The sequence below is a fragment of the Rhizocola hellebori genome, assembly GCF_016862955.1.
In the GTDB taxonomy this organism is placed as follows: Bacteria; Actinomycetota; Actinomycetes; order Mycobacteriales; family Micromonosporaceae; genus Rhizocola; species Rhizocola hellebori.
Genome location: NZ_BONY01000081.1, coordinates 1 through 41,399, shown reverse-complemented (window position 1 = coordinate 41,399; position 41,399 = coordinate 1). Strand labels below are relative to the sequence as shown.

The 41,399-nt window shown below is 66.0% G+C and carries 39 protein-coding genes and 3 pseudogenes; 36 read left to right on the top strand and 6 right to left on the bottom strand.

Annotation, left to right across the window (positions count from 1 at the left end):
• Positions 1 to 294 (bottom strand): annotated as a pseudogene (locus Rhe02_RS40055) (AAA family ATPase); the annotation flags it as partial.
• A gap of 92 nt (positions 295 to 386) precedes the next feature.
• Complete coding sequence (locus tag Rhe02_RS40050; RefSeq protein ID WP_203913726.1) at positions 387 to 1,883, bottom strand: recombinase family protein; 1,497 nt, start codon at positions 1,881 to 1,883, stop codon at positions 387 to 389.
• A 33-nt stretch (positions 1,884 to 1,916) separates the two neighbouring features.
• Here Rhe02_RS40050 and Rhe02_RS40045 point away from each other — a divergent pair.
• The 4 genes and pseudogenes from Rhe02_RS40045 to Rhe02_RS40030 form a co-directional block, all read left to right on the top strand.
• Positions 1,917 to 3,341: pseudogene (locus tag Rhe02_RS40045) on the top strand (HelD family protein); the annotation flags it as partial.
• Positions 3,342 to 3,372: 31 nt separating this feature from the next.
• Positions 3,373 to 3,942, top strand: coding sequence for an ArsR/SmtB family transcription factor (locus tag Rhe02_RS40040; RefSeq protein ID WP_239124355.1), 570 nt, complete (start codon positions 3,373 to 3,375; stop codon positions 3,940 to 3,942).
• Between the two features lie 39 nt (positions 3,943 to 3,981).
• On the top strand, positions 3,982 to 5,241 hold the full coding sequence (locus tag Rhe02_RS40035) for an MFS transporter (protein WP_203913725.1): 1,260 nt from the start codon (positions 3,982 to 3,984) through the stop codon (positions 5,239 to 5,241).
• Positions 5,192 to 6,043: a menaquinone biosynthetic enzyme MqnA/MqnD family protein gene (locus tag Rhe02_RS40030; protein ID WP_203913724.1), complete on the top strand. Its 852-nt coding sequence runs from the start codon at positions 5,192 to 5,194 to the stop codon at positions 6,041 to 6,043. Before Rhe02_RS40035 ends, Rhe02_RS40030 begins: the two co-directional genes overlap by 50 nt.
• Here Rhe02_RS40030 and Rhe02_RS40025 read toward each other — a convergent pair.
• Genes Rhe02_RS40025 through Rhe02_RS40010 form a run of 4 tightly spaced genes read right to left on the bottom strand, consistent with a single transcriptional unit; the run spans position 6,008 to position 9,409 of the window.
• On the bottom strand, positions 6,008 to 6,931 hold the full coding sequence (locus Rhe02_RS40025; protein ID WP_203913723.1) for a hypothetical protein: 924 nt from the start codon (positions 6,929 to 6,931) through the stop codon (positions 6,008 to 6,010). The genes Rhe02_RS40030 and Rhe02_RS40025 overlap by 36 nt on opposite strands.
• Complete coding sequence (locus Rhe02_RS40020; RefSeq protein WP_203913722.1) at positions 6,928 to 7,848, bottom strand: serine hydrolase; 921 nt, start codon at positions 7,846 to 7,848, stop codon at positions 6,928 to 6,930. Before Rhe02_RS40020 ends, Rhe02_RS40025 begins: the two co-directional genes overlap by 4 nt.
• 33 nt (positions 7,849 to 7,881) lie before the next feature.
• Positions 7,882 to 8,499 (bottom strand): hypothetical protein, encoded by a 618-nt coding sequence (locus Rhe02_RS40015; RefSeq protein WP_203913721.1) that lies wholly within the window; start codon positions 8,497 to 8,499, stop codon positions 7,882 to 7,884.
• Positions 8,500 to 8,503: 4 nt separating this feature from the next.
• The gene (locus Rhe02_RS40010; RefSeq protein WP_203913720.1) at positions 8,504 to 9,409 is read right to left on the bottom strand and encodes a serine hydrolase; all 906 of its coding nucleotides are present in this window, start codon (positions 9,407 to 9,409) and stop codon (positions 8,504 to 8,506) included.
• Positions 9,410 to 9,577: 168 nt separating this feature from the next.
• On the opposite strand from Rhe02_RS40010, the gene paaA reads away from it, so the two are divergent.
• The 32 genes and pseudogenes from paaA to Rhe02_RS39850 all read left to right on the top strand — a co-directional run bounded on the left by paaA (position 9,578) and on the right by Rhe02_RS39850 (position 41,249).
• Positions 9,578 to 10,618, top strand: coding sequence for a 1,2-phenylacetyl-CoA epoxidase subunit PaaA (gene paaA, locus Rhe02_RS40005; RefSeq protein ID WP_203913719.1), 1,041 nt, complete (start codon positions 9,578 to 9,580; stop codon positions 10,616 to 10,618).
• Positions 10,615 to 10,896, top strand: a complete 282-nt coding sequence (gene paaB / locus Rhe02_RS40000; RefSeq protein ID WP_203913718.1) for a 1,2-phenylacetyl-CoA epoxidase subunit PaaB — start codon at positions 10,615 to 10,617, stop codon at positions 10,894 to 10,896. The genes paaA and paaB overlap by 4 nt, the downstream gene beginning before the upstream one ends.
• Positions 10,893 to 11,564 (top strand): 1,2-phenylacetyl-CoA epoxidase subunit PaaC, encoded by a 672-nt coding sequence (paaC, locus tag Rhe02_RS39995; protein ID WP_203913717.1) that lies wholly within the window; start codon positions 10,893 to 10,895, stop codon positions 11,562 to 11,564. Before paaB ends, paaC begins: the two co-directional genes overlap by 4 nt.
• The gene (gene paaD, locus Rhe02_RS39990; RefSeq protein WP_373320779.1) at positions 11,558 to 11,998 is read left to right on the top strand and encodes a 1,2-phenylacetyl-CoA epoxidase subunit PaaD; all 441 of its coding nucleotides are present in this window, start codon (positions 11,558 to 11,560) and stop codon (positions 11,996 to 11,998) included. Before paaC ends, paaD begins: the two co-directional genes overlap by 7 nt.
• Complete coding sequence (locus Rhe02_RS39985; RefSeq protein ID WP_203913715.1) at positions 11,995 to 13,038, top strand: 2Fe-2S iron-sulfur cluster-binding protein; 1,044 nt, start codon at positions 11,995 to 11,997, stop codon at positions 13,036 to 13,038. Before paaD ends, Rhe02_RS39985 begins: the two co-directional genes overlap by 4 nt.
• A gap of 27 nt (positions 13,039 to 13,065) precedes the next feature.
• Complete coding sequence (locus Rhe02_RS39980; protein WP_203913714.1) at positions 13,066 to 13,605, top strand: PadR family transcriptional regulator; 540 nt, start codon at positions 13,066 to 13,068, stop codon at positions 13,603 to 13,605.
• Between the two features lie 10 nt (positions 13,606 to 13,615).
• The gene (gene mqnC / locus Rhe02_RS39975) at positions 13,616 to 14,782 is read left to right on the top strand and encodes a cyclic dehypoxanthinyl futalosine synthase (RefSeq protein ID WP_203913713.1); all 1,167 of its coding nucleotides are present in this window, start codon (positions 13,616 to 13,618) and stop codon (positions 14,780 to 14,782) included.
• Positions 14,779 to 15,468, top strand: coding sequence for a demethylmenaquinone methyltransferase (locus tag Rhe02_RS39970; RefSeq protein WP_203913712.1), 690 nt, complete (start codon positions 14,779 to 14,781; stop codon positions 15,466 to 15,468). Before mqnC ends, Rhe02_RS39970 begins: the two co-directional genes overlap by 4 nt.
• Before the next feature lie 55 nt (positions 15,469 to 15,523).
• On the top strand, positions 15,524 to 15,961 hold the full coding sequence (gene cutA, locus Rhe02_RS39965; RefSeq protein WP_239124354.1) for a divalent-cation tolerance protein CutA: 438 nt from the start codon (positions 15,524 to 15,526) through the stop codon (positions 15,959 to 15,961).
• A gap of 149 nt (positions 15,962 to 16,110) precedes the next feature.
• Positions 16,111 to 19,038, top strand: a complete 2,928-nt coding sequence (locus tag Rhe02_RS39960; protein WP_203913711.1) for a S8 family peptidase — start codon at positions 16,111 to 16,113, stop codon at positions 19,036 to 19,038.
• 89 nt (positions 19,039 to 19,127) lie between these two features.
• Positions 19,128 to 20,600: an Rv2578c family radical SAM protein gene (locus Rhe02_RS39955; RefSeq protein ID WP_203913710.1), complete on the top strand. Its 1,473-nt coding sequence runs from the start codon at positions 19,128 to 19,130 to the stop codon at positions 20,598 to 20,600.
• 88 nt (positions 20,601 to 20,688) lie between these two features.
• Positions 20,689 to 21,030, top strand: a complete 342-nt coding sequence (locus Rhe02_RS39950; protein WP_203913709.1) for an ArsR/SmtB family transcription factor — start codon at positions 20,689 to 20,691, stop codon at positions 21,028 to 21,030.
• Positions 21,027 to 21,524: an SRPBCC family protein gene (locus Rhe02_RS39945; protein ID WP_203913708.1), complete on the top strand. Its 498-nt coding sequence runs from the start codon at positions 21,027 to 21,029 to the stop codon at positions 21,522 to 21,524. The genes Rhe02_RS39950 and Rhe02_RS39945 overlap by 4 nt, the downstream gene beginning before the upstream one ends.
• Positions 21,521 to 21,937, top strand: a complete 417-nt coding sequence (locus Rhe02_RS39940) for a glyoxalase superfamily protein (protein ID WP_203913707.1) — start codon at positions 21,521 to 21,523, stop codon at positions 21,935 to 21,937. Before Rhe02_RS39945 ends, Rhe02_RS39940 begins: the two co-directional genes overlap by 4 nt.
• Positions 21,937 to 22,587 (top strand): DNA alkylation repair protein, encoded by a 651-nt coding sequence (locus Rhe02_RS39935; RefSeq protein ID WP_203913706.1) that lies wholly within the window; start codon positions 21,937 to 21,939, stop codon positions 22,585 to 22,587. The genes Rhe02_RS39940 and Rhe02_RS39935 overlap by 1 nt, the downstream gene beginning before the upstream one ends.
• A 112-nt stretch (positions 22,588 to 22,699) precedes the next feature.
• Positions 22,700 to 23,971: a geranylgeranyl reductase family protein gene (locus Rhe02_RS39930; protein ID WP_203913705.1), complete on the top strand. Its 1,272-nt coding sequence runs from the start codon at positions 22,700 to 22,702 to the stop codon at positions 23,969 to 23,971.
• Between the two features lie 56 nt (positions 23,972 to 24,027).
• Complete coding sequence (locus tag Rhe02_RS39925; protein WP_203913704.1) at positions 24,028 to 24,393, top strand: NADH-quinone oxidoreductase subunit A; 366 nt, start codon at positions 24,028 to 24,030, stop codon at positions 24,391 to 24,393.
• Positions 24,394 to 24,406: 13 nt separating this feature from the next.
• Entirely contained in the window at positions 24,407 to 25,063 is a 657-nt protein-coding gene (locus Rhe02_RS39920; RefSeq protein ID WP_203913703.1) for a NuoB/complex I 20 kDa subunit family protein, read from the top strand.
• Positions 25,060 to 25,716: an NADH-quinone oxidoreductase subunit C gene (locus tag Rhe02_RS39915; protein WP_203913702.1), complete on the top strand. Its 657-nt coding sequence runs from the start codon at positions 25,060 to 25,062 to the stop codon at positions 25,714 to 25,716. Before Rhe02_RS39920 ends, Rhe02_RS39915 begins: the two co-directional genes overlap by 4 nt.
• A gap of 85 nt (positions 25,717 to 25,801) precedes the next feature.
• Positions 25,802 to 27,118, top strand: a complete 1,317-nt coding sequence (locus Rhe02_RS39910) for an NADH-quinone oxidoreductase subunit D (protein ID WP_203913701.1) — start codon at positions 25,802 to 25,804, stop codon at positions 27,116 to 27,118.
• Positions 27,115 to 27,789 (top strand): annotated as a pseudogene (gene nuoE / locus Rhe02_RS39905) (NADH-quinone oxidoreductase subunit NuoE); the annotation flags it as partial. The gene Rhe02_RS39910 and the pseudogene nuoE, both read left to right, overlap by 4 nt.
• 14 nt (positions 27,790 to 27,803) lie before the next feature.
• The gene (nuoF, locus tag Rhe02_RS39900) at positions 27,804 to 29,105 is read left to right on the top strand and encodes an NADH-quinone oxidoreductase subunit NuoF (protein ID WP_203913699.1); all 1,302 of its coding nucleotides are present in this window, start codon (positions 27,804 to 27,806) and stop codon (positions 29,103 to 29,105) included.
• Positions 29,105 to 31,519: an NADH-quinone oxidoreductase subunit G gene (locus tag Rhe02_RS39895; RefSeq protein ID WP_203913698.1), complete on the top strand. Its 2,415-nt coding sequence runs from the start codon at positions 29,105 to 29,107 to the stop codon at positions 31,517 to 31,519. The genes nuoF and Rhe02_RS39895 overlap by 1 nt, the downstream gene beginning before the upstream one ends.
• The gene (gene nuoH / locus Rhe02_RS39890; protein WP_203913697.1) at positions 31,516 to 32,823 is read left to right on the top strand and encodes an NADH-quinone oxidoreductase subunit NuoH; all 1,308 of its coding nucleotides are present in this window, start codon (positions 31,516 to 31,518) and stop codon (positions 32,821 to 32,823) included. Before Rhe02_RS39895 ends, nuoH begins: the two co-directional genes overlap by 4 nt.
• Before the next feature lie 3 nt (positions 32,824 to 32,826).
• A complete protein-coding gene (nuoI, locus tag Rhe02_RS39885) occupies positions 32,827 to 33,357 on the top strand; it encodes an NADH-quinone oxidoreductase subunit NuoI (protein ID WP_203913696.1) in 531 nt (176 codons plus the stop codon).
• Positions 33,354 to 34,112 carry an NADH-quinone oxidoreductase subunit J gene (locus tag Rhe02_RS39880; protein WP_203913695.1) on the top strand — a complete coding sequence of 253 codons (759 nt, stop codon included), beginning with the start codon at positions 33,354 to 33,356 and terminating at the stop codon, positions 34,110 to 34,112. The genes nuoI and Rhe02_RS39880 overlap by 4 nt, the downstream gene beginning before the upstream one ends.
• Positions 34,109 to 34,408 (top strand): NADH-quinone oxidoreductase subunit NuoK, encoded by a 300-nt coding sequence (gene nuoK / locus Rhe02_RS39875; protein ID WP_203913694.1) that lies wholly within the window; start codon positions 34,109 to 34,111, stop codon positions 34,406 to 34,408. Before Rhe02_RS39880 ends, nuoK begins: the two co-directional genes overlap by 4 nt.
• Positions 34,409 to 34,415: 7 nt before the next feature.
• The gene (gene nuoL, locus Rhe02_RS39870) at positions 34,416 to 36,293 is read left to right on the top strand and encodes an NADH-quinone oxidoreductase subunit L (RefSeq protein ID WP_203913693.1); all 1,878 of its coding nucleotides are present in this window, start codon (positions 34,416 to 34,418) and stop codon (positions 36,291 to 36,293) included.
• Complete coding sequence (locus Rhe02_RS39865; RefSeq protein WP_203913692.1) at positions 36,290 to 37,801, top strand: NADH-quinone oxidoreductase subunit M; 1,512 nt, start codon at positions 36,290 to 36,292, stop codon at positions 37,799 to 37,801. The genes nuoL and Rhe02_RS39865 overlap by 4 nt, the downstream gene beginning before the upstream one ends.
• Before the next feature lie 3 nt (positions 37,802 to 37,804).
• Positions 37,805 to 39,349 (top strand): NADH-quinone oxidoreductase subunit NuoN, encoded by a 1,545-nt coding sequence (gene nuoN, locus Rhe02_RS39860; RefSeq protein ID WP_203913691.1) that lies wholly within the window; start codon positions 37,805 to 37,807, stop codon positions 39,347 to 39,349.
• Between the two features lie 10 nt (positions 39,350 to 39,359).
• The gene (locus Rhe02_RS39855) at positions 39,360 to 40,367 is read left to right on the top strand and encodes a polyprenyl synthetase family protein (RefSeq protein ID WP_239124352.1); all 1,008 of its coding nucleotides are present in this window, start codon (positions 39,360 to 39,362) and stop codon (positions 40,365 to 40,367) included.
• 96 nt (positions 40,368 to 40,463) lie between these two features.
• The gene (locus tag Rhe02_RS39850) at positions 40,464 to 41,249 is read left to right on the top strand and encodes an IclR family transcriptional regulator (protein ID WP_203913689.1); all 786 of its coding nucleotides are present in this window, start codon (positions 40,464 to 40,466) and stop codon (positions 41,247 to 41,249) included.
• Positions 41,250 to 41,399: the final 150 nt, after the last annotated feature.

Genomic DNA, 41,399 nt, shown 5'->3' with positions numbered 1-41,399 from the left:
AACGCTGTCGGTGACGTGGCGGCGGCCGATGTAGAACCGGCCAGCGATGGCTTCCTCGGCACGTTCCAGGTCGAGACGACCGAAGAAGAGCGGCGTGCGGGGATCGTCGGCCAATTCGGCGACTCGACGGGCCAAGGCGATGCCTAGGGTTTCCGCAGCGAAGGGGTCTCCGGCGACTATGTGACCGGTGGCGTACATCTCCTCGGCGTGTACCCGCATTGCGTGCAGGGCGGCGCGGGAGGTCGACATGTGGGTACGTTCGGCTTCGAGTTCGGCATCGAGATCGACTGACATGGTCTGCGGTTCCTCCGGTCTGGTACCCGGCGCAGCGAGAATGTGCGCGAACTGACCAGCCTAGCCTGCTGACCCTCGGCCGTTCGAGGCAATTATTTCGACTCAGGCATCTGCTTGTTCCAGCGGATCTCCACGGTTGACGGGTCGAAGCCGCGTCCCCGTTTGCCCGACGGGAGAATGCGCACCGTCATCAATTCGGCCAGAACGAGGCGTTTGTGGCTGAGCGGGAGCGAGTCCCACACCGCCTGAACGTCTTCGGCACCGATCAGAGGGGTCAGCGGCGATTCGACCACCGCGCCCTGAAGCTCGCCATCGATCTCCGCCAGGCGGGCCTTGGCCTTCGTCGTCCCAGCGAGCAACTGAGCACGATCGATCAACCCGAGTGCTTTGTCGGCTGCCAACTCGTTTAGGTTGCCGCGGATTGCCTTGGCTTCCGCGCGCAGCCCGGCGACATCGACATCGGGTTTTGCAGGCACGAGCAAGTCGGCCGCGTCGTCACGCATAAGTCTGGCAACGACGGCACCCACCACGTATTTGTCGGTGTGCTCCATCGAGCGAATGAGGTGCGCTTGGTTGCCGCAGCGGTAGGCGGGGATCCTGGACCCGACCCGGATGTGACAGGTGACTCGAACGCTCAGGTCCGCAGGAGTACAGATGCCGCAGTGGTAAAGTCGGCTGCCAAGCCATTTTGGCGCGGCACCTGGGTTGATCACCCTGCCAGGGTCGGTCAGGATTCGCTGCACGGCTCGGAAGGTCTCGAGTGGGACGATCGGCGGCCAAGGTGCGTCGGCAATCTCCTCGCCTCGGTAGACGATGCGGCCAGCGTTGCGAGGGCGCAGTAAGACCTCCCGCAATCCTTCAGCGCGCCAAGGTGCACCAGCCACGGTGACGAGACCGCGCTGCCGAAGATCCAGTGCCATTGAACGAAGCGACGCTCCCTGAACCAATCGCTCACTGCATTCGACGATCACAGCAGCTTCCTCGGGAAGGACAGTGCGGCCGTCGACATCGAACCCGTAAGGGCGTTTGCCTCCGCCGTACTCTCCGGCGAGTGCCTGCCGCTGTCGGGCTGCTGAAACCCGTCGGGCTGTATCGCGCGATGCCTTGTTGGCCACCGCCACCATGACACGTGCCATCGTGACGTCGGCATCCGTGGCAAGACGCAGCGACCCCGTCACTGATTCCACCGGCATCTTGCTCTGCTCGGCTACGTCGATCAGATCTTCGAGGTCGCGCGGGTCGCGCACCACTCGGTCTAGATCGAGAGCCAGCAACCCATCGTGGTCGCCCTTCATCAAGAGCGCTAGGCACTCGCGGAAGCCGGGCCGGAAGGTCCGCCACTCAGTGCGGCCATCGGCAAGCGTGACTTTGCGCCGCTTGAACGCTGACACGCCACGCTTCTTGCCATCAGACGAGGCGATGTCATTCTCAACGATCACTCGCGTGATCTTCCAGCCGATTGCCTTGCCGTGGTCGCGGATGCGCTGTTCCTGATCGACGAGGCCCTTACCCTGGCCATCCTCGCCAAGATCGTTTTCGCGTAGGTCCGACAACCGGACCAACCCTATGCCGTTCTGAGGTTTTCCCATGTGAAATAGTGTCGCATTTTTATGTGGTCTAATCCAGGGTTCGGCAAAACCGCTGTGGGTCTGCACAGAGCGGCGTATTTGCTCTTCATGCACCGGGAGCGGCTGCGCCGCAACGGGGTGACCATCGTCGGGCCGAACCAGGCCTTCCTCGGCTACATCGCCGCGGTGCTACCCGCGCTTGGCGAGCTCGATGTCAAACAGTCCACCTTGGACGGTCTCATCGCCCAGGTGCCAACGCAGCGCACCGATTCGGTGGAGACGGAAATCCTCAAGCACGACCCGCGGCTGGCGGCGGTTCTCCACCAGGCCCTCTGGGCCAAGGTGGGCCGGCCGGACACGTCAATTCAGGTTCCCGACGGTTCCTTCCGCTGGCGCATCGACCCGGGCGTGCTGCGCCGGCTCGTCGACGACGTGCGGCGAGAGGAGCCGCCCTACCTGCTGGGCCGGGAACGTGTTCGCGCCCGCGTGGTCAGTCTGATCCAGCGCCAAGCGGAAGCGCGTGCAGGCGACTCGCCGGGTGAGGCGTGGCAGCGCAAGATGGGCAAATCCAAGCCGGTCACCGACTTCCTCGACTCCTGTTGGCCGGCGACCACAGCCGAAGCTCTTGTCTTTGAGCTGCTTAGCAATTCCGAAGCTCTCGCGCGGGCAGCCGAGGGTGTGCTCAGCTCGGATGAGCAGACCGCGCTGGTGTGGGTCAAACCGCCGCGCACGGTGCGCAAAGCGCAATGGAGCACAGCCGATCTGGTACTCCTCGACGAAGCCTCCGGTTTGCTGGAACGCCAGCCGAGCGTGAGCCACATCGTGATCGACGAAGCGCAGGACCTCTCCCCGATGCAATGCCGGGCGATCGCCCGGCGCACCAGCCACGGCTCGATCACCCTGCTCGGCGACCTCGCCCAGGGCACCACCCCGTGGGCCGCCTCCGACTGGCGCGACAGCCTCGGCCACCTCGGCAAGCCCGATGCCGCCGTCGTGCCGCTAACCACCGGGTTCCGGGTGCCCGAAGCCGTTGTCGCCCTTGCCAACCGGCTCCTGCCCGCGCTGGAGGTCAACGTGCCGCCCGCGGTCTCGCTGCGCCGCGACGGCAACCTCACCGTCCGGCTGGCCGCCGACCTGATCCCCCTGGTGCTCGACGAGATCGAGCAGGCCCGCGCCTACGCGGGCTCGATCGCCGTGATCGCCGCCGACCACCAGATCGACCTGCTTCGTGCCGCTCTGCACACAGCCGGAATCGAGTCAGCCGAGCTTGACACCCCCGAAGGCGGGCAGGTCACCATCGTCCCGGCGACCCTGGCCAAGGGGCTGGAATACGACCACGTCATCGTCGTCGAACCCCGCGCCATCGTCGAAGCCGAGCCACGTGGCCTGCACCGCCTCTATGTGGTGCTCACCCGCGCCGTGTCCCGCCTGTCGGTTCTGCACTCCCAGCCCCTACCCGCGAGTCTGGGGACCAACTGAGCATCGAGGCGGCACGTGGTTTTCTTAAGGTGTGACTTCTGCGGAGCGAACCACGATCAGCGATCCGGCGGTGATGCGTGCACTGGCGCATCCGGCTCGGCTGGAGATCCTCGATCACCTTTCGTTGATTAAGGATGGCGCGACGGCGACCGAATGCGCCGAGCTGGTGGGGCTGTCGCCGAGCGCGACCAGCTATCACCTGCGTGCCCTGGCCAAGGTCGGGATGATCCAGGAGGCGCCCAGCCGCGGCGATGGCCGTGAGCGGGTCTGGCAGGTGAGTTTCCGGAACTACGCGGTGGGAGCCGAGCGCGATGCGGGGGCGGAGGAGATCGCGGCCGAGGCAGCCATCGTGGAGGCCTTTCTGGCTCGCCAGAACGAGCGGGTGCGCCGGTACCAGACCAAAGCCAGAGCGGAAAAGGATGAGTTCTTCGATGTCGCCACCATGACCGAGCAGACGCTGATGGTCACCGCGGCCGAGCTGAAGGAGCTGTTGACCAAGCTCGATGAGCTGATCGCCCCGCTCAAGAGGCGTGATCGGGAAGAGCCGCCGGAGGATTCCCGGGCGGTGTCGATGCAGATCAGGGCCATTCCGATCGTTTGACACTTGCGCTCAGGAGATGTGAAGCACATACTTCGAAGTATGTCCTTCACATCTCCCGCGCTTGCGCGCTCCCGCTGGTCCGACGTCTATATCGCCTCGATCGCCCAGTTCTTCGGCGCGACGGGCACGTTCCTGGTGCTGGTGAGCCTGGTGCTCGCGTTGCAGCAGCGGGGAGCGAGCGGGATCGAGGTCTCGATCCTGGTGATCTGTGAAGCGCTGCCGATGGTGGTGCTCGGCAAGCTCATCGGCCGCCTCATCGATCGTTACGACAGCCGGCTGCTGCTGATCGTCTCGGGCGTGGGGCAGATGCTCGCGTGCCTGGCGCTGGCGCAGGCGGAGCAGTTCACCGCCGTGATCGCGGGGGCCGTCGCGCTGTCCGTGGTCAGCGGCGTGGCCGTGCCCACCAGGCAGGCGCTGCTGCCGGCCATGGTGGTCCGCGATGACCTGCCCAAGGCCAGCGCTATCGGGCAGACCGCGGGCACCGCGGGAATGATGGCGGGCCCGGCGCTGGCCGGGTTCATGGTGGGCGGGCTGGGCGTGCGGCAGACGTTGATGCTGGCCGTGCTCGGTTTCGCCGCCACCATCCTGGCCGGTCTGCTGCTCAAGACCCGCCGGGGTGGCTTGGCCGCCGCGCCGGCTGGGGACGCCGACCCGGAGCCGGAGTGGACGCTGGGCAGCGACCGTCTGCTGTGGAGCTCGGCCTGGGGCCTCACCGCCGTCATGGCAGCACTTTCCGCGGTCAACGTCGTGCTGGTCTTCTTCATGATGCGCACCCTGGGCAGCTCCGAAGAGGTCTACGGGCTCATCGACACCACGTGGACGATCGGCATGCTGGCCGGCGCCTGGATCTTCGGTCGCGCCATCCGTCCCACCACCGTTGACACCACCCTGGCCCGCCTGCTGTTCGTGCTGCTCGGAGTGGTCTCCCTGGCGATGATCGGGGTGGCGTCGGTGCAAACCGCGCTGTGGATCGTGCCGTGCTACCTGATCGGCGGGACCCAGAACGGTGGGCTCAACGTGTTGATGGGAACGCTGATGGGACGCCGGGTGCCGCAGGAGGCTCGCGGCCGGGCCAACGCTGCGCTGGGGATGCGGGTGCAGGCGGGCGCTTTGGTCGGGTACGTCCTGGGTGGACTCTCGCTGGAGATCACGGACGCCAGGTGGAGCGTGCTCGCCTGTGGTGTGCTGGGTCTCTTCACCGCCCTGGCAGTCGCACCCCACGTGCTGCGCGCAGGTAGGCTGACCAATCATGACCGGACAGGTGCAACGGCCCAGAGTGGGGCATATTCAGTTCCTTAACTGCCTCCCGCTCTACTGGGGTCTGATGCGCTCAGGCGCTCTGATCGATGTGGAGCTGCTCAAAGACTCACCTGACCGGCTCAACTCCGCTCTCATCGCCGGTGATCTCGATATAGGCCCCATCTCGCTCGTCGAATACCTGCGTCACGCTGACGATCTCCTGCTCCTGCCCGACCTCGCGGTCGGCTCGGACGGCCCGGTGCTATCGGTGAACATCGTCTCGACCAGGCCACTCGATGAGCTGGATGGGGCCAGAGTCGCTCTTGGCAGCACCTCGCGCACCGGCGTCCTGCTGGCGCAGCTGGTGCTCCAAGAGCGATATGGCGTGCAGCCCGAGTTCTTCCGCTGCCCGCCCGACCTCACCGAGATGCTGCTCGAAGCGGAAGCGGCCGTGCTCATCGGGGATGTCGCCCTCAGGGCGCTCTACGACGCGCCCAAGCGCGGCCTTTTCGTCACCGACCTCGGCCAGGCCTGGCGGGAGTGGACCGGGCTGCCCATGGTCTTCGCGGTTTGGGCGGTGCGCCGCGAGTTCGCCCAGGCCCATCCGGGGCTGGTCAAGGAGGTGCACGAGGCCTTCCTGCGGTCGCGCGATCTCTGCCTCGCCGAGCTTGACGCGGTGGCCGCGGCCGCCGCGCGCTGGGAGCCTTTCGACCCGGCGACGCTGGCCTCCTACTTCCGCGTGCTGGACTTTTCCTTGGGCAGCAGGCAGATCAACGGTTTGCGCGAGTTCGCGCGGCGGGCGGCGGCGGCCAATCAGGCCCCGGCGCTAGGCGAACAGGGGCCCGAGTTCGCCGCGCTTTAGCAGCTGATCCGCGACGGACTGGCAGATCTGCTGGCCGTGGGCGTCTCCGGCCAAGCTCACCGGATAGCGCGTCATCACCGTCATGCTCCACTTCTCGGTGACCGCGAGGCAGTTCATGTGTCTTTCCTGGGTGGCGGTGGTGACGTCCCAGCCGTTCTTGATGGCCAGGCTGCCGCGCGCCGCGGCCGGGAACGCGGCCGGGATGCCCCAGGTGCCGACCTTGACGTTGCGCATCTCGTTGAGCACCCACTCCGTCCACTTCGGACCCGCGGCGGTGCCGTCGGCCGCGCAGGCCGCCATCCGGCAGACATCGCGCGGCGACATTTGGCAGGCGCCCCAAGTGGTGCTGGGTACGAAATCGGTCAGCTTGCACATCGCCTTGAGCCGGGTGAAGGTGACCTTGCCCATTTCGTCGAAGAGATCGCTGGCAGGCCCGTTCTCGCTGTTACGGATCATCCGGCTGATCGCCGAGAGGCGGCTCGAGGACGGGGTCTTGCCCGCCTCGGCGGTGGTCCGAAGATAGTCCGAGGCCAGCCATACTTTGATCATCGAGCAGGTGCGGCTGGTCTCGCTGATGGTGGTGGAGCCGATGACCTTGCCCGTCTTCCTGTCCATCAGCGCCCAGCCGTGCCATCCGCCCTGCGTGATGGAGACGAGCTTCTGCGGATCGAAGGAGGCCAGGTCGAAGGCGGGCGGGGTCGGCGAAGGCGTGGGCGACGGGCTGGTCTCCGGCTGATCGACCGGATCATTCCCCTTGACCCAGGTGCCTTGGGCCGCTTGGGAAAGGGTCACCCCACCGGCGACGAGGGCGCTCGCCCCGCCCAATCCGAAGATGAGCAGATCGCGGCGGCGCACGCGGCGTTTGCTGGTGACCCGGCGACGGCTCATGGCGTGCCCTTGCCGAACAGGGGCTGTAGCTCGGGTCGCTCCAGGAGCTGTTTGGCGATCGACTCGGCGATGGCGGCGCCGTGCGTTTCATTGGCTTTGACGCTTAGCGGGTACCGGGTCAGCACCGCCATGCTCCAGCGATCCGTGACCGCGAGGCAGTTGGCGTGGTACTCCGACTTGGCAGAGGTGGTGTCCCAGCCGTTCTTGATGGCCATCTTCGCCTGGACCTCGGGCGGGAACGCCGCCCGAACTCCCCAGCTGCCCCGGCGCACATTGCGCATCAGGTCGAGCAGCCAATTGGTCCACTCGGCGTTGGCTACCCGCCCGGCGGCAACGGTGTCGGCGAGCCGGCACGTGTCGCGGGCGGAGATGACCGCCTTGCTCCACGAGCTGCCGGGAGTGAAATCGGTGGTCTTGCAGACGGCCTTCATTCGGTTGAACGACTTGAGCCGGCCCAGCTCGTCCATGATGTCGTCGGCGGTGAGGCTGTCCGAGTCGCGGATCATGATGGTGATCTGGTCAAGCCGGGTCTTGGTCGGCGTCTTGGCCTGGCTGAGGTAGTCAGCCGCGATCCACGTCTTGATCATCGAGCAGGCCCGGTTGGTCTGGTTGTAGTTGGGCGAGCCGATGATCGCGCCGTTCTTGCGATCCATCAGCGCCCAGCTGAACCAGCCCTCGGCGGTGACGGTGACCAGCTTGGTGGGATCGATCGTGGCGAGGTCGAAGGGCGGCGTCGCCGGCGTCGGCGAGGCCTTCGGCGAGGACGGCTCATCGGCGGTCTGCTGGCCGGGATCTACCCAGCCCCGGTTGGCGTTCACTGCGGCTTGCTTGAGCAGCAGCGGTGCCCCGACCGCGAGGGTGACCAAACCGGCGCTTCCTGCGATGAGGGCGCGCCGACGACTGACCGGGGTTTTCATAAAGAGGGGCTCCCGGGGGTGGGGGTGTCTTGCTCAGACTAACTCGCTCACGAGATTCCTACATATCTGCGCTCCGTGAGCAAGCGGCAACGAGCTGGGATAACGGGTGAGAGCTGCCATAATCCAGGCCGGGGCGACGGCCAGACAATTTACATTCCATTCACCGAGCGCCTGGCGCTTGTCCCAGCCGTTCTTGATCGCGATGCGCTCCCTGTCCGGGCCGGCGAAGGCTTCGCGGATCCCGAAGTCGCCTGTTCCGCGCACCGCGCGCATCTCGTCCAGCAGCCAAGACGTCCATCTCGGGCCCGCCGCGGTGCCGTCGGCCAGGCATCGTCCGAGCCGAACCGTGTCGCGCGCCGACATCAGCGTCATGCTCAGGTCCTCGCCGGGCGCGGAGTCGGTCAGGCCGCAAACCGAGATCATGCGCTCGATGGACTTCTCCCGCCCCAGCAGCGCGTAGATCTCCCAGGCAGGTTCGTTTGCGCTGTCCCGGATGATCGTGCTGAGCCGCTCGTCCCAGCCGTGGCTAGCGAGATAGTCGGCCACCAGCCAGGCCTTGACCATCGAGGCGGTCATCGTGGGCTCGCCGGCGTTCTCGGCGGCCCGCAGCGTGCCGTCGCGGCGGTCGAAGAACGCCCACGAGATCCACACGCGGCTAAGTTAGCAGCTGCGCCGCGATGCTCTCGCAGACTCCAGCGCCGTAGTCGAGCCCCTGTGAGCTGGGGTAGCGCATCATCACCGCCATGCTCCAGCTGTCGGTGACGGCCAGGCAGTTGATGTGCCAGTTGCCATCCGACCGGTACGAGGTCCAGCCGTTCTTGATGGCGACCGTGTTGGCCTGCGCGGCCGGGACGCCATCGATGATTCCCCATCGGCCGCCGCCGCGGGTGGACTGCTGCTCCGTGGCAGCGGTGGTTCCGGAGACCTGACGCATCTCCTGCAGCAGCCAGGTCGTCCAGGCCGGGCCGGCCGCGGTGCCGTTGGCCAGGCACTCGCCCAGGCGCACCGCGTCGCGCGGGGACATCTGGGTGCGGCTCCACCAGTCGTCGTACACGGTGGTGTCGGTGAGCCCACACATGGTGATCATGCGCTCGATGGATTCGTTGCCGCCGGTGCGCTCGTAGAGCGTTTGCGCCGCGTCATCGTCAGACCACTTGATCGCGTCGCTGGCCAGCTTGACCTCATTGGGAGTGGGACCGCCGGCCTTGCCCGCGGCGGCGCGGCGGAGATGGTCCGCCACCACCCAAGTCTTGATCATCGATTCGGTACTGCTGGTCTTGTCGAGGTTCTCGCCGATCACCGAGCCGGTGGTGCGATCCAGCATGGCCCAGCCCAGGAATTCGCCGCTGAAGTTGACCGCGACCGTTGACTGGGGTGAGCCGGACTGCCCGGCCGGGCCGCCACCGGCGGTGCCCCCGCCGACCGGTGGCGCCGGAGCGTCGGCGCGGGTCACCCAGCTCGTGGCGGGATGCTGGGCAGCGAGCGCCTTGGGCACCAGCACACCCAGGCCTACGGCGAGTGCTGTGGCGATGGCTATGGCGGCAGGAAGACGTCGAGCCACGAGGGGAGGCTCCGATCGGGTAGGGGCTTTATTCGAGGGTAGGAGTCTTTCCTGGTAGTGGCCTATACCCGAAGGGCTGACGTGATCGTTGTCTCGGACGGCGGCCGATCCAGGGGAAGGATGTGACAGTCGTTGCACCGGTCGGAAGAATTCTGTAACACTGGCGGTATGGAAACCCCCGACGTCCACGGTGCCGATGGCCTTCTGGGCGAGGTCGAAGAGGCCGAGGCCGACCTTCGCAGCGCGGCGTCGCGCGATCTGGAGGGCACGGCCTCCTTCGAGGCGATCGTCGCCGCCGACCAGAAGATCGAGCCCCGGGACGTGATGCCGGAGGCGTATCGCAAAGGGCTCATCCGGCAGATCGCCCAGCACGCGCACTCCGAGATCATCGGTATGCAGCCGGAGGGGAACTGGATCACTAGGGCGCCGTCGTTGCGGCGCAAGGCGATCCTGCTGGCGAAGGTGCAGGACGAGGCGGGTCATGGGCTTTACCTGTATGCCGCCGCCGAGACCCTCGGTGTCACCCGGGATGAGCTGACCGAAGCGCTCCTGAACGGGCGGCAAAAGTACAGTTCAATTTTCAATTATCCCACGCTGACCTGGGCGGATATGGGTGCCATCGGCTGGCTTGTCGACGGTGCGGCGATTGTGAACCAAGTGCCCCTGTGTCGGTGTTCCTACGGCCCCTACGCACGGGCGATGATCCGCGTCTGCAAGGAGGAGTCGTTCCACCAGCGCCAGGGCTATCAATCGCTCTATGTGCTCGCCAACGGCTCTCCCGCTCAGCGCGCCATGGCGCAGGACGCGGTGGATCGCTGGTGGTACCCGTCGCTGGCGATGTTCGGCCCGCCGGACACCGAGTCAACGCACTCGGCGCAGTCGATGGAGTGGAAGATCAAGCGGTTCTCCAACGACGATCTGCGGCAACGGTTCGTGGACATGTGCGTGCCGCAGGCCGAGATCCTCGGCCTCACGCTGCCCGACCCCGACCTGCGGTGGAACGAAGAACGTGGCCACTACGACTTCACGCAGCCCGATTTTGAGGAGCTGATGCGCGTGGTGAAGGGCGACGGGCCGTGCAACCGGCAGCGGATGACCCATCGGCGGCGCGCCCACTCCGATGGCGCCTGGGTGCGCGAGGCCGCGCAGGCCTATGCCGAAAAGGCAAGGGCCGCAAAGGGCGCAAGCCGCGAGGAGGTCATGGCATGACGAGCGAGCCGCTGTGGGAGGTCTTCGTCCGGCCGCGCCGCGGGTTGTCGCACACCCACGTGGGCAGTCTGCACGCGCCCGATGCGCGGTTGGCGCTGCGCCACGCGCGCGACCTCTACACGCGACGGCAGGAGGGCGTTTCCATCTGGGTGGTGCCCGCCGCGGAGATCACCGCCTCCAGCCCGGACGAGAAGGACTCCTTCTTCGATCCAGCGGCCGACAAGATCTATCGCCATCCCACCTTCTACGAGCTGCCCGAGGGGGTGCAACACCTGTGACCCCGCAGCCGATCGAGCTCGCCGACGACGCTTTGGTTGCCGCGCAACGGCTTTCGGAGTGGGTGTCGCGTGCGCCCACCCTCGAGGAGGACGTGGCCCTGGCCAACATAGCGCTGGATCAGCTCGGCGTGGCCCGGTTGCTGCTGCAGTCCATCGGCGACGAGGACGAGCTGGCCTACCGGCGCGGCGATGCCGACTTCCGCAACTGCCTGCTGGTCGAGCTGCCTTTCGGGCGCTCGCGCGGCGACCTCGACTTCGGCTGGACCATGGCCTGGTTGTTGTACCTGGCGGCAGCCCAGCACCTGCGCTACGCCGACCTGGCCGAAGCCGGCGACGGCATTGCGGCCAAAGCGGTCAAGGAATCCGCCTACCACCTCGACCACGCCTCGCAGTGGACGGTGCGCCTGGGCGATGGCACCGCCGAGTCGCGCCAGCGCATGCAGGAAGCCGTGGACGAGATCTGGCCCTACACGCACGAGCTGACCGAAGGCATCCGTGAGCGGTGGCTCGCCGTGGTCGAACCGGTGCTGAAAGAGGCGACGCTGACCCGCCCGCAGGACGGCTGGAAGCCTGACGGCGGAAGGAAAGGCTTACACACCGAGCACCTGAGCTACCTGCTGGCCGAAATGCAAGCGCTGCACCGCGCCCACCCGGGGGTGACGTGGTGAGCGTCTACGACGTGGTGGCGGCGGTCAAGGATCCGGAGCTGCCGGTCATCACCATCGCCGAGCTTGGCGTGCTGCGTTCGGTTTCCACCAAGGAAGGCCGGGTGACCGTGACGATCACGCCGACCTACAGTGGCTGCCCGGCCATGGATGCGATCCGGCAGGACATCCGGGGGGCGCTGGCCAAAGCGGGGCACGACGACGTGGAAGTCGTGACACAGCTCAGCCCCGCCTGGTCGACCGACATGATCAGCGAGTCCGGCCGGGCCGCGCTGGCCCGCAGCGGCATCGCTCCGCCGACCGCCGGTGACCCCGCCTGCACCCATTGCGGGTCGGGCCAGGTGCTGCAGATCTCGCGCTACGCCTCCACTGCGTGCCAGTCGCTGTGGAAGTGCCACGGCTGCGCCGAGCCTTTCAATGCGGTGAAGACCATATGAGGCAACAGTTTCACGAGTTACCGGTGAGCAAGGTCGAGCCGCTGACAGCGGTGTCGGTAGCCATCACCCTGGACGTGCCGCCCGAGCTGCGGGAGGCGTTCGCCTTCAAGCCCGGCCAGCACCTCACGTTCCGCCATGGCGAGATCCGGCGCTCCTACTCGATCTGTTCCACGCCCACCCAGCTGCGCGAGCGCGGCCTGCTCACGGTCGGGGTGAAGCGGGTGCCGGGCGGGGTCTTCTCCAGCGTCGCCCAGGAGCTGACGGCCGGGGCCGTGCTCGAGGTGCTGCCACCGCTTGGGCACTTCACCATCCAGCTGAGCGCGCAGCGCTCTCGTCGCTATGGGGCCATCGTCGCCGGGTCGGGCATCACCCCGGTGCTGTCGCTGGTGGCCACCGCGCTGGAGACCGAGCCGGGGAGCACCTTTTCCGTCGTGTGCGGCAACCGGGCCGCGGCCGAGGTCATGTTCACCGATGAGCTTGCCGAGCTCAAAGACCGGTACCCAGAAAGACTGCAGTTATTGCATGTGCTCTCCAGGGAGAGCCAGCCGAGCGAGCTGCTGTCGGGCCGGCTCGATGCGGAGCGCATCACCGATGTGGTCAAAGCGCTTGGGCTGCAAGAGGTGCAGGAGTGGTTCCTGTGCGGGCCGCTCGGGGTGGTCAAGGCGGCCCGAGAAGCGCTGGCCGGCACCGCTGCGAAGATTCACGTCGAGCTTTTTCACGCCGAGGATGCCCCGGTGGCCGTGCTGCCACAGGGCGAGGGCGGGAGCGTCACGGTGCAGATCGTCCTAGATGGACGGTCGACCGAATTCCCGATGGAGCGTCACGAACGCGTGCTCGATGTGGCGCTGCGGCACCGGGGCGAGCTTCCCTACGCGTGCAAGGGCGGGGTCTGTTCGACGTGCCGTGCCAAGCTGGTCGACGGCACCGTGCAGATGGCGGCGAATTGGGCGCTGGAGCCCGACGAGCTGGCGGCGGGATATGTGCTGACCTGTCAGTCCAGCCCGACCAGCGACCGGCTCGTGGTGGATTACGACGCCTGAGCGCCGCGCCACGGCTATCGTGGCCGGGTGTCGACCCTTGGCTTCGCCCTGCTCTCGCTGCTGACCCGGGGCCCTGCGACCGGTTACCAGCTGACTCGGCGGATGCAGAACCCGATCGGCCACTTCTGGACGGCCAACCACAGCCAGATCTATCCGGAGCTGGCCCGGCTCTCCGAGCTGGGCCACGTGACCGCCACCGAGGGCGCCGGCCCGGGGCCGCGGGCGAAGAAGACCTACTCGCTGACCGCGCGAGGGCGGGAGGCGCTCGCGGACTGGCTGCCGAAGCCGGCCGCGTTCCAGCCTCGCAACGAGGTCGCCCTGAAGGCCTACGCCGCGGCGTGCGCTGCCGACCGATCGCGGATGGCCGAGCTTTACGAGCAGGTCGCGGCCGATGCGGCGGCCGCCCTCGCCGCCTTCGGCGAGGAGGAGTCGACGATGGTGGAGCACGGCTGGGATGACATCTCGCATCCGAAGTTTGGCAATTACGCCGTATTGCAACTAGGAATTGGGTCACAACGGAACCTGCATGCCTGGGCCACGTGGCTGGCCAGCCAGCTGCGCCAGTAGGCTCGGGTCCATGACGGCGGTGATTGACGACATTCTCCAGCGGGCCGCTGACGGCGGGCGCATCTCCGACGAAGAAGCGCTCCTCCTTTACACCGAGGCGCCCTTCCACGCGCTGGGTGAGGCGGCCGACGCGGTTCGGCGCAGCCGGTACCCGGAAGGCATCGTCACCTATCTCATCGACCGCAACATCAACTACACCAACGTGTGCGTCACCGCGTGCAAGTTCTGCGCCTTCTATCGGGCGCCCAAGCATGCCGAGGGCTGGACGCACGACACCGCCGAGATTCTGCGCCGCTGCGGGGAGGCCGTCGATCTCGGCGCGACCCAGGTCATGCTGCAGGGCGGGCACCACCCCGACTACGGAGTCGAGTACTACGAGGGCCTGTTCAGCGCGGTCAAGCAGGCCTACCCGCAGCTGGCGATCCACTCGATCGGGCCTTCCGAGATTCTGCACATGGCCAAGGTGAGCGGGGTGTCCATTGAGGACGCCGTCCTGCGCATCAAAGCCGCCGGGCTGGACTCGATCGCGGGCGCCGGTGCGGAGATGCTTCCAGACCGGCCGCGCAAGGCGATCGCGCCGCTCAAGGAGAGCGGGGCACGCTGGCTCGAAGTGATGGAGGTGGCCCACCACCACGGCGTCGAGTCGACCGCGACCATGATGATGGGCACGGGCGAGACCAACGCCGAGCGCATCGAGCACATGCGGATGATCCGCGACGTGCAGGACCGCACGGGTGGCTTCCGCGCCTTCATCCCGTGGACGTACCAGCCGGAGAACAACCACCTCAAGGGGCGCACCCAGGCGACTTCGCTGGAATATCTGCGCCTGATCGCCGTGGCCCGGCTGTTCTTCCACAACGTCAACCATCTTCAGGCCTCCTGGCTGACCACGGGCAAGGACGTCGGCCAGCTAGCCCTGCACATGGGTGTCGACGACCTCGGCTCGATCATGCTCGAGGAGAACGTCATCTCCTCCGCGGGCGCCAAGCACCGGTCGAATCTGCATGACCTGGTCCACCTCATCCGCAGTGCGGGCAGGATCCCGGCTCAGCGCGACACGCTTTACCGCCACCTGACGGTGCACTGGACGCCGGCCGACGATCCCACAGACGAGCGGGTCACCTCCCACTTCTCGTCGATCGTCAACCGCCAGCTGCCCCTGGTATCGGCGTCATGACGCGCGCCGATCTGGACAAGGAGCCGCACGAGATTGCGGCCATGTTCGATGGTGTCGCAGAGAAGTACGACCGCACCAACACCGTGCTCTCCTTCGGCCAGGACAAGGCGTGGCGGCGCTCAACCCGGGCCGCGCTCGGGCTGCAGGCGGGCGAAAAGGTTCTCGATCTGGGTGCCGGGACAGGCGTTTCCACCGAGGAGCTGACGCGCTCGGGCGCCTATGTGGTCGGCGTCGACATCTCGCTGGGCATGCTCGCCGTCGGCCGCCGCACCCGCCCGACTGTCCCGCTGGTCGCCGGGGACGCGCTGGCCCTGCCCTTCCCGGACCAGACCTTCGACGCGGTCACCACCTCGTTCGTCATCCGCAACGTGGCCAACACCCCGGCCGCCCTGCGCGAGCTGGCGCGGGTGACCAAGCCGGGCGGACGCCTGGTGATCTGCGAGTTCTCCCACCCCACCAACACCGGATTCCGCAAGGTGTACCTGCAGTACCTCATGCGCTCGCTGCCGGCGGTCGCCAAGCGCGTCTCCAGCAACCCAGACGCCTACGTCTACCTTGCCGAATCCATCCGTCAATGGCCGGATCAGAAGGAATTCGCGGCCATCATCGGAGAGAACAACTGGACCAAGGTCGGCTGGCGCAACCTCACCGGCGGAGTAGTAGCCCTCCACCGCGCGACAAAATAGGCGCGCGCTAAAGCAATCTGCAGCGCGTGTGCATTGGTGCGCGCAAAATTATTCTGTGGATGACAGCAAGGTTATTGGGTTCCTCGGCGGCGGTTACGGGGAGCCGGCTGTGCGGGTCAGTGACTTGGAAGAGGCGGCGGCTCGTCGCCGTAGGGTGGGGCGTATGCAGGATCAGGAGACTTGCCAGGTGCAGGTCACCGTGGGCGATCATGAGGCGGCGTTGACATTGGCCCGGTCGGCCGTGGAGGCGAGGCTTGCCGCGTGCGCGCAGGTTTCGGGTCCAATTAGGAGCGTCTACCGATGGCAGGGTGAGCTGGAAGAGGCGGACGAGTGGGCCGTTGTCTTCAAGACGAGGCTTTCCCGGTACCACGAAATAGAAGCTTTCATAAATGAACATCATTCGTACGAGGTTCCTGAGATTGTGTGCACCCCGATTGGGATGGGCAATCCGGCCTATTTAGCGTGGATTATCGATTCGACTTCGGCCGATTAGGCTGTTCCCCCGGTAAGGGCGAACCAATAGGCTCCCGTCCATGTGAGTACCTGTTGCTCACTTTGGGACCCTAGGGAGGTTCGCTAGTGTCGTTAACGCTACCGGCCGGGCCAAAACGTCCGGTCAGAAGCGCAGTCGCAGCCACGGTGATGACCGCACTCGTGGTGGCGGCAGCAGGCAGTGCTCGGGCGACCGCGCCTGCCGTTCCGCAGGGAACCCAGCTCTACATAGTTCAGACAACGGGTGCGCCGCTGGCTTCATACGCCGGTGGGGTCGCCGGGATAGCGGCCACCAAACCGGCCGCGGGCAAGAAGGTGGACGTCAAGTCCACCACGGCGAAGGCATACCGTGAGCACCTCAAAGCCATGCACGACAAGGTTTTGCAGGCAAGCGGCATCAACGCCAAGCAGAAGACCGACGACCTGAGTGTCGTCCTCAACGGCTTTGCGGCCAAGCTCACCGAGGGTCAGGCGGCCAAGCTGGCCCGCACCCCCGGCGTGCTCAACGTCTGGAAGAACGAGATCCGCAAGCTCGACACCATCTCCACGCCGGGATTCCTTGGCCTGGAAGGTAGTTCGGGCGTGTGGAACAAGCAGTTCGGCGGCGACGCCAACGCCGGCCTCGGCGTGATCGTCGGCGTGGTGGACACCGGATTCTGGCCGGAGAGCCCGAGTTTCGCGGCGCTTTCCGAGCCCAGGCCGGACCAGGCTGTCATCGACGGCAAGTGGTTCGGTACCTGCGATGCGGGTATTGAGGAGCCGGTGACCTGTAACAACAAGGTGATCGGGGCGCGCTGGTACAACGACAGTGGTCTGGCCGATGACCACGACTTCCTCTCCCCGCGTGACGCCGACAGCCACGGCACCCACACCGCCTCCACCGCCGCGGGCAACCACGGCGTCAACGCGGTGATCAATGGTGTGTCCGTGGGCACGGCCTCGGGCATGGCCCCGGCCGCGCGCGTTGGCATCTACAAGGTCTGCTGGGCCGGCGGTTGCGGCACCTTCGACAGCGTGAACGCGATCGAGGACGCCGTCGCCGATGGCGTGGACGTCATCAACTACTCGATTTCGGGTTCGCTGACCTCTGTCCTCGACCCGGTCGAGGTGGCGTTCTTCAACGCCGCCGCCGCGGGCGTCTTCGTAGCCGCGTCGGCCGGTAACTCCGGGCCGGGCGCGAGCACGGTGGCGCACAACTCGCCGTGGCTCACCACGGTGGCCGCCAGCACCCACGACCGCAACTTCACCAAGTCGGTGACGCTGGGCAACGGCGCCACCTACGCGGGTGTGGGAACCGGTCCGGCCGTGCCGTCGGCGCCGCTCATCGATTCCGCTGTGGCGGGTCTGGCCGGGTCCGATCCGCTTCAGGCGGAGCTGTGTTTCCTGGGCGCGCTCGATCCGGCCAAGGTGACCGGAAAGATCGTGCTGTGCAGGCGTGGTACCAACGCTCGTACAGATAAGAGCAAGGCGGTTCGCGACGCGGGCGGTCTGGGCCTGGTCCTGTACAACCAGCCGGACAACTCGCTGAACGCCGACTTCCACTTCGTCCCCACGGTTCATCTGCAAAGCGCGGCCGGCTTGGCCATCAAGGCCTACGCGGCCACCGCGGGCGCGACGGCTTCGCTTTCCGTTGGAGCCGCAACCCCCGGCCGGGCGCCGAACATGGCCGCCTTCTCCTCCGCCGGCCCGGCCCTTTCGGGCGGCGGCGATCTGCTCAAGCCCGACATCACCGCGCCGGGCGTCGATGTCATTGCCGCCGTTTCCCCAGCGGGCGACAACGGCAATTTCTACGACGCGATCTCCGGTACGTCGATGTCGAGCCCGCACATCGCGGGCCTGGCAGCGCTGGTGGCAAGCAAGCACCCGGACTGGTCCCCGATGTGGATCAAGTCGGCGCTGATGACCTCGGCCTCGCAAACCGACAACACTGGTGCACCGATCCTGCGGGGCACGGTCAATGCCACTCCGCTGGACTTCGGCGCCGGTCACGTCAACTCGGGCGGCTCCTTCGACCCGGGTCTGGTCTACGACTCGAACTTCGAGCAGTGGGTCCAGTTCATTTGCGGGACAAAGCAACTGACCGGCCCGACGTGTGACAGCGTCGGATCGATCGACCCGAGCGATCTGAACTATCCGTCCATCGCCGTCGGCGACCTGGCGGGCGTTCAGTCGGTCAAGCGCACCGTCACCAACACCGCCAACCATGCGGCTATCTATCAGGCGAAGGTGCAGGCCCCTGCGGGCTTCAAGGTGACCGTCTCCCCGGACACGCTGATCATCCCGAAGGGACGGTCGGCTTCGTTCAAGGTGACGATCACCCGTACCACCGCGCCGCTGAACGCCTACGCGTTCGGTTCGCTGACGTGGAAGGAATTCCCCGGCTTCGACGTGCCCGGTCTCGGCAAGCGCGACCATGTGGTCCGCAGCCCGATCGCGGTTCGCCCGGTGGCTCTTTCCGTCGTCGGTGAGGTGGCGGGTTCGGGCGCCAGCGGCTCCATCGCGCTGGCCACCAAGACCGGTTTCGCGGGAACGCTGACGGCCGCGGCCAACGGCTTGACGGCCGCCACCGTGGCCAGCCTGCCGGTGGTGGGCACCGAGCCGAACTTCAACACCGGCGCTCCCGCCGTGGGGCCAGGCGTGAACAAGGCGACGGTTACCGCTCCTGCCGGGTCAGCGCTGGTGCGGTTCTCCACCTTCAGCGGTGATTATCCGATGGGTACCGACATCGATCTGTTCGTCTACTCGGGCAGCACCCTGGTTGGGGTGAGCGCGGGCGGCACGGCAGACGAGACGGTGACGTTGACCGCTGCGGGGACGTACGACGTCTACGTGGTGGCCTTCGCGCTGGCGCCAGGGGAGACCGGAGCTGACATACAGCTCAATCACTGGGCGGTCGGGTCCGGTTCGGCCGGGAACTTCTCGGTCAGCCCCGCCTCCCAGCCGGCGACGGTCGGTGGCGCGGGCACGGTGACGGCTTCGTGGAGCGGCCTGTCCGCCGGGGTCCGGTACCTGGGCTTCGTCGGCTTCGGCGACGGCACCGCGAGCGTCGGCCGCACGATCGTTTCGGTTGTCGGATAACGAGATCCACCCCGGAAACCCACTCGCGAACGGTCATCGCGAGTGGGTTTCCTCTATCGCCGAGGCTAGAACATGTGTTCTAATGCCTTGTGCGCTGGACAGCCCTTGGCAACGATCCCACTGGTCAACTTCTCCTTCCAGGGGCTGTCACGCGCACCTTCGACACCCCCGGCTTCGCCGGAATGACGTTCTATGAGATCCGGGCCAAGTCACTTATCAACCGCATCAAGGGCAGCGGCCGGCTGCCCTTCGACTACACCATCAATCCCTATCGCGGTTGCGGCCATGCCTGCACCTACTGCCTGGCCGGTGACACGCGCATCCTGCTGCCCGACGGGAGCACCAAATCCCTTGATGCGCTTGAGCTTGGCGACGACATCGTGGGCACCGTGCGCGATGGGCGATCCCGGCGTTACACCATCACCTCGGTGAGAGCCAAGTGGCCCACGGTGAAGATGGCTTACCGGGTGCATCTGGAAAACGGCGTGGAGCTGGTGGCCAGCAGCGATCACCGGTTCCTGACCGAGACCGGCTGGAAGCACGTGACCCCCTCGGTGGCCGGGCCTGACCGCCGTCCCTTTCTGGCGGCGGGCGACAACGTGCTCGGCATCGCCGAGGCGCTGGCTTTTTCCGCGCTGCAAGGCTCGCGGCCGGTCCCGGTCGCGGTCGCCGCGGTGGAGCCACTCGACCGCACGATGCCGATGTGGGACATCACCACCGGCACGGGTGACTTCATCGCCAATTCGGTGGTGAGCCACAACTGTTTCGCGCGCAATACCCACACCTATCTCGACCTCGACGCCGGGCACGACTTCGACTCGAAGGTCGTGGTGAAGGTGAACGCGGTGAAGGTGAACGCGGTGGAGGTGTTGCGGCGCGAGCTCGCCAAGCCGTCCTGGCGCGGGCACAGCATCGCCATGGGCACCAACGTCGATTGCTACCAGCGGGCCGAGGGCCGCTATCGGCTGATGCCGGGCATTCTCTCCACGTTGAGCGAGTTCAGAAATCCGTTCTCCATTCTCACCAAGGGCACGCTGATCCTGCGCGATTTGCCGATCCTGCAGCAGGCGGCGGAGCGGGCGCGGGTGTCGATCGCGTTCTCCATCGGGTTCCTCGATGAACAGATCTGGCGGCTGATCGAGTCGGGCACGCCCTCGCCGCGACGCCGCCTCGACGCGGTGCGCCAGCTGACCGATGCCGGGTTCCGGGTCGGAGTGCTTATGGCGCCAATACTTCCCGGCCTCACCGACGATGACGCCTCGATCGGCGCCACCGTCGCGGCGCTTGCCGAAGCGGGTGCGGCCAGTGTCACCCCGCTCGTGTTGCACCTTCGTCCGGGCGCCCGGGAGTGGTACTTGGGGTGGCTTGCCGCCAACCGCCCGGATCTGCTGCCGCTGTATCACCGGATCTACCGTGATCGGGCCTACGCCAGCCCCGACTTTCAGCGCCTCATCACCGCCCGCACCCGCCGCGCCCTGCGCCGCCACGGCCTGCTCGACCGCTCCGAGACTCCCGCCCGCGATCTGCCCGCCGGTCCCGTCGAGCAACTCACCCTGCTCTAGCCTCCTCGCGCCGCCTCTCCGCCCGCTTGACAGGGATCATGGTGCGGCGGTATAAAACCAGTAGGTTATGAAACTATGAGGTTATCTAATGGTGGTGCGGGCTGAGGCTTTGGATGCGACCTTCGCTGCGCTGGCCGACCCGACGCGACGGGCGATCCTGGCGCGTCTGGCGCAGGGGGAGGCGACGGTGACCGAGCTGGCGTCGCCGTTTCAGATGAGTCAGCCGGCGATCTCCAAGCATCTGAAGGTCCTGGAGCGGGCCGGGTTGATCTCGCGCGGTCGCGACGCGCAGCGTCGGCCGTGCCGGCTGGAGGCGCGTCCGCTCAAGGCGGCCACGACCTGGCTGGCGAGCTACCGCGACGCGTGGGAAGAGAGTTTCCAGCGTCTGGACGATCTGCTCGACGAGCTCAAGCGCGAGGAAGAGGGATGACCGAAGGCTTGCAGGTGCGCACGGTCGGCGATCGGGAGATCGTTTTGACCCGGGCATTCGCGGCGCCGGCCAGGCTGGTTTTCGCCGCGCTCACCACACCCGAGCTGGTCAAGCGATGGCTCGGCGCGCGCGAGTGGAACGTCACGGACGCACAGATCGACCTGCGAATCGGGGGTGCGTGGCGCTTCGTGTCGCGCGGGCCGCAGGGACAGACGATGGCGCATGGCGGCGTGTACCGGGAGATAGTCACCCCAACTCGGCTTGTGTATACCGAGGTTTTCGACGATCAATCGTTTCCTGGCGAATCATTGATCACGACGGTGCTGGTGGAGGCGCAGGCGAGCACCACGATGACGACCAACGTGTTGCTTCCTGCCCCTAAGGTGCGCGAGTACGTGCTCAGCACGCCGATGGAACGCGGGGTGGGACACGGTTATCAGCGCTTGGACGACTTGCTCCGAGCGCTTCAAGGAGATGAGAGGGACAAGCTATGAATTGGACATTTGAAGTTGTGGTGGTACCAGTCTCCGATGTGGACAGGGCCAAGAGCTTCTACGCCGAGCAGCTCGGCTTCAACGTCGACCACGACTCGAATTTCGGTGACGAGTTCCGCATTGTTCAGCTGACGCCGCCCGGCTCAGGATGCTCGGTCGTGATCGGCAAGGGGGTCGGCGGCGATATGAAGCCGGGTTCGCTTCAGGGCCTGCAGTTGGTGGTCAATGACATCTATAAAGCTCACGCCCAGCTGACCGAGGCCGGTGTGGCGGTGGGCGACGTCATGTATGCCAGCCCGGGCGGCATGCGCCCGGCCCAGGAGGGCGACGACCTGAACAACAGCGGATTTGTTTTCTTCAGCGACCCCGATGGCAACGGCTGGGCGGTCCAGCAGATCACCGCCCGCGACTGATGTCAGCTGCGGAGTATGTGAAGCGGCTGCGCGCGCTCGGGCCGGCCGGGCAGGTGGCGATGGGCAAAATCTTCGCCCTGTCCAAGGAGTTCGTGGCGATGCCGCTGAGCGAAGTGAACATCCTGCTGGACAGCCCGGTGCACGACGTGCGGGTGGGTGCGCTGAGCATCATGGACAAGCAGGCGCGGAGCAAGAAGATCACGGAGGGGCAGCGCAAGGAGCTGTTCGACCTCTACCTGCGGCGCTCAGATCGCATCGACAGCTGGGACCTGGTGGACCTCGGCGCGGTCTGGGTGGTCGGCCGGTACCTGGTCGACAAGCCACGGGACGTGCTTTATGAACTGGCCCGATCGCAGGACACCTGGGAGCGGCGCACGGCCATTGTCAGCACGCTCTACCTGGTGCGCCAAGGTGAGGTTGACGACACGTTCCGGATAGCGGAAATCCTCCTCGCGGACAAGCAGGACCTCGTGCAGAAGGCGGTGGGCGGGCTGCTGCGGGAGGCCGGCAAGAAGGACAGGCAAAAGCTACTTAGCTTCTTAGACCAGCATGCGGGGGCGATGGCCCGTGTCGCATTGAGCTACGCCATGGAACACCTCGACAATGAGCAGCGCGTGTTCTATCGCGCTCAGCCGCGAAAATCTAGTTAGGCTCGCCTAACTAAATGCGGACGTTCAAGCAGGCCTAGACTGCTCGCCGGATGAGCTTGTGAAGACTTTCACGAGCGTTAAGGGCTCGTAGATCAGGCCGGCGGAGGTGACCATGACTCAGACCGATTTCGATGCCGACGTGATCGTGGTAGGTGCCGGTCCGGGTGGCTCGGCCAGCGCTTACCACCTGGCCAAGCATGGCGCGCGAGTGCTGGTGCTGGAGAAAACCGAGTTCCCCCGCGAGAAGGTATGCGGTGACGGCCTGACCCCGCGAGCGGTGAAGCAGCTGCTCGACATGGGGATAGACACCTCGCCCGAAGCCGGGTGGCTGCAGAACAAGGGTCTGCGCGTCATCGGCGGTGGAGTCCGGCTCGAACTCAAGTGGCCAGATCTGGCCTCCTACCCCGACTACGGCCTGGTCCGGACGCGGCTCGACTTCGACGACATGCTCGCCAAGCAGGCCGAGAAGGCCGGCGCGATCCTGCACACCAGCCACAACGTGACCGCGCCGGTGCTCGACGCCGACGGCCGCGTCGTCGGCGTACAGGTCAAGACGCCCGGCGGGGAGAAGCAGCTGACCGCGCCGCTCGTCATCGCCGCCGACGGTGTCTCCGGCCGGTTCCCGCTCTCGATGGGCATGCCCAAGCGTGAGGACAGGCCGATGGGAGTGGCCGTGCGCCGCTACTACCGGTGCGAGGCGAAGGCCAACGACGACTACTTGGAATCGTGGCTCGAGCTGCGCAGCAAGGAGGCGGGCGACACCCTCCTTCCCGGGTACGGATGGATCTTCGGGCTGGGCGACGGCCGGGTGAATGTCGGTCTTGGCGTGCTGAACTCCTCCAAGGCCTACCAGCAGACGAACTACCGGCACATGCTCACCGACTGGCTTTCCACCACCCCGGAGGATTGGGGTCTGTGTGACGAGTCGAACGCCGATGGGAAGATTCTCGGCGCGGCGCTGCCTATGGGATTCAACCGCACTCCGCACTACACCCGAGGCATGATGTTGGTGGGTGACAGTGGCGGCATGGTCAACCCCTTCAACGGCGAGGGCATTGCCTACGCGATGGAGTCCGGGCAGCTCGCAGCAGAGATTGCGCTTCAAGCACTCGCGCGACCGGCGGGTCAGGCCCGCGAGTCCGCGTTGCACGCTTATCCGACCGAACTCAAGCGCCGCTTTGGTGGGTATTACCGCATCGGCGGGGTATTCGTGAAGCTGATCGGCAACCCGCAGGTCATGAAGATCGCGACCAGGCATGGCATGCCCCACCCGACGCTGATGCGGTTCGTGCTCAAGTTGCTTGCCAATCTGACCGACCCGCGCGGCGGCGACGCCATGGATCGGATCATCAACGCCATGTCCCGCGTGGCACCCGCTGTATAGAGGCATAACAGGTGAGGATTCGCGATGACGACTGTGATCGAGAATAGGGAAGACTAATGTCGCTTTCCGCATACGTACCCATTGTTTGGCTCCTCGCGCTCGCGGCTGCCTTCGGGTTGTTCTCGGTTGGCATCGCCCCGTTCGTCGGGCCGCGCCGTTTCAACCGCGCGAAGCTCGAGGCATATGAGTGTGGAATAGAGCCCACCCCACAGCCGATCGGCGGGGGACGATTCCCGGTCAAGTTCTACCTGACCGCCATGCTCTTCATCATCTTTGACATCGAAATCATTTTCTTGTACCCGTGGGCGGTCAGCTTCGACATGCTGGGCGTATTCGGGTTCTTCGAAATGGTCATCTTCATCATCACGGTCGCCATTGCCTACGCGTATGTGTGGCGCCGCGGCGGCTTGGAATGGGATTGAGGCGGGCTAGCTAATGGGACTTGAGGAAAAGCTTCCCGGCGGGGTGTTGCTCACCACCGTCCAGGGGCTCGTGAACTGGACCCGCAAGGCCAGCTTCTGGCCGGCGACCTTCGGGCTCGCCTGCTGTGCCATCGAGATGATGGCGACCGGTGCGGCCCGTTATGACACGGGCCGTTTCGGCATGGAGGTGTTCCGTGCCTCGCCGCGCCAGGCCGACCTGATGATTGTGGCGGGCCGGGTGAGCCAGAAGATGGCGCCGGTGCTGCGTCAGATCTACGACCAGATGCCCGAGCCCAAGTGGGTGCTCTCGATGGGTGTCTGCGCCTCGTCGGGCGGCATGTTCAACAACTACGCCATCGTGCAGGGCGTTGACCACATTGTGCCCGTGGACATGTACCTGCCCGGCTGCCCGCCGCGGCCGGAGATGCTGCTCGACGCGATCCTCAAGCTGCACGACAAGATCATGCACCAGCCGCTCGGTGCCAAGGGCGAGAAGATGCTGGCCGAAAAGGAAGCGCGACAGGGCAAGCCCGTCGTCGCGCCCGGCGCCATGCCGTCGAGCTACTTCTACAACAAGAAGCTGCGCGCCGAGTGGGAGCAGGCCGTGGCCGAAGGTCGCGAGGAGCAGCTGCGGATCTCCAAGTGGATGGAACGGAGGACCCACGCATGAGTGAAGACTCAGTGGTGTCCAGTGAACATGGCATGTTCGGTGTAGGTGGCACCGGTGACACCTCGGGCTTCGGTGGCCTGCAGCGGCTGGCTGTGCCGGTCCTGGAAAGCCAGCGGCCGTTCGGCGGGGACTTCGACGAAGTCGTTGACGCCCTTGAAGAGGCCTACCCGCAGTTCGGGGATGCCATCGAGCGGGTCGTGGTCGACCGCGGCGAGCTGACCCTGCACATCGTCCCGGCGAAGATCGCCGAGGTGTGCCAGGTGATGCGCGACGACATGGCGCTGCGCTACGAGCTGCTGTCGAGTGTGTCCGGTGTGGACTATCTCGGCACCGACGAGCGCCGGCTGCATGTGGCCTACCAGCTGACGTCGATGACCTATCGGCGTCGCATCCGCCTTGAATGCGCGGTCACCGCGCAAGACCCGCACCTGCCGAGCGTGACGAACATCTACCCGACCGCCGACTGGCAGGAACGGGAAACCTACGACATGTTCGGCATCATCTTCGACGGACACCCCAACCTCACCCGGATCCTCATGCCGGATGACTGGGAAGGCCACCCGCAGCGCAAGGACTACCCGCTCGGTGGCGTGCCGGTCGAATACAAGGGCGCGGAGATTCCCCCGCCCGATCAGCGAAGGACTTATCGATGAACGAGCTTGCCGAGTTCATCCGGCGGCAGAGGATGAGCCGAAGGCTCATGAGCAGTCTTTTCGGCGACCGAAGGGAGGCGTGCTCATGAGTTACGCACCAGAACGCGAGACGACCGAGGGTCGGGTCTTCACCGTCACCGGTGGCGACTGGGCCGATGTCGTCGGCGCACACGATCCGGTCCACGACGAGCGGATCGTCGTCAACATGGGACCGCAGCACCCGTCGACCCATGGCGTGCTGCGACTGGTGCTGGAGCTGGAAGGCGAGACCGTCACCGACTGCCGGCTCGTCGTGGGCTACCTGCACACCGGAATCGAGAAGAACCTCGAATACCGCAACTGGACCCAGGGCAGCACCTTCGTCACCCGCATGGACTATCTGGCGCCGATTTTCAACGAGACCGGTTACAGCCTCGCGGTGGAGAAGCTGCTCGGCATCGTGGAGCAGATCCCCGATCGGGCCACCACCATCCGCGTCATGATGATGGAGCTCAACCGGATCTCCTCGCACCTGGTGTGGCTTGCCACCACGGGTATGGAGCTCGGCGCGCTGTCCATGATGATTTACGGCTTCCGTGAGCGCGAGTTCATCCTCGACATCTTCGAGATGATTACCGGCCTGCGGATGAACATGGCCTACGTGCGTCCGGGCGGTGTGGCGCAGGACGTTCCGGCCGAGGCCATCAAGAAGATCAAAGAATTCCTCGGCTTCATGCCCAAGCGGCTCAACGAATACGAGGACCTGCTCTCCGGTCAGCCGATCTGGCTGGCGCGCACCAAGGGCGTTGCCGTTCTCGATGTGACCGGCTGCCTGGCGCTCGGCATCACCGGGCCGGTGCTGCGCAGCGCCGGGCTGGGCTGGGACCTGCGCAAGACGATGCCCTACTGCGGCTACGAGACCTACCAGTTCGACGTGCCGACGTCCGACGACGCGGATGTCTGGGGCCGGTACCAGGTAAGGCTCAACGAGATGCGGGAGTCGCTGAAAATCATTCAGCAGTGTCTCGACCGCCTCCGCCCCGGCGCCATCATGGTGGAGGACAAGAAGATCGCCTGGCCGGCACAGCTGGCCATGGGCGTGGACGGTCTGGGCAACTCGCTCGAGCACATCGCGAAGATCATGGGTCAGTCGATGGAATCCCTGATCCACCACTTCAAGCTGGTGACCGAGGGCTTCCGGGTGCCGGCGGGCCAGGTCTATGTGCAGATCGAGGCGCCGCGCGGCGAGCTGGGCGTGCACGCGGTCTCCGACGGTGGCACGCGGCCCTACCGGGTGCACTACCGAGAGCCGAGTTTTGTGAACCTGCAAGCCATTCCGGCCATGGCCGAGGGTGGCCTGCTGGCCGATGTGATCGCGGGTGGGGCTTCGCTCGATCCGGTGATGGGTGGGTGTGACCGGTGACGACCGAGTTCAGTCAGGAAATCCTGGACCGCGCAAGGGAAATCGTCGCGCGCTATCCGGAGGGCAAGGAGCGCTCGGCGCTGCTGCCGATGCTGCACCTGGTGCAGTCGGTCGAGGGTTACGTGTCTCCGGCCGGAATCGACTTCTGCGCCGAGCAGCTGGGGCTGCAGAAGGCGAACGTGGCCGCGGTGGCGAGCTTCTACACCATGTACAAGCGCCGCCCGACCGGTGACTATCTGGTCAGCGTCTGCACCAACACCATGTGCAATGTGCTTGGGGGGCAACAGGTTTACGACACCCTCAGCGAGCACCTCGGGGTGGGGCACGACGAGACCACCGAAGACGCGAAAATCACCCTCGAGCACGCGGAGTGCTTGGCCGCGTGTGACTACGGCCCGGTGCTCACCGTGAACTACGACTTCTTCGACGGTGTGTCCCCCGACAGTGCCGTGGAGCTGGCCGAGGCTTTGAAACGCGGCGACCGGCCCAAGCCGAGTCGCGGCGCGCGGCTGTGCACGCTGAAGGAAATGTCGTTGCAGCTGGCCGGTTTCGCCGACGAACGCGAGGGTGCGGTCGCCGACGGGGTGCCGGGTGAGCCGACCCTTGCCGGGTTGCGGCTCGCCCAGAAGCACGGAATCAGCCCGGCTGGTTTCGACATCAACACTCCCATTCCTGAAGGTAAGCGATGAGTGTTTATGAGAAGCTGACGCCGGTGCTCACGAAGCGCTGGCTGTCACCCGACGCGTGGCGCATCGACGTCTACGAGCAGCTCGACGGCTACGCCGCTGCCCGCAAGGCGCTCAAGTCCCACCCAGACGACCTGATCGCCCTGATCAAGGATTCCGGTCTGCGCGGCCGTGGCGGCGCGGGTTTCCCCACCGGACTCAAGTGGGGGTTCATCCCGCAAAACGACGGCAAGCCGCACTATCTCGTCGTCAACGCTGACGAAGGCGAGCCCGGTACCTGTAAAGACCTGCCCTTGATGACGCACGACCCGCACTCGCTGGTCGAAGGCTGCATCATCGCCTCCTACGCCATCCGCGCGAATCGGGCCTACATCTACATCCGCGGTGAGGCCGTGCACGCGGCGCGGCGGCTGCGCAGCGCGGTGGCCGAGGCCTACAAGGCGGGCTATCTCGGCAAGAACATCCAGGGCACCGGCTTCGACCTCGACCTGGTGGTGCACAGCGGAGCGGGCGCCTACATCTGTGGCGAGGAAACGGCTCTGCTCGACTCGCTGGAGGGCTTCCGCGGCCAGCCCCGGCTGCGCCCGCCGTTCCCGGCGACGCACGGCCTTTACGCCAGCCCGACCGTGGTGAACAACGTCGGCACCATCGCCAGCGTCCCGTACATCGTGCTCGGCGGCGCGGCCTGGTGGAAGTCGATGGGCACCGAGAAGTCAAGCGGCCCAATGATTTACTCGCTGAGCGGGCGCATCAACAACCCCGGCCAGTACGAGTGCTCGATGGGCATCACGCTGCGCGAGCTGATCGAGCTGGCGGGTGGGATGCAGGCCGGGCATCAGCTGAAGTTCTGGACCCCCGGCGGATCCTCGACGCCTCTGCTGGCGGCCGAACACATCGACACCGCGCTCGACTTCGAGTCGGTGGCCGCGGCGGGAAGCATCCTCGGCACCACGGCGACGCAGATCTTCTCCGATCAGGACTGCCCGGTCTACGCGACCTACCGGTGGCTGGAGTTCTACCACCACGAGTCGTGCGGCAAGTGCACTCCGTGCCGTGAAGGCAACTACTGGATGGTCCGGGTGTACCGGCGAATCCTTAGCGGCGAAGGCACCTACGAGGATCTCGACACCCTGCTGGACACCGCCGACAACATTCTCGGCCGGTCGTTCTGTGGTCTCGGCGATGGAGCCACCAGCCCGGTGACCTCTTCGCTGCAGTACTTCAAGCAGGACTACCTGGACTACATCGAGCGCAAGAAGGCACCCATGCTGAGCGCTAAAGCCCTGGCGGGAGCGCACTGATGACGACCTCCGATATCGAGAAGCGGACCGACGAGGTCACCCTCACCATCGACGGCGTGGAAGTGAAGGCGCCCAAGGGCGAGCTCGTCATCCGCACGGCGGAGCGGTTGGGCATCGAGATTCCCCGCTTCTGCGATCACCCGCTGCTGGCCCCGGCCGGTGCGTGCCGGCAGTGTCTGGTCGAGGTGGAGGGTCAGCGCAAGCCGGTGGCCTCCTGCACCCAGACGGTCGCCGACGGCATGGTGGTCAAGACCCAGCTCTCGTCGCCGGTGGCCGCCAAGGCCCAGGCCGGCATCATGGAGCTGCTGCTGATCAACCACCCGCTCGACTGCCCCATGTGTGACAAGGGCGGCGAGTGCCCGCTGCAGAACCAGGCGATGGCGGTGGGCCGCCCGGAGACCCGGTTCCACGAGCACAAGCGCGAGTACGAGAAGCCGATCAACATTTCGTCGCAGGTGCTGCTCGACCGTGAGCGGTGCGTGCTGTGCCAGCGGTGCACGCGTTTCTCCGACGAGATCGCCGGGGACAAGTTCATCGATCTGATGGACCGCTCCTCCGCCGAGCAGATCAACGTGTACCGGGACGAGGTCTACGGCGGCGAGCCCGGAGACGACGGCGACGTCCCGTTCAACTCCTACTTCTCCGGCAACACGGTGCAGATCTGCCCGGTCGGCGCCCTCACCGGAACGCAATACCGGTTCCGGGCAAGGCCTTTCGACCTGGTGTCCTCGCCCAGCACCTGTGAGCATTGCGCGTCGGGTTGCGCTCAGCGCACCGATCACCGCCGGGGCAAGGTGCTGCGCCGGCTGGCCGGGGAGGACCCGGAGGTCAACGAGGAGTGGAACTGTGACAAGGGCCGGTGGGGGTTCCAATACGCCACCGCTTTCGACCGGTTGACCGTTCCGCTGATCCGCGAGAACGGCGAGCTTCGCAAGGCGAGCTGGACTGAGGCGCTCGCGAAAGCGGCCGAGGGCCTGCGCGCAGCGCGCGACGGCGCCTACGGGGTGGGAGTGCTCACCGGTGGCCGGCTGACCGTCGAAGATGCCTACGCCTACGCCAAGTTTGCCCGGGTTGTCTTGCATACCAACAACATTGACTTCCGGGCGCGGCCGCAGTCGCAGGAGGAAGCGGAATTCCTCGCCGCGTACCAGACCGGGGTGACCTACGCCGACATCGACCGGGCCAAGCACGTGGTGCTGGTCGGGTTCGAGCCGGAGGAGGAGTCGCCGATCGTCTTCCTGCGCCTGCGCAAGACCGTTCGCGGACGCCGGCTGCGGATCACCGCGGTGGCGCCGTACCTGAGCCGCGGGCTGGAGAAGCTGCACGCCAAGCTGGTGACGGCCATGCCGGGCCGCGAGCCGCACGCGTTCTCGGAGCTGTCCGATGTGGACGGCGACACCCTGATCCTGGTCGGGGAGCGCCTCGCCACCGTGCCGGGCGGGTTGTCCGGGGTGGCCGCGCTCGCCTCCGCGAACGGCGCACGACTGGCCTGGATCCCAAGGCGCGCAGGCGATCGGGGTGCCGTCGACGCTGGCTGCCTGCCGAACATGCTGCCCGGTGGCCGCACGGTGGCAGACGCCGCCGCGCGCGCTGAGCTTTCCGAATGGTGGGGCGTGCCGGCCGGTCACGTCTCCGGCTCGGTGGGCCTGAGCACAGACGGGATCATCGAGGCGGCGGCCAAGGGCAAGCTCGGAGCGATGGTGGTGGCGGGTGTCGACCCGGCCGACCTGCCCGACCCGCGGCTGGCCGAGCAGGCGCTCGACAACGTGAACTTCCTGATCAGCCTGGAGCTGCGGATGTCCGCGGTGTCCCGGCGCGCCGACGTGGTGTTCCCGGTGGCGGCGGTGGCCGAGAAGGCCGGCTCGTTCGTCAACTGGGAGGGCCGCCTGCGTACCTTCGATCAGGCCCTCGACACCCCGAACACGGGTGCCACCCTGCCGGATGCCCGGGTGCTGGACGCCATCGCGGCTCAGCTCGGGATTTCCCTTGGTACAGCTGACGTGCACGCGGTGCGCCGCGAGCTGAGCAGCCTTCCGGCGAGCCAGACCGGGCGTCCAGCCATGCCCACCGCCAGCCCGGACTCGGGCACTGTCGAGCTGGACAAGGGGCAGGCGCTGCTGGCCACCTGGTCGCAGCTGCTCGATCTGGGCAGCCTGACCGATGGCGACGAGGTCCTTGCCGGAACGGCCCGCCCGCCCGTGGTGCGGCTGTCCAAGGCTCGCGCCGCCGAGCTGGGAATAGCCGACGGCGACCCGGTGACGGTCGGCACCCAACGGGGCGCGGTCACCTTGCCCGCCCTCATTACCGAGCTGCCCGACCAGGTTGTCTGGCTGCCCACCAACTCGCCCGGATCCACCCTGCGCCGGACCCTCGGTCCCGCAACGGTGGTCACGGTAAGTGGAGGTAAGTCGTGAATCCCACTCTTGCCGACTTCGGCCATGACAACGGCTGGATAGTCGCGCTCAAGGTGGTTGGCGTCTTCGTCTTCCTTGTGGTGATGACGCTTTTCACCATCTGGTACGAGCGCAAGGTGGTGGCCCGGATGCAGGTGCGCCCGGGACCCAACCGGCACGGGCCGTTCGGCCTGCTGCAATCGCTCGCCGATGGGCTGAAGCTGGCGTTCAAGGAAGACATCATGCCGCTCAAGGCGGACAGGGTGGTCTTCTTCCTGGCGCCGGTGATTTCCACGGTCTGTGCCTTCACCGCCTTCGCCATCATCCCGTTCGGGCCCTTCGTCTCGATCTTCGGGCAGAAGACGCCGTTGCAGCTGACCGACATTCCGGTGGCGGTGCTGCTGGTGCTGGCGTGCTCGGGCCTGGGTATCTACGGCATCGTGCTCAGTGGTTGGGCCTCCGGCTCGACCTACCCGCTGCTGGGTGGGCTTCGGTCCAGCGCGCAGATGATTTCGTACGAGGTCGCGATGGGGCTGTCCATCGTGGCGGTCTTCATGATGGCCGGCACGATGAGCACCTCCGAGATCGTCAACGCGCAGGCGAAGGGCGGCCAGGGGGAACTGTTCGGCTTCGAGTTCACGTACCCGGGCTGGTACGTGCTTTTGCTCCTGCCCAGCTTCGTCATCTACGCGATCTCGGCCGTGGGTGAGACCAACCGAGCTCCGTTCGACCTTCCCGAGGCCGAGTCCGAGCTGGTCGGTGGTTTCCACACCGAGTACTCGTCGCTGAAGTTCGCACTGTTCTTCCTCGCCGAATACATCAACATGGTGACCGTCTCCGCGCTGGCGACCACGCTGTTCCTCGGCGGCTGGCGGGCGCCGTGGCCGATCACCCAGCTCGGCCCGTGGGTCAACCAGGGCTGGTGGCCGCTGCTGTGGTTCACCATCAAGCTCCTGATCCTGCTGTTCGTCTTCGTGTGGCTGCGCGGAACGCTGCCGCGGCTTCGCTACGACCAGTTCATGCGCTTCGGCTGGAAGGTGCTGATCCCGGCGAGCCTGATCTGGATTCTGGCGCTGGCCGGATTCAAGACCATGAACAACGAGAACCTGCCCGGTTGGCAGCGCGGGTTGTGGATCGGCGGGTTCGCGGTGATCCTCCTCGCGATTCTGTTGTGGCCGAGGAAGAGACCAGCTCCCAAGCTGCCCCTTGAGGAGGAGGTCGCGCAGCGGCCGGAGGGCAGCTTCCCGTTGCCACCGATCGACCTTCAGGTCCCGGTCAGCCCGCGGGCGAAGCGAATCACTGCAGACAGAGAGCCGGTGCAGTAAGCCATGCTTGAATCAGTCAAGGGCTTCGGCGTGACCTTCTCGCACATGTTCAAAAAGACGGTCACCACGAAGTACCCGGAAAAGCCGGACCCGACCAAACCGCGCTACCACGGCCGGCACATCCTCAACCGTCACCCCGACGGGCTGGAGAAGTGCATCGGTTGCGAGCTGTGCGCGTGGGCCTGCCCGGCCGACGCCATCTATGTGGAGGGTGGCGACAACACCGAAGATGCCCGCTACTCCCCGGGTGAGCGCTACGCGTCCGTTTATCAGATCAACTACGCGCGCTGCATCTTCTGTGGTCTGTGCATCGAGGCTTGCCCGACCCGCTCGCTGACCATGAGCAACGAGTACGAGCTGGCCCGCGACAACCGCAAGGACCTCATCTTCACCAAGGAAATGCTCCTCGCCCCGCTGCTGCCGGGTATGGAGCAGCCGCCGCATCCGATGCGGCTGGGCGACACGGACAAGGACTACTACCTGGGAGCGCTGACCAACCCGGGTACCTCGGCTGGAGCGGAGACGCGCTCATGATCGACGTATCGTGGGGCGAGCAGGTCGTCTTCTACATCCTCGCGCCGATCGCGGTGATCGGCGCGCTGGGGATGGTGATGGCCCGCAACGCCGTGCACTCCGCACTCTGGCTGGTGCTGACCATGCTCAGCCTCGGTGTCTTCTACATCGTGCAGGCCGGGCCGTTCATCGGCATGGTGCAGATCATCGTCTACACCGGCGCCATCATGATGCTGTTCCTCTTCGTGCTGATGCTGGTGGGCCGCGACGCCTCCGACTCGGTGATCGAAACGTTGCGAGGTCAGAAGGTCGCCGCCATCGCGCTCGGCGTCGGCCTCGGGGTCCTGCTGGGCACCGGGCTTTACCGCGGGACGGTCGACCTGACCCCGGTCGGGCTGGCGGAAGCCAACAAGAACGGCAACGTGCAGGGGCTGGCCAGCCTGATTTTCACCAAGTACGTCTGGGCCTTCGAAGTGACCAGCGCATTGCTGATCTCGGCGGCGGTGGGCGCGATGATCCTGGCGCACGTGGAGCGGCGCAAGGACGAGCGCATCGGTCAGGCGGCGATGATGAAAGAGCGCTTCCTGCCGGGCAACTACCCGGGTCCGAAGCCGGGTCCCGGCGTCTACGCCACCTCCAACTCGGTGGCCACGCCGGCGAAGCTGCCCGACGGAAATCCGGCCCAGCGCAGCATCTCCCCGATCCTGCCGCTACGCGAGCTTGAGCCGGCGGAGAAGGCCGACAAGCACACCCTCACCGGGGGACACCAGTCATGACGCCAATGTGGTACATCGTTTTGTCGGCGATCCTGTTCAGCGTCGGGGCGGTCGGGGTGCTGATCCGGCGCAACGCCATCGTGCTTTTCATGTGCATCGAGCTGATGCTCAACGCGGCCAACCTGGCGCTGGTCACCTTCAGCCGGATCAACGGCACTCTCGATGGGCAGATCATGGCTTTCTTCGTCATGGTCGTCGCCGCAGCCGAGGTCGTGATCGGACTGGCCATCATCATGTTGATCTTCCGGACTCGGCGCTCTGCCAGCGTCGATGACGCGAACCTGCTGAAGTACTGAGGACGACATGCTTTCTAATCTGTGGCTGCTCTTCGCTATTCCGGCGGCCAGCGCGACCATCCTGTTGCTTTCCGGCAAGCGGGCGCTCAAGTGGGGGCCGTGGCTTGGCGTGATCGCCCCCGCGATCTCGTTCGTGCTCGGCCTGATCATGTTCTTCCAGTTGCGCGACCTCAACCCGCGCGTGACCGAGCAGAACCTGTGGAGCTTCATCCCCGTCGGCGATCTGCAGGTCTCGTTCGGGCTGATGTTCGACCCGCTGACCGCGGTCTTCGTCCTGCTCATCACCGGCGTCGGCTCGCTGATCCACCTTTACGCGGTGGGCTACATGGCCCACGACGAGCGCCGGGTCACCTTCTTCGGCTACTTCAACCTCTTCATCACGGCGATGCTGCTTCTGGTACTGGGCAACAACTACGTGATGCTCTACCTCGGCTGGGAGGGCGTGGGTCTCGCCTCCTACCTGCTGATCTCGTTCTGGTACACCCGGCCATCGGCCGCCACGGCCGGTAAGAAGGCCTTCATCATGAACCGGGTCGGCGACGCCGGTTTTATTTTGGCGATCTTCCTCATGTTCGCCTACCTGAACACCGTGAACTACGGTCAGGTCTTCGAGCGGGTGGGTTCGCTCAGCGCCAACACCATGCTGATCCTCGGGTTGCTGTTGCTGCTGGGCGCCTGCGGCAAGTCCGGCCAGTTCCCGCTTCAGGCCTGGTTGCCCGACGCGATGGAGGGCCCGACCCCGGTCTCGGCTCTGATCCATGCGGCAACGATGGTGACCGCCGGCGTCTATGTGATCGCCCGGTCCAACCCGGTGTTCTCGGCCAACACCACGCTGCAGCTGATCGTCGTCAGCGTCGGCACCATCACCCTGTTGCTGGGCTGCATCATCGGCTGCGCCAAGGACGACATCAAGCGGGTACTGGCCTGGTCCACGGTTTCCCAGATCGGTTACATGTTCCTGGGCGTCGGGCTGGGGGGCGGCGCCTACGCGCTGGCCATCATCCACCTGCTGGCGCACGGCTTCTTCAAGGCCAACATGTTCCTCGGGGCCGGCTCGGTCATGCACGGCATGAAGGATCAGGTGGACATCCGCCGGTTTGGCGCGCTGTCGAAGTACATGAAGATCACCTGGCTCACGTTCATGATGGGCTGGCTGGCGATCATCGGCATTCCGCCGCTGAGCGGCTACTTCACCAAGGAGCCGATCATCGCGGCCGCTTTCGAGCGCGGCGACTGGACGTCGTGGCTGTTCGGCTGGGCGGCCTTGCTCGGCGCGCTGCTGACCGCCTTCTACATGACGCGCCTCTTCGTGCTCACCTTCCACGGCCCGAAGCGCTGGACCGAGGGGCAGCACCCGCACGAGTCGCCGCCGGTGATGTGGATTCCGTTGGTGTTCCTCGCCATCGGCTCGGTCGTCGCCGGGTACCTGATGCACACCAGCGTCGTCGACTGGCTGAACCCGGTCTTCGCCGGCGTGGAGAACGTGCCGGAGTACGAGCCGGTCATGCCGCACTGGCTGATCAGTGTGCTGGGTGTGGCGTTCGCGGTGCTCGGCGCGGGTCTCGCCTGGGCGATCTTCGGACGCGGTACCGCCCTTGAGCCGGAACCGGCCGGGGTCGTCGTCACCGCCGCGCGCAACAACCTGTACACGGACGCCTTCAACGAGGTGGTCTTCGAAAAGCCCGGCCGCTGGCTGACGCGGGCTCTGGTCTATGTGGACAACAAGGGCGTCGACGGTGTGGTCAACGGGCTCGCGGCCCTGGTCGGCGGCGGCTCTGGCCGGATGCGCCGGCTGCAGACCGGTTTCGTGCGCTCCTATGCCCTTTCCATGCTCTTGGGCGGCGTGCTGGTGCTCGGCGCTCTTCTGGCAGTGAGGCTCGGATGAAATACCTTTCGCTTATCACCGTTGTGCCCCTGATCGGAGCACTGGTCGTGGCCTTCGTGCCGCGTTCCAAGCCTGAGCTGGCCAAGCTGCTGACGCTCGCGTTCTCGCTGGTGGTGTTCGGGCTGGCGGTGGCGACCTGGTTCGCCTTCGACGCCGGCAGCAAGGCGCGCCTTCAGCTTCAGGAGTCCTACACCTGGATTCCGGCCTGGGACGCCAGATTCACCTTCGCCGTTGACGGCATCTCGCTGGTGATGATCGCGCTGACCGCGTTGCTTGTGCCCATTGTGGTCCTGGCCAGCTGGAAGGACCTCGACAACAGCGGCAAGCGCAGCGTTCCGGCCTACTTCGCGCTGATCCTCGCCCTTGAGGGCACCATGATCGGCACCTTCACCGCCGCCGACGTGTTGCTGTTCTACGTCTTCTTCGAGGTCATGCTCGTGCCGATGTACTTCCTTATCGGCTCGTTCGGCCAGGATGTGCCGACCAAGCAACGGCAATACGCCGCGGTCAAGTTCTTCCTCTACTCATTGGTCGGCGGTCTGATCATGCTGGCCGCTGTGATCGGCCTCTGGGTGGTGGGCGGCAAGACCTTCGAGTGGGCGTCGCTGGTGAACGCAGATATGTCCACCGGCGTGGAGCGCTGGCTGTTCTTAGGCTTCTTCCTCGCCTTTGCCATCAAGGCGCCGTTCTTCCCGTTCCACACCTGGCTTCCCGACGCGGGTGGCGCGGCTCCGGCCGGCGCCGCCGCGCTTCTGGTCGGCGTGATGGACAAGGTCGGTACCTTCGGCATCCTGCGCTACTGTCTTTCGCTGTTCCCGGATGCGTCGCGTTACTTCGCGCCGTTGGCCATCGCGCTGTCGCTGGTCGGCATCATCTACGCGGCGTTGCTTGCGGTGGGGCAGAACGATTTGAAGCGCCTCATCAGCTACACCTCGATTGCCCACTTCGGCTTCATCGGCATCGGCATCTTCGCCTTCACCCTTCAGGCGGGCAGCGGCGCGGTGCTGTACATGGTGAACCACGGTCTGGCCACGGGCCTGCTCTTCCTCGTGGTGGGCATGTTCGTGGTACGCCGGGGAAGCACCCTGGTCACCGACTTCGGTGGCGCGGGCAAGCTGGTACCGCTCCTGGCCGGGGTGTTCTTCTTCGCGGGCATGGCGTCGCTGGCGCTGCCGGGCCTCGCCCCGTTCGTCAGCGAATTCCTTGTGCTGCTTGGCGTTTTCACGGTCAACCAGACGGTGGCGGTGATCGCCACGGTTGGCATCATCCTGGCGGCCTGCTACGTGCTGTGGATGATCCAGCGGACCACCCAGGGCACGCTCAATCCCACACTGTCCACTGTGGACGGAATGTCCCGGGACATCTCCAAGCGCGAGATGGTGGTGGTGGCCCCGCTCATCGTGCTGCTGCTGGCATTGGGCTTCTATCCCAAACCCGTGCTCGACGTGATCAACCCGGCGGTCGAGGCGACGCTCACCGAAGTTCAGGTCGTAGAGGCAGGTAAATAGGCGATGGACAAGCTCAAGCTTCCTGACATGGACTATGTGGCGCTGCTGCCGATGCTGGCGCTGTTCGTGGCGGCGTGCCTCGGCGTGATTATCGAAGCCCTCGTCCCGCGCAGGTTCCGCAACATAATCCAGCTGGTGCTGAGCATCGTCGCGCTGGCGGTGGCGATGTTCTTCGTGGTCAAGCAGTCCGGCGAGGTGGTGGCGTCGAAGGCGCTCACCGCGGGCGGCGCGATCATGATTGACCACGCGGCGCTGTTCCTGCAGGGCGCGCTGATCGTGCTCGGGTTTGTGGCGCTGCTGCTGTTCGGCGAGCGTTCGCTGGAGTTCGGCGGGCCGTTTGTGGCGCAGGCCGCGGTGACGGTGGGCTCCGAACGCGACCGGGAGCAGACCGGCCGCGAGCTCGGCTCGACCGAAACCTTTCCGCTGGCGTTGTTCTCCCTCTCCGGGATGCTGCTGTTCGTCAGCGCGAACGACCTGCTGACCATGTTTGTCGCCCTCGAGGTCTTCTCGCTGCCGCTCTACCTGCTTTGCGCGCTGGCCCGGCGCAAGCGCCTGCTGTCACAGGAGTCGGCGCTCAAGTACTTCCTGCTCGGCGCCTACGCGTCCGCGTTCTTCCTGTTCGGCGTCGCGATGGTTTACGGCTTCGCCAAGGCCGTCGACTTCAAAGCCATCCATGCCGAGGCCCTGCTGGGCGAGGGCAACAGCCTCCTGCTCATCATCGGGCTGGCGCTGCTCGCGATCGGACTGCTGTTCAAGGTTGCGGCCGCCCCGTTCCACGTGTGGACCCCCGACGTGTACCAGGGCGCCCCCACCCCGGTGACCGCCTTCATGGCGTCGTGCACCAAGGTGGCCGCCTTCGGTGGTCTGCTGCGCGTGCTCTACGTGGGCTTCGACGGACTCGGCTGGCAGTTCACGCCGGTGCTCGGGGCGATCGCCGCGCTGACGGTGCTGGTCGGCTCGATCCTGGCGGTCACCCAGACCGACCTCAAGCGGCTGCTCGCCTACTCGTCGGTGGCCAATGCCGGGTACATCCTCATCGGTGTGATCGCCGGTCAGCAGCTCGGCCTCACCAGCGTGCTGTTCTATCTCGTCGCCTACGGCTTCACGGTGATCGCCGCGTTTGCTCTGATCAGCCTGGTACGCGACGCGGACGGTGAGGCAACTCACCTGTCGCGCTGGGCCGGTCTCGGCGCGCGCTCCCCGCTCTACGCCGGGATCTTCACCTTCATCCTGCTCGCCTTCGCCGGCATCCCGTTGACCAGTGGTTTTATTGCAAAACTGAGCGTCTTCGGCGCGGCGATCGACGGCGGGCAGACCTGGTTGGTCATTATCGGTGTGATCACCAGCATCATCCTCGCCTTCCCCTACCTTCGGGTGGTGGTGATGATGTGGCTCTCCGAGCCGGGCGAGTCGACTCCAAGCGTGTCCATTCCGGGCGGTCTGACCAGCACAGCGCTGGGCATAGGCACCCTGGCCACCCTGGTGTTCGGCGTGGTGCCCGGGCCGTTGCTGGACCTGGCTGAGAAGGCGAGTTCTTTTGTTAGGTAGTGTGAACGGCGTGAATGCTCCCGCTTCGCGAGCCGGACTTTCGTTCGCCGATCCGGCCCTGGAGGCATCGGTGGCGGCCCTTTTGGCCGCCGTGGAGCAGCGCTTGTACGAGGCGGCCACCACCGCGGATCCCTATGTCACCGAGGCCTCACAGCATCTGCTTCAGGCCGGGGGCAAGCGTTTCCGGCCGATCCTGGTTGCGGTGACCGCCAATTTCGGCGATCCCACCGCCCATGAGCTGATCGACGCGGCCACGGTGCTGGAGCTGACCCACCTCGCCACGCTCTACCACGACGATGTGATGGACGAGGCTCTGGTGCGCCGCAGCGCGCCAAGTGCCAACGCGCGCTGGGGCAACTCCTTGGCCATCCTGGTCGGTGACTACCTGTTCGCCCGTGCCGCCGAGCTTGCGGCCGGGCTCGGGCCGGATGCGGTGCGCATTCAGGCGCAGACCTTCGCCCGTTTGGTACAGGGGCAGATCGCCGAGACGGTCGGCCCGCGCGACGCCGACCCGGTGCAGCATCACCTCCGCGTGCTCGCCGACAAGACCGGTTCGCTGTTTGCCACCTGTGCCCGGTTCGGTGGCATGTTCTCCGGCGTTTCGACAGAGACCACGGAGGCGGTCGCTTCCTTCGCCGAGACGCTCGGGTTAGCCTTCCAGCTTTCCGATGATCTGCTGGATATCTCCAGCGATTCGGCCGATTCTGGAAAGACCCCCGGGACTGATCTGCGGGAGGGCGTGGCCACCCTGCCCGTGCTCTACGCACTGTCCAGTTCGGACAGTGACCCGGCCGCGACCCGGTTGCGCCAGATCCTCGCCGATGGTCCGGTGACCGATGACGACCTGCACGCTGAGGCGCTTGAGCTGCTAAGGGAGAGCGCGGCGCTCAAGAAGGCGCGCGAAACCGTCCGCGGTTACGCCGAGCAGGCACGCCGTCAACTGGTGGGTCTGCCGCAGATACCGGCCCGTGCCGCGCTCGAGTCCCTGTGCGACGTGGTCGCTGATCGGACCAGCTGACAGTTCTTTCTGCCGGTCCTCAGCAACTGTTCTGCCCCTTCACTCATGCGTGCACCTTGCATATGGTAAAGGACGACCATGCGCGGGAGGTGCTGAGTGAGGGAATCCGCTGTTCCGCCTTCGGACCTCGTCGGCAGCGTGGCGCGGGCACTGAAGGTGCTGGAGGTGGTCGGCGAGTCGCCCACCGGGTTGACCACCAAGCAGATCGCCCGGCGCTGCGACATCACCGTCGCCGCCGCCTACCGCATGCTTCGCACCTTGGCTCACACCGGCTACGTGCTGCGGCGTGAGGACGGCGGTTACATGCTCGGGTTGGCCGTGGCCGACCGCTTCCGGGAGCTGGTCGTCGCGATGCGCGGGCCCGCCGAGGTGGGCGAGGTGTTGCGGGCAGCGGCCGTCGAGACCGGCTACAGCCATTACATGGCAACGTTTGTCAGCGGCCGGGTGGCCATCACCGCCGCCGCCGAGGGGCCACGGTCTCCCTACCTCGAAGACCTGGTTCCCGGGTTCGACGACGGCGCCCACGCGACCGCGCTCGGCAAGACCCTGCTGGCCACGCTGGAGTCGCGGCAACGGATCAATTACCTCAAAGAGCAGGGGATGCGGGCCTTCACCCAGGCCACCCTGCGCTCGCCGAGCGCCCTCGAAGCCGACATCGCGGCCGGCCTGCGCCGCGGCATGCAGGTCGAAATTGGACAGTTCAAGCCCGGGGTGGCCTGCGCCGGCGTCAGCGTGATCGGCACCGGCGAGCTGCACCAGCGCTATGTGGTGGCACTCGCCCTGCCTGCTGCCGATCTCATGAAACAGGCCCCGCAACTGCGCAGCCAGCTCAGCCAAACCGCGCAAGGCTTGGCCAAGGCACTAGCCAACGCGCCCGGTTAAACCACAATTCCTTTTTTGCGCCGCTCCGTCGTGGTCCCCCGCCGTCAGCTCCCGCCCGCCTTGGAGTTCTCCCTTGGTGGCGCCGGTCCGTCGTGGTAGGTCGCCGTCAGCTCCCGCCCGCCTTGGAGTTCTCCCTTGGTGGCGCCGGTC

Bases quoted from the DNA above. Each gene is read 5' to 3' on its own strand.
- Rhe02_RS40050 (WP_203913726.1), bottom strand. From the start codon at position 1,883: ATGGGAAAACCTCAGAACGGCATAGGGTTGGTCCGGTTGTCGGACCTA.
- Rhe02_RS40035 (WP_203913725.1), top strand. From the start codon at position 3,982: ATGTCCTTCACATCTCCCGCGCTTGCGCGCTCCCGCTGGTCCGACGTC.
- Rhe02_RS40030 (WP_203913724.1), top strand. From the start codon at position 5,192: ATGACCGGACAGGTGCAACGGCCCAGAGTGGGGCATATTCAGTTCCTT.
- Rhe02_RS40025 (WP_203913723.1), bottom strand. From the start codon at position 6,931: ATGAGCCGTCGCCGGGTCACCAGCAAACGCCGCGTGCGCCGCCGCGAT.
- Rhe02_RS40020 (WP_203913722.1), bottom strand. From the start codon at position 7,848: ATGAAAACCCCGGTCAGTCGTCGGCGCGCCCTCATCGCAGGAAGCGCC.
- paaA (WP_203913719.1), top strand. From the start codon at position 9,578: ATGGAAACCCCCGACGTCCACGGTGCCGATGGCCTTCTGGGCGAGGTC.
- paaB (WP_203913718.1), top strand. From the start codon at position 10,615: ATGACGAGCGAGCCGCTGTGGGAGGTCTTCGTCCGGCCGCGCCGCGGG.
- Rhe02_RS39985 (WP_203913715.1), top strand. From the start codon at position 11,995: ATGAGGCAACAGTTTCACGAGTTACCGGTGAGCAAGGTCGAGCCGCTG.
- mqnC (WP_203913713.1), top strand. From the start codon at position 13,616: ATGACGGCGGTGATTGACGACATTCTCCAGCGGGCCGCTGACGGCGGG.
- Rhe02_RS39970 (WP_203913712.1), top strand. From the start codon at position 14,779: ATGACGCGCGCCGATCTGGACAAGGAGCCGCACGAGATTGCGGCCATG.
- Rhe02_RS39960 (WP_203913711.1), top strand. From the start codon at position 16,111: ATGACCGCACTCGTGGTGGCGGCAGCAGGCAGTGCTCGGGCGACCGCG.
- Rhe02_RS39950 (WP_203913709.1), top strand. From the start codon at position 20,689: ATGGTGGTGCGGGCTGAGGCTTTGGATGCGACCTTCGCTGCGCTGGCC.
- Rhe02_RS39945 (WP_203913708.1), top strand. From the start codon at position 21,027: ATGACCGAAGGCTTGCAGGTGCGCACGGTCGGCGATCGGGAGATCGTT.
- Rhe02_RS39940 (WP_203913707.1), top strand. From the start codon at position 21,521: ATGAATTGGACATTTGAAGTTGTGGTGGTACCAGTCTCCGATGTGGAC.
- Rhe02_RS39935 (WP_203913706.1), top strand. From the start codon at position 21,937: ATGTCAGCTGCGGAGTATGTGAAGCGGCTGCGCGCGCTCGGGCCGGCC.
- Rhe02_RS39930 (WP_203913705.1), top strand. From the start codon at position 22,700: ATGACTCAGACCGATTTCGATGCCGACGTGATCGTGGTAGGTGCCGGT.
- Rhe02_RS39925 (WP_203913704.1), top strand. From the start codon at position 24,028: ATGTCGCTTTCCGCATACGTACCCATTGTTTGGCTCCTCGCGCTCGCG.
- Rhe02_RS39920 (WP_203913703.1), top strand. From the start codon at position 24,407: ATGGGACTTGAGGAAAAGCTTCCCGGCGGGGTGTTGCTCACCACCGTC.
- Rhe02_RS39915 (WP_203913702.1), top strand. From the start codon at position 25,060: ATGAGTGAAGACTCAGTGGTGTCCAGTGAACATGGCATGTTCGGTGTA.
- Rhe02_RS39910 (WP_203913701.1), top strand. From the start codon at position 25,802: ATGAGTTACGCACCAGAACGCGAGACGACCGAGGGTCGGGTCTTCACC.
- nuoF (WP_203913699.1), top strand. From the start codon at position 27,804: ATGAGTGTTTATGAGAAGCTGACGCCGGTGCTCACGAAGCGCTGGCTG.
- Rhe02_RS39895 (WP_203913698.1), top strand. From the start codon at position 29,105: ATGACGACCTCCGATATCGAGAAGCGGACCGACGAGGTCACCCTCACC.
- nuoI (WP_203913696.1), top strand. From the start codon at position 32,827: ATGCTTGAATCAGTCAAGGGCTTCGGCGTGACCTTCTCGCACATGTTC.
- Rhe02_RS39880 (WP_203913695.1), top strand. From the start codon at position 33,354: ATGATCGACGTATCGTGGGGCGAGCAGGTCGTCTTCTACATCCTCGCG.
- nuoK (WP_203913694.1), top strand. From the start codon at position 34,109: ATGACGCCAATGTGGTACATCGTTTTGTCGGCGATCCTGTTCAGCGTC.
- nuoL (WP_203913693.1), top strand. From the start codon at position 34,416: ATGCTTTCTAATCTGTGGCTGCTCTTCGCTATTCCGGCGGCCAGCGCG.
- Rhe02_RS39865 (WP_203913692.1), top strand. From the start codon at position 36,290: ATGAAATACCTTTCGCTTATCACCGTTGTGCCCCTGATCGGAGCACTG.
- nuoN (WP_203913691.1), top strand. From the start codon at position 37,805: ATGGACAAGCTCAAGCTTCCTGACATGGACTATGTGGCGCTGCTGCCG.